Genomic DNA, 56,231 nt, shown 5'->3' with positions numbered 1-56,231 from the left:
AGAGCAGGTCGCCGTCGAGCGGCAGCCCGGCCCGCAGCATCGCCACGGCCTGCACCGGCTTGAGGGCCGAGCGGGGGTAGAAGGCCGCCTCGATGTCACCGATCTGCAGCTCCACGCTCCCGTCGGCGGCGAGCACGACCACCGACCCGTAGTGGATGCCTTCGATGACTCCGCCGCGTACGAGATGGGCCACGGGTGCGTGGAGCGGTTCTCTGATGGAGGGCGCCGCAGCGAGGGAGCACCCGTAGTCGGCGAGGGTGCCGGGGGTCATGCGTCCACCTCGGGCTTCCGTATCGATTCGACCCGGCGGCGCACGCCGTACCAGCCGGCGACCAGGGCCGCCACGATCAGCGGCAGGCAGAGGACCGTGGTGCGGCCCGCTCCTCCGTCCGCGTACATGAGGACCAGTACGGAGGCGAGGAAGAAGAGGGTCACGAGTTCCGTCCAGGGCGAGCCCGGGAGGCGGTAGCTCGGGCGGTCCAGTTCGCCGTCTTCTGTTTTCCGCCAGAACTGCAGGTGGCAGATCATGATCATGCCCCAGGTGGCGAGGATGCCGATCGCCGCGAAGTTCAGCACGATCTCGAACGCGTCGGTGGGGACGACGAAGTTGAGTCCGACGCCGAGTACACAGATACCGCTGGTCAGCAGGATTCCGCCGTACGGGACCTGGCTGCGGCTCATCACGGAGGTGAACTTCGGCGCCGAGCCGGACATCGACATGGAGCGCAGGATGCGACCGGTCGAGTAGAGGCCGGAGTTGAGGCTGGACATGGCGGCGGTCATCACGACCAGGTTCATCACGCCGCCCGCGGCCGGGATGCCGATGTTGGAGAGCACGGTGACGAACGGGCTCTCACCGGAGGTGTACTTGTTCCAGGGCAGCAGCATCGACAGCAGCAGCACCGAGCCGACGTAGAAGAGACCGACGCGCCACATGATCGAGTTGATGGCCTTCGGCATGATCTTCTCGGGGTTCTCGGTCTCGCCCGCCGCGACGCCGACCAGTTCGACGGAGGCGTAGGCGAAGACGACGCCCTGGACGATCAGCAGCATCGGCAGGAGACCGTTGGGGAAGAGGCCGCCGTTGTCGGTGATCAGCGAGGGGCCGGGGGTGGTCCCGTCCACGGGGTTCTGGGTGACCAGCAGGAAGATGCCGATCAGCATGAAGGCGACGAGCGCGCCGACCTTGATGATCGCGAACCAGAACTCCAGCTCGCCGAAGATCTTCACGGAGATGAGGTTCACGGTCAGCACGACCGCGAGCGCGATCAGGGCGATCACCCACTGCGGGATGTCGGAGAACATCCCCCAGTAGTGGGTGTAGGTGGCGACCGCGGTGATGTCGGCGATGCCGGTGGTCGCCCAGTTGAGGAAGTACATCCAGCCCGCGGTGTACGCGCCCTTCTCGCCCAGGAACTCGCGGGCGTAGGACACGAAGGCGCCGGACGAGGGCCGGTACAGGACGAGTTCGCCCAGGGCACGGACCACCAGGAAGGCGAAGACACCGCAGACGGCGTACGCGATGAAGAGCGAGGGGCCGGCCTCGGCGAGGCGGCCTCCGGCGCCGAGGAAGAGACCGGTGCCGATGGCCCCGCCGATGGCGATCATGTTGACGTGCCGGGATTTCAGGGACTTGCTGTATCCCGCGTCACCGGCGTCGACATGAACGGCGGCTTTCCGTGTCTGCCCTGTCTCTTTTTCGAGGGACTGCTCGCTCACGCCTTTGGTCCGCCTTCCGTGGGGGTGTCCGCGCTGTCCGTGTGCTCGGAGCGCACGATCGCGGTGAGGGTCGTCTCGACGCGGTCGAGGTGGTGTGCCATGGCCTCGGTCGCGTCGTGTGCGCTGCCGTCGACCAGGGCCTCGACGATGGCGCGGTGTTCGCGGTTGGACTGCTCGCGGCGGCCCCCGAGCTCGTTGAGGAACGCCGACTGGCGGGCCAGCGCGTCCCGGATCTCCTCGATCACGCGGCGGAAGACCGGGTTCTGGGCGGCCTGCGCCACGGCGAGATGGAAGAGCGTGTCCATGGCCACCCACGCGGTGGTGTCGGTCTCGCGCTCCATCCGCTCCAGCAGGTGGGCCAGGTGGTCGAGGTCCTCGGGGGTACGGCGTGCCGCCGCGTAACCGGCGACGGGGATCTCGACGTGCCGCCTGACCTCCAGCAGGTCGCTGGCCGCGTAGTCGCCGAAGGTGGGGTCCTCGACGGGGCCGTTGGACAGGACGAACGTGCCCTTGCCGGTCCGGGACACGGTCAGCCCCATCGTCTGCAGTGCCCGGAGCGCCTCCCGCAGCACGGGCCGGCTGACCTCCAGCCGCCGGCACAGCTCCGCCTCGGAGGGCAGCTTGTCCCCCACGGCGTACTCACCGCGCTCAATGGCACCACGAAGGTGCCCGAGCACCGCTTCCATGGCGCTGATGCGCCTCGGCACCGAGCCAGCTGTCTGGCTGTCTGACAGGTTCACGGGGGTGATCCTGGGGGGAACGGGAGGTGACTGTCAAGGGCGTGCCCGGGGCGTGAGACCGGCCCGTGGGCCTCGCTCGCCCGGACGATCAGAGGACCCCGGCGCCCAGCAGACCGAACAGCAGCAGACCGACCACGATCCGGTAGATCACGAACGCGTTGAAGGAATGCTTCGCCACGAACCTCAGCAGCCACGCGATCGAGGCGTACGCCACCAGGAAGGACACTGCTGTCCCCACCGCCAGTGGGAGGGCGCCGGTGCCCGTGCCCAGGGCGTCCTTGAGTTCGTAGAGGCCTGCGCCGGTGAGGGCGGGGATGCCGAGGAAGAAGGAGAGGCGGGTGGCGCCTACGCGGTCGAGGTCGAGGATCAGGGCGGTGGACATGGTGGCGCCGGAGCGGGAGAAGCCGGGGAAGAGCAGGGCCAGGATCTGTGAACTGCCCACCAGCATCGCGTCCTTGAACGAGGTGTCGTCCTCGCCGCGCTTGTGCCGGCCCATCTGGTCCGCCGCCCACATCACCCCGCTGCCGACGATCAGGGAGCCGGCGACCACCCACAGCGAGGCGAGGGGGCCTTCGATGAGCGGTTCGGCGGCCAGGCCGACGGCCACGATCGGGATCGTCGCGCAGATCACCCACCAGGCGAACTTGTAGTCGTGGTGGTGGCGCTCGTCGCGGTCCCGCAGGCCCCGGAACCAGGCCGAGACGATCCGCACGATGTCCTTGAAGAAGTAGACGAGCACCGCGGCGATGGCACCGACCTGGATGACCGCGGAGAAGCCGACCACGGCGTTGTCGTCGACGGGGATGCCCATGAGCCCCTCGGTGATCTTGAGATGGCCGGTGGAGGAGACGGGGAGGAACTCGGTCACCCCCTCGACGGCTCCGAGGACGACGGCCTGACCGACGGAGATGGTGCTCATGGGATCCAGTTCTGGTGGGCGGACGTGCGGGCGACGGCCGCGGCTCGGACATCGGCAGCCGTACGCCGACCGCGGCGGAGCCAGTCCTACTACGCCCAGGTGTGATCTCAGGGGCTACGCCCAGAGAGCCTCGGCGACCGAAACGCCCGCAAAAGCGGCACCGAGTCCCACGGTGACGCTCGCGATCACGTTGGCGGCGGCGTAGAGACGGGCCCCGTCCTCGGTCAGCCGCAGGGTCTCGTACGAGAACGTCGAGTACGTGGTGAGCGCTCCGCACAGCCCGGTGCCGAGCAGCAGTTGGAGGTGCGACGAGGCCGCCCCGGCCACGGCCGCGCCGGTGAGGGTGCCCAGGATCAGACAGCCGACGACGTTCACCGTGAAGGTGCCCCAGGGGAAGACCGTGTCGTGCCGGGACTGCACCGCACGGTCGGTGAGATAGCGCAGCGGCGCACCGACCATGCCGCCGAGAATCACCAAGACCCAGTTCACAACGACTTCTTACCCTTCCCGCCCGTGTCGCCGGGTCCGCCGGCGGGCTCCTCCCGGCCGACGTACCGGATCGCCGCCTCCCTGCCCGTGGTACTCATCGGCGCCGCCGCCACGCCAGGACCCGGCGGACGGCCGTCGCCGCGAGCCAGACCGCCGAGAGCGCCGCCACCAGGGTCGCGGCGAGATAGGCGAGGCCGGTTTGGGGACGGCCCGTGTCGACGAGTCTCTGGATGTCGACTGCGTACGTCGAGAAGGTGGTGAATCCGCCGAGCACTCCGGTGCCGAAGAAGGGACGCACCAGCCGGTGGGCCGCCCACGCCTCGGTGATCACGACCATGAAGGCGCCGATCACGAAGCATCCGCCGACGTTGACCCAGAAGGTGGTCCACGGGAAGCCGCCCGTGTGCGTGGGCCACAGAAGCGAGGCCCCGTAACGCGCCGAGGCCCCGAGCGCGCCGCCCACCGAGACCGCCGCCACGGCCGGCCCCTGTCCCCGCCAGACCGAGATCCGCCGGGCGGGCGCAGGGCGGTCCGCGGGTTCGTCCACCGTCTCGGAATGGGGGGCGGGCATGGGCGTGCGTCTCCTGGTCGTGGCAGGAGATCAGGCTAAACCCTTGAGGTCAGGACGCGCCTGACGCCTCTCGCTCGACGGCCTCGAACCGGGCGGCCATCGCCGCCTGGAGCGCCTGGGCGGCCGACAGGGGGCGGACCATGACCGTGAGGCTGTCGATGCGGCCGTCCTCGTCGAAGTGCAGGATGTCGCAGCCCTGGAGTGCGCGGTCGCCCACCCGCGCCTCGAAGACGAGGACGAGGTCGCGGCCGTCCGGGTTCGCGATCTCACGGATGTAGTGGAAGTCCTCGAAGACCTCGATGACCGCGCCCAGGATCGCCGCGGTGATCGGCTTTCCGGCGTACGGCTTGAACACCACGGGGCTGGTGAACACGACGTCCTCGGCGAGCAGGTCGACGACGGCCGCGTGGTCGCCGTCCTCCACCGCCTTGCGGAAGGGATTCATCTGCCACCTCTTAGGTAACTAATTGATTAGGCACTTCGGACAGTAGTGGCCGCTGGTGGCATTGCGCAACGCCGGGGTAGGTACGTATGCATCACCGACCCGGAGGTGCCCTCGTGTACTACCCGCTGACCGTCCGTGACTTCCTCGACCGTGCGGCCCACGTCTATCCGGACCGCGTCGCCGTCGTCGACGAACCGGAGCAGCCGGGGCCGAGCCTCGGCGAGCCCACGTACCGGGAGTTGGCGGCGCTCGCCCGCGCGCAGGCCGCCAAGCTCGACCAACTGGACGTACCCGTGGGCGGCAGGGTCGCGGTGATCTCGCAGAACTCGGCGCGGCTGCTCACCTCGTTCTTCGGCGTCTCCGGCTGGGGGCGCGTCCTGGTGCCGGTGAACTTCCGGCTGACGCAGCCGGAGATCGACTACATCGTCCGCCACTCGGGTGCCTCGGCGGTCTACGCGGACGCGTCCTGTGCGGACGTGCTCGACACGCTCGACGTCAAGCACAAGTTCGTCCTCGGCGACGACGAGGATCTCTTCCTGCGCGACACGGAACCGCGGGAGTGGGCCGCACCGGACGAGAGCGCGACGGCCAGCGTCAACTACACGTCCGGAACGACCGCCCGCCCCAAGGGAGTTCAGCTCACGCACCGCAATCTGTGGCTGAACTCGGCCGTGTTCGGGCTGCACACCACGATCAGCGACCGTGACGTCTATCTGCACACGCTCCCGATGTTCCACGCGAACGGCTGGGGCATGCCGTACGGCGTCACGGGCGTCGGCGGCCGGCACATCGTGCTCCGTCAGGTCGACGGCGCCGAGATCCTGCGGCGCGTCGAGCGGCACGGCGTCACCCTGATGTGCGCGGCGCCCGCCGTGCTCAACGCCGTGCTCGACGCGGCCGCCGACTGGGAGGGCGAGATCCCCGGCCGCGACCGGGTGCGTATCGTCTGCGCGGGGGCGCCGCCGCCGACCCGCACGATCGAGCGGGTGATGGGCGAACTGGGCTGGGAGTTCATCCAGATCTACGGGCTGACCGAGACCTCGCCGCTCGTCACGGTCAACCGCGGCCGGGAGGAGTGGGACGACCTGGAGCCCACCGATCGCGCCCGGCGGCTCGGGCGGGCGGGAGTGCCCGCGCTCGGCGTACGCGTCGATGTGGACGTCGACGGTGAGGTGTTGACCGCCTCGAACCACAACCTGGACGGGTACTGGGACCAGCCCGAGGAGACCGCGAAGGCGCAGGAGGGCGGCTGGTTCCACACCGGGGACGGCGGATACCTCGACGACGAGGGCTACTTGGTGATCTCCGACCGCAAGAAGGACGTCATCATCTCGGGCGGCGAGAACGTCTCGTCTATCGAGGTGGAGGACGTGATCACCTCGCATCCGGCGGTGCGCGAGGTCGCGGTCATCGGGATTCCGGACGCCAAGTGGGGCGAGCTGGTCACCGCGCTCGTCGTGACGGACGGATCGGGCGTCACCGCAGAGGAGTTGATCGCGCACTGCCGTACGCGGCTGGCCGGATTCAAGACGCCCAAGCGGATCGACTTCGTGGAGTCGCTGCCCCGCACGGCGACGGGGAAGCTGCAGAAGTTCAAGCTGCGCGAGCCGTTCTGGCGGGAGTAGGGCAGGGGGTGTGGGGGTGACGGAAGCGGGTCCCGCTTCCGTCACCCCCACACCATGCCTTCAGGTCGTCACCGGTGGCTGAACCACGCCATCGCCGGCAGTGCCCTGTCGTCGTAGCCGAACAGGGCCTGGTTCTCCCAGCCGTTGCCGGAGGAGGGGTCCGTCGGGTCCCAGCCGTTGCCGGTGACCGCGGTCCAGGTGGACTCCCAGTAGAAGATGCCGAGGCCGCGGCCGTTCGGGACGGCCTCCACGATGCTCGCCACGTCCTTCATCCACTGGGTCTGGCCGGCGGTCGAGGCCGGGTAGCCGGACACCAGCTCGCTGCTGAGGTCGATGATGTTCTCGTGCGAGTCCTTGCTGTCGAGACGGAAGGGGTAGGCCGTCTCGGCGAGGTAGACCGGCTTGCCGTAGCGGGCCGCCGCGTCGTCCAGGGTCGTCTGGAAGTCGGCGAGCGTGCCGTGCCAGTAGCCGTAGTAGGACAGCCCGATGACGTCGAACTTCACACCGTTGGACACCGCGCTGTCGAACCACCAGCGGGTCCCCGCCAGATCGCCGCCCTTGGCGAGGTGCAGCGCCACGGTCGTGCCGGAGTTGACCGCCTTGACCGCGTCGTAGCCGGAGTTGAGCAGCCCGGCGAGCTGCGACCAGTTCGAGGTGGAGCCCTCGTTCCAGAGCATGCCGCCGTTGATCTCGTTGCCCACCTGCACCATGTCGGCCGTGGTGCCCTGCGCCTTCAGCGCGTTCAGGACGTCGTACGTGTGGTTGTAGACGTCGGTCTTCAGCTGGCTGTAGGAGTGTCCGGCCCAGGCGGCGGGCTTGGACTGGGCACCCGGGTCGGCCCAGGTGTCCGAGTAGTGGAAGTCGACGAGGAGCTTCATGCCCTGCGCCTTGACGCGCTTGGCCGTCGCCAGGACGCGTGCCTTGTTGTTGTAGCCGTCGGCGGGGTTCACCCACACCTTGAGCCGGGCGTAGTTCTGCCCGGCGGACTTGAGGATGGCGAGCGCGTCACCGGTCGTGCCGGAGCTGTACTTGTAGACGCCGCCCTTGGCCTCGCTCTTGGCGAGCGACGACACGTCGGAGCCCTTGATGGGCAGGCCCGCCGTGCCGGAGGTGAACGTCAGGTCGTCGACGTTGATCCAGTTGCCCGCCTTCGCATCGGAGTTGATGCTGATCGTGCACTGGTTGTTCGTCACGGCGACGGGGGTGACGATCCGTATCCAGCCGCTGGACGAGACCGGGATGTCGGTGCGCTGTTCCGAACCGCCGCAGTTCTTCAGCGCGAGGTAGGCGGAGTTCTGGCCGCCGCCCGAGCGCACCCAGGCGGTGAGCTTGTAGTTGCCGTTGGTGAGGCCCGAGAGGTACTGGTACGTCTCCACCTTGTAGGCGGAAGCCGAGTAGTGCGACAGGCGGTGGCTGCCGCCGTGGCCACCGGACTCCGTGAAGGAGGCCGCGGTCTGTCCGCCCGCTGAGTAGGTCGACCAGCCGGTCGGGGTCGCGGTGCCGGTGCCGTTCGACTCGAAGCCCGCGTTGGTGAGGGTGCTTGCGGCGTGGGCGCTCTGCGCGGGCAGGGCGGTGAGTGCCAGGCCTGCGGCCAGCGGGAGCAGCAGGGCCCTGAGTGTGCGTCTGGGATGGAACATCGTCGTCCGTCGTCCCTTCGACGTGATGATGTGGATGTGCCCCGGAGGGGGCTGAGGGGGGTGGGGTTCTTCGCCCCCGCCGCCCCTTCCCGTTCCCGTCCCTGGGGGCTGCGCCCCCAGACCCCCCTTGTCGGCCTGGACGGCCTCGTCCTCAAACGCCGGACGGGCTGAAGTGTCGGCCCGGGACGCGAAGTATTCAGCCTCTCCGGCGTTTGAGGAGCGGGGGTTCGGGGGCCGGCCCCCGAGCAGTGACGGGAATGGGTAGGGGCGGCGGGGGCGAAATCATTGGGGCGGGTCAGCCGTCTAGACGCACGACCCGGACGCCCCCCGCGGGTACCGCGAGGCGCCCCGCCGCCCGTTCGCCGGTGAGCAGCTCAGTACCGTGCGCATCGAGCGCGACCTTCGCGTCGACACCGGAGTGGTTGATCGCGAAGAGGAACGTCCCCGACTCCCCCACCCGCCGCACCACTTCGACATCCCGAGGCAGACCGGCACGAGGCGCGATCCGCGCGTCGTCGGCGGCCCAGCCGACAAGCGCGTCGAGCCCCTGGGCCGCCAACCGCGTGGACACGTACCAGGCAGACCCCTCACCGAGCCGGTGCCGGGTGACGGCGGGATGCCCCTCGGTGAGCCCGTCGGCGTACGTCCACACGGTCTCGGCACCGCGCGGCACGACGAACTCGGTCCAGACGTCCCCGGCGAGTTCGGATCCGTCGGGTCCGGTGATGCGGACCTGGTCGCCGGCGAGCAGTGGAGAGAACTCCTCGACCGTAAGGCCGAGTACGTCCCGCAGCGGGCCGGGGTAGGGGCCCTCGTGCACGGCGTCGCGCTCGTCGACGATGCCGGAGAAGTACGAGACGACGAGGGTGCCGCCGTTCTCGACGTACTCCTTCAGGTTCTGCCCGGCGGCCTCGGTCATCAGGTAGAGGGCCGGCACGACGACAAGGGGATAGGCCGACAAGTCGGCTTCGGGGTGGGCGAAGTCGACGGTGAGGTGGCGGTCGTAGAGGGCCTCGTAGAAGGCGTCGGCGCGCTCGCGCGGGTCGTGGTCCTCGCTGGGGCGCCACTGGAGGTTCTGCGCCCACCAGGAGTGCCAGTCCCACAGGACGGCGGCGTCGGCCTGGGTGCGGGTGCCGCGGACGGCGCTCAACGAGTCGACGGACGCGCCGAGTTCGACGACCTCGCGCCACACCCGGGAGTCGGTGCCCGCGTGCGGCAGCATCGCCGAGTGGAACTTCTCCGCGCCGCGCCGTGACTGCCGCCACTGGAAGAACATCGCGCCGTCGGAGCCGCGGGCCACATGGGCGAGGGAGTTGCGGGCCATCTGGCCGGGGGCCTTGGCCGGGTTGCGGGTCTGCCAGTTGACCCCCGACGTGGAGTGTTCGAGCAGCAGCCAGGGGGCGCCGCCCGCGACGGAGCGGGTGAGGTCGGCGGCCATCGCGAGGTTCACATGCGTACGGCGGCCGTCGGTGATCAGGTAGTGGTCGTTGGTGACGAGGTCGACCTCGCGGCCCCAGGCCCAGTAGTCGACGGAGTCGCACTGGCTGAGGGCGGTCATGAAGTTGGTGGTGACCGGGATGCCGGGCGCGAGGCGGTGCAGGATGTCCCGCTCGGCGACGAAGTTCTCGCGCATGGTGTCGTCGGCGAACCGCTTGTAGTCGAGCGCCTGGGCCGGGTTGCCGACCGTCGGGGTCACCCGGGGCGGGTTGATCTGGTCGAGGTCCGCGTACCGCTGGCCCCAGAAGGCCGTGCCCCAGGCCTCGTTGACCGCGTCGACCGTGCCGTACGTCTTGCCGAGCCAGCGGCGGAAGTGCGCGGCGCAGCTGTCGCAGTAGCAGGCCGAGACGGGGACGCCGTATTCGTTGTGGACGTGCCACATCGCGAGCGCGGGGTGTTCGGCGTAACGGGTGGCGAGCCGGGTGGTGATGTTCGCGGCGGCCGAGCGGTAGTGGGTGTTGCTGTGGCAGATGGCGCCGCGCGAGCCGAACTCGTAGCGGGTGCCGTCGGCGGCCACGGGCAGGGCTTCGGGGTGCTCGCGGTAGAACCAGGCGGGCGGCGCCACCGTCGGTGTACCGAGGTCGGCGCGTATCCCGTTCTCGTGCAGCAGGTCCAGCAGGCGGTCGAGCCAGCCGAAGTCGTATTTCCCGGGCTCGGGCTCCAGCAGCGCCCAGGAGAAGATTCCGACGCTGACCATCGTGACGCCGGCCTCGCGCATCAGGCGGACGTCCTCGGGCCAGACGGTTTCCGGCCACTGCTCGGGGTTGTAGTCCCCACCGAAGGCGAGCCTCGTGAGGCCCTTGGGGGTGGTCTCCGGCATGGAATGTCTCCCGGTCGATCGATCATTTGGGAACGTGCACACACAGCTCCAGTGGCGCGAGGCCAACATAACCGCACAGCAACAACCATTGACAAGTGTCCTGGATGTTTCTCTACTGTGAACGCTCACAGAAGCAGCACGGGTGAGCCGGGGGGCGCGCCGGTGTCGAGGTCGCGAGTGCGCGGAGGCCCGAAGGGCTGAGCACGGTCGTGCTCTCGACACCGGCTGAAGCGCCCCGGAGGCGAGCCGCACAAGAAAAAGGGGCAGGCCTCCGCAGCAGGCGGAGACCACGGTCAGGGAGATAGATCCATGCCACACACGAAGCTGCGTCGCCTCGTGACCATCTCGGTCGCCGTCACGCTCGGCGCCACCGCACTTGCCGCCTGCGGCTCCTCGGACGACAACGACAGCGAGGCCGACTCGGGGCCGGTCTCGCTGACGTACTGGTCCTGGACGCCTGGCATGGACAAGGTCGCCGACCTGTGGAACAACGGCCAGGGCAAGAAGGACCAGATCAAGGTCACGGTCAAGAAGCAGGCGTCGGGCGACACGCTGGTCACCAAGATCCTCACCGCGCACAAGGCCAAGAAGGCCCCGGACCTGGTCCAGGCCGAGTACCAGGCTCTGCCGACCCTGGTCAGCAATGACGCGCTCGCCGACATAGCCGGCGACGTGGACGGCGTGAAGGACAAGTTCGCCGACGGCGTCTGGCAGCAGACCACGCTGGGCTCGGACGCGGTGTACGCGATCCCGCAGGACTCCGGGCCGATGATGTTCTACTACCGCCAGGACCTGTTCAAGAAGTACGGCCTCGAAGTCCCGCAGACCTGGGACCAGTTCGCCGAGACCGCCCGCGCGCTGAAGAAGAAGTCGCCGGGCACGGACCTGACCACCTTCTCCGCCAACGACTCCGGTCTCTTCGCCGGTCTCGCCCAGCAGGCGGGCGCCAAGTGGTGGACGACAGAGGGCCAGAAGTGGAAGGTCGGCATCGACGACGCGGCGACGCAGAAGGTCGCCGACTTCTGGGGCGGCCTCGTCAAGGAGGGCGCGATCGACAACCAGCCGATGTACACCCCGGCCTGGAACAAGGCGCTCAACACCGGCAAGCAGATCGCCTGGGTCAGCGCTGTCTGGGCGCCCGGCACCCTGACCACCGCCGCGCCCGACACCAAGGGCAAGTGGGCGATGGCTCCGCTGCCGCAGTGGTCGCAGAGCGACGACGTCACGGGGAGCTGGGGCGGTTCGTCCACGGCAGTCACCACGGACTCCAAGCACAAGTCGGCCGCCGCGAAGTTCGCCGCCTGGCTGAACACGGACCCCCAGGCGCTGACCGCGCTCGCGAAGGAGGGCGGCATCTACCCGGCCGCCACGACCGCGCAGACCAGTGACGCGTTCGCCGAGCCGCCGGCCTTCTTCTCGAACCAGAAGGACTTCTACACCCAGGCCGCCGACATCGCCAAGAACACCGCGCCCTCCGCCTGGGGCCCGAACGTCAACGTCGCGTACACCACGTTCAAGGACGCGTTCGGCTCCGCCGCCAAGAACAAGTCGGACTTCGGCGCCGCGCTGAAGACGATGCAGGGCGACACGGTCGCCGACCTCAAGAAGCAGGGCTTCGAGGTCGCGGAGTGACGAGCGCACGCCGGAGGTCGTACGGGGTCAAGGGGGCCCCGTACGCCTTCCTCCTCCCCGCGACGATCCTGTTCGCCCTCTTCTTCGCGCTGCCCATCGGCTACGCGATGTGGCTCAGCCTGCACAAGGTCCAGGTCAAGGGCCTCGGCCTGGGCGCGGGCGCCCGCAAGGAGGTCTGGGCGGGCCTGGAGAACTACACCGACTCCCTCACCGACTCCCAGCTGCTCGACGGAGCGCTGCGTGTGCTCGGCTACGGCGCCATCGTGGTGCCGGTGATGCTCGGGCTCGCGCTGCTCTTCGCGCTGATGCTCGACACCGACCGGGTCCGCCTCGCGCCGGTCACCCGGCTCGCGATCTTCCTCCCGTACGCCATTCCGGGTGTCGTCGCGGCGATGCTGTGGGGCTTTCTGTACCTGCCGGACGTCAGCCCCTTCTACTTCGTCCTCGACAGGCTGGGCATGCCGCAGCCGGACCTGCTGGACGGCGGGCCGCTGTACCTCGCGCTGTCCAACATCGCGGTGTGGGGCGGCACCGGCTTCAACATGATCGTCATCTACACCGCGCTGCAGTCCATCCCTGCAGAGGTGTACGAGGCGGCGAAGCTGGACGGTGCCACCCCGCTGCAGATCGCGATCAGGATCAAGATCCCGATGGTGGCGCCCTCGCTGGTGCTGACCTTCTTCTTCTCGATCATCGCGACGCTCCAGGTGTTCAGCGAGCCGACCACCCTCAAACCGCTGACCAACTCCGTGTCCACGACCTGGAGTCCGCTGATGAAGGTGTACCAGGACGCCTTCGGCAAGGGTGACATCTACTCGGCGGCGGCGACCGCGGTGATCATCGCCATCGTCACGCTGGTCCTGTCCTTCGGCTTCCTGCGGGCCGCGAACTCCCGTAACAAGCAGGAGGCAGCACAGTGAGTTCTCTTGCCGTCCGCAAGGCGTCCCCCGCCGCGGGCACGACGCCCGGCACCGCCCAGGGGCCGCCGCTGCGCCGCCGGATCGCCTTCGTCCCCACGGTGACGCTGCTGATCGGCGCGGTCTACTGTCTGCTGCCGGTGGCGTGGGTGGTGATCGCGGCGACCAAGTCGGGCAGCGAGCTGTTCTCGACGTTCACGTTCCTGCCGGGCACGGGCTTCGCCGACAACGTCTCGGACCTGAACGCCTACCGCGACGGCCTGTACTGGAAGTGGATGGGCAACTCCGCCCTCTACGCGGGCCTGGGCGCCCTCCTGTCGACCGTCGTCTCGGCGTTCAGCGGCTACGCCCTCGCGATCTACCGGTTCCGCGGCCGCGAGACCATCTTCAACATCCTGATGGCGGGCGTGCTGATGCCGCCGGTGATCCTCGCGATCCCGCAGTATCTGCTCATGGCCAAGGCGGACCTCACGGACTCGTACGCGTCCGTCCTGCTGCCGCTCGTCCTGTCGCCGTACGGCGTGTATCTCGCGCGGATCTACGCAGCCGCCGCCGTGCCCGCCGACGTCGTCGAGGCGGGGCGGGTGGACGGGGCGAGCGAGCTGAGGATCTTCACACGGATCGCGCTGCCGATGATGGTGCCCGGACTGGTGACGGTGTTCCTCTTCCAGTTCGTGGCGGTGTGGAACAACTTCCTGCTGCCGTACATCATGCTCAGCGACGACGAGAAGTTCCCGATCACCCTCGGTCTGTTCACCCTGCTCGAACAGGGCTCCAACACCCCGGCCCTCTACACACTGGTGATCACCGGCGCGCTGCTCGCGGTCGTTCCGCTCATCGCGCTGTTCCTGGTCATCCAGCGGTTCTGGAGCCTCGATCTGCTGTCGGGAGCCGTAAAGTCGTGACCATGAGCCAATCGGGGGGCCGGCGCAAACCGCCGACGATTCACGATGTCGCGCGCGAGGCGGGAGTCTCCCGAGGGACCGTCTCGCGCGTGCTCAACGGCGGGCACTACGTGAGTCCCACGGCCCAGGAGGCGGTCAACGCCGCCATCCGCAGGACGGGTTACGTCGTGAACCGGCACGCCCGCTCACTGATCACCGGACGCTCGGACTCGATCGGCTTCCTGCTCACGGAGCCGCAGGAGAGGTTCTTCGAGGACCCCAACTTCAATGTCCTGCTGCGGGGTTGTACGCAGGCACTGGCGGCGCACGACATCCCGCTGCTGCTGATGCTCGCGGGCACCGAGGACGAGCGGCGCCGCATCACGCGGTACATCACGGCGGGCCATGTCGACGGGGTGCTGCTGGTCTCCAACCACTCCGGGGACCCGGTCGCCGAGCAGCTGCGCGAGGCGGGGGTGCCGCTGGTGATGTGCGGCAAGCCGATCGGCGTCGGCTCCAAGGTGAGTTACGTTGCCGCGGACGACCGGGACGGCGCCCGTGACATGGTGCGCCACCTGGTGTCCCTCGGCCGTCACCGTATCGGCGTGGTGACCGGTCCCCTGGACACACCCGGCGGTGTGGAGCGGCTCGCGGGCTACCGGGAGGTGCTCGCCGAGGCGGGCATCGAGTTCGACGAACGGCTCGTCGTGTCCGGTGACTACAGCCGGGCCAGCGGCGAGGCGGGCGCGGAACGGCTCCTGGCCCAGTGCCCGGACGTGGACGCCGTGTTCGTCGCGTCCGACCTGATGGCTCAGGGCGTACTCACCTCCCTGGAGCGGGCCGGTCGCCGTGTCCCGGAGGACGTCTCGGTGGGCGGCTTCGACGACTCCTCGGCCGCCCTGGCCGCCCGCCCCCAGCTGACGACCATCCGGCAGCCGTACGACCGGATCAGCGCCGAGATGGTGCGGGTGCTGCTCGCCCAGATCGGCGGGGAGGATCCGGCGGCGGTGATCCTGCCGACGGAACTGGTGAAACGTCAGTCGACCTGAGCCCCCTGAGACCGGGGTGACTCACGCGGCTTTCAGGGGTGGGCCCAGCAACAGGTGCACGCCCTCCGCCGACAGCGTCACGGCCTCGGGTGAACCGGGGTCGATGGTGAGTGCCAGGCCGCGCCCGGGCCAGTGAGCCGGAATCATGCCCAGGGGTACGAGGTGGTAGCACTGGACGTCCGGCAGGGTCTGCGCCATGCGCTCCTCGGACGTGAAGACGAGGACGGCCCGGCCGATGACCGGCAGGGTCAGTTTCCGGGTCTCCGTGTCGGAGGCCGGCACCAGCACCTCGGTGCCGGCCAGCCGGGTCCGCGCGTCGCCGTCCAGGCCGTTGTGGGCCAGGACGCTCAGAGCGCGCAGGATCACATCGGACGTGTCCGACGCCTCTGACGCGTCTTCGGAGCTTGTCGTTTCGTGAAGTGAGCCGTTCATGAGGGTTCCGCTCGTGAGTCGCGGGCGGGACCATCCCTTGCCCGTCCGCGTCGAGTGTTCTTCGCATACCCCCCGCCCGCACGCTCATGCGAAGGTCGTATGGGTGTCCTGTACACTGAGTGACTGCGAAGGGGAGTAGTCCTGCGAACCGGTCGTCGACACACTGGAGCCCTCGGGTTCCCGGTGGCCGGGCCCGTGTGATCACACGGGTGGACGAGACCTTCGGCCAGGCATCGATGTGCCCGCAGTCCTTGCGGCGCACCCGTCATGCCGGGCCGATCGGTTCTCCCGTCGCCCCGGTCGAGGGCGCTTCGCGAAGATCCGGGGGCCCGGTCCCTACAGAAAGCCACCCGGAATGCATCTCGACCCACTGGCGATCCTCACCGCCTTCGGGCTGATCTTCCTCGCCGAGCTGCCGGACAAGACGATGTTCGCGTCGCTCGCCATGGGCACCCGTATGCGGCCGCTGTACGTGTGGTTCGGTACGTCCACCGCGTTCGTCGTGCACGTCGCGATCGCCGTCGGCGCCGGAAGCCTCATCGGTCTGCTGCCCGACTGGACGGTCAAGTCGGTCTCGGCCGCGCTCTTCGCGTTCGGCGCCTTCATGCTGCTGCGCGGCACGGGGGACGACGACGAGGAGGACGCCGGCGGCCGGACCGTCACCGGCTTCTGGCCCGTCTACACGACCGCCTTCATGGCCGTCTTCATCAGCGAGTGGGGCGATCTCACGCAGATCACGACCGCCAACCTCGCGGCCACCAACGGCGTCGCGTCCGTGGCCGTCGGTTCCGCGGCCGCCCTCATGTCGGTCTCCGCGCTCGCGCTGCTGGCCGGGCGGTTCATCGCCAAGCGCGTACCGCTGAAGACCGTGCAGCGGATCGGCGGGCTGTGCATGCTCGGGCTCGCCGTCTGGTCGGTCGTGGAGATCTTCACCGGCTGACGATCCGCGCTCCGGGGCGACCGGTCAGGATCGGAGAAGCGTGCTCCCGCCCCTCGGCCATAACGTGATTCCACCGGCGAGAAACCGGTCCGAACCGGTGACGACCGCCGGTGGAAATCACGACAACCGAGGAGCCCGTCATGGCCGAAGGCCTCAAGACCATCACCTATCCCGTCAAGGACCTCGCCCGGGCCAAGGCCCTGTTCGGCACACTCCTGGGAGTGGAGCCGTACGTGGACGAGGCGTACTACGTGGGCTTCCGGGCCCCCGGCGGGCCGGAGGTCGGGCTCGACCCCAACGGTCACGCGAAGGGCCTGACGGCGCCCGTCCCCTACTGGCACGTCGGCGACATCAAGGCGAGCCTCGCCGGTCTCGTCGACGCGGGCGCCGAGGTGGTCCAGGACATCCAGGACGTCGGGGGCGGCACGCTGATCGCCTCCGTGAAGGACGCGGACGGCAACGACGTCGGTCTCATCCAGGAGGCGTCCTGAGCAAGGTGAGCAACTCCATGCAAATGCACTAGTTGCATGGTAAACAATGAACGCTTTCTCTGTTACCGTGCGGATATGGCAGCAGAGAAGGTCGCTCCCCGGCTCGAGGACCAGTGGCGGGACATCCTGTCGGTGCACGCGCGCACCATGTGCGAGATCGACCGCGAGCTCCATCCGCACGGCCTCGGCGCCAGTGACTTCGAGGTGCTCGACATCCTCGCGTCGGGCACGGCGACCGCGGGCCCGGACTCCGACTCGCAGTCGAGCACAGGCACCGGCTCGGGCCCGGTCGACCAGTGCCGGGTGCAGAACATCGCCGACCGGGTCCATCTGAGCCAGAGCGCCCTCTCCCGCCTCATCGGCCGCCTGGAGAAGGAGGGCCTGGTGGAGCGGAGCGTCTGCCAGGAGGACCGCCGCGGGGTCTGGGTGGCCCTCACCGGCAAGGGCCGCGACCTGCACGGCGAGGTACGCCCGCTGCAGCGCGCCGTACTGGCCCGCATGCTGGCCAAGGACTGAGGCACCCCGCCAAGAGCCGCGTCTCCCGGCGAGGACCGAGTCAGCCCGCCGGGCGCAGCAGGTTCCGTACGGCCTCGAACGCCGCCGCGACCGTCGCCGGGTCTGCGCCCGGCCGGGCCAGTGCGCTCATCGGGATCGGTGTGACCGACGGCAGTCCGTCGTACGGGCTCAGTCCGTCCGGCGCGGGCCCGACCGCGGCCAGGAGCGCTACGCCCACGCCCGTGCGCGCCACGTCGAGCACCCCCGCGAGATAGCCGGCGTCGCCGACGACCGTGGCGGCGACGCCGTGCGCGGCGAGGGTCGCGATGGCCCGGCGGCGGATCGCGCACGGGTCCTCGATGGCGACCAGCGGGACCGGGGCTGGCGCCGTCGGCGGCGTCCAGCCGGGAGTGGCGTGCCAGGTCAGCGGGAGACCGCCGACCGGAGTCCCCTCGGTGGCCGCCGCCTCCGTCACATACACCGCGACGTCCACGCTGCCGCGCTCCACGGCCTCGACGAGCCGTGCCGAGCGGTCGATGCGGAAGCGCACCCGGCAGCCGGGCCGCACCTCCTGGACGGCCGCGGTCAGCCGGGGCAGGAACTGGTCGGCGGCGTGCTCGGTGGACCCGATGGTGACGGTGTCGCCCTCGGTGTCGAGCAGTACCCGCACGGCCTCGTCGTGGACGGCGAGGATGCGGCGGGCCTGCTCCACGAGGAGCCGTCCCTCCGGGGTGAACCGCGTACCCCGGCCCTCGCGTTCGACGACCGGGCTCCCCAGCGTCTTCTCCAGCCTGCGCACATGCTGGCTGACCGCGGACTGACTCAGGGCGAGGGAGTGGGCCGCACGGTGGAAACCGCCGCAGTCGGCTATCGCGGTCAGGCTGCGCAGGGCCACGATGTCCAGGACAGGTTGGGGCATACGGCGACCGTAGCCCGCCTCCCGCACCGATCGCGATAGCTGATCGATTTCGATGCGGAATCGTCGTTGGACGGAATCCGCCCCGGCCGGTCATGATGAACCCATGGTTCCCACGACCGCTTCCGCTGCCCTTCTGACGCAGCGCCGAGTCATCGACTTCGGCGTGGCGTGCAGCGCGCGCTGTCGTTGATTCCCCGCCGGTCACCGGCGTTCCCGCTCGGCCTCCACTGATCGTGTCTCCCCTGCCCTGACACGTGTCGGCAGGCTGCCGCGCCTCCCCTTTTCGCTCCTGCGGTCCTCCTTTCCCCTGCCCTGAACAAGGGAGTTGCTTCCTCATGCCCTCCTCGCTGTCCACCTCCTGGGACGAACCCGAAGGCCTCGCCGCCCGCGGCACGTTGATCGTGCTGGCCGGCCGGGGCGAGCACGGTGGTGTGTACGAGCGGTTCGGCCGCCGTCTCGCCTTCGACGCCTATCGCGTGCGTGCCCTCGGTGACCCGGCCGCCGATCCGTCCGTACTCGACGAGGCGGCCAAGCTCCTCGCCGACGAGTCCCTGCCCGGCCCGAAGGTGCTGGTCGGCTCGGACACGGGCGCCCTGTACGCCTCTCGGCTCGCCGCCGAACAGACCCCGGGGATCGACGCGCTGATTCTGGCCGGTCTGCCCACCGCCCCCTGGACGTCCGGGAGTTGGGAGGCCGAGGCCGAGGCACGCACCGCCTGCCCGACGCACCGGGCCCGCCTCACGAACGACCCGGGCTTCCGGCGCGGGGCACTGGACACGGCCCCGGACCTGCCGGAGCCGCGCCTGGATCTCGTACGGGTTCCGGTGCTGGCCCTGCACGGGGCCGAGGACGCGGTGAGTCCGCTCGCCGATGCACTCAGCGCGTACGAGGGACACGCCGGCGTACGGACCGTGACCTTCAACGGCGGCCGACACGACGTGCTCAACGACGCGCTGCACCGCACCGCCGCCGCCACGGTCGTGCTCTTCCTGGAGCGGCTGCGCCTCTCCCCCGAGCTGCCCGCGATCGCGGAGGGCCTCGCATGAGCGCCCGGGTGACGACGACGGTCGCGGAACTGCGCGAGCTGCTCGACTCCGGGCAGCCGCCCGTACTGCTCGACGTGCGCTGGGCGCTGGGCGACCCGCACGGCCGGGACCACTACACGGCCGCTCACATTCCGGGGGCGGTGTACGTCGACCTGGACCGCGAACTGGCCGGTCCGCCGAGCCCGGAGGGCGGCCGTCATCCACTGCCGGACCTCGCGGATCTGCAGGCGGCTGCGCGGAGTTGGGGCCTCAAGGAGGGGCGGCCGGTTGTCGTGTACGACGACCTGGGCAACACGGCAGCGGCCCGCGCCTGGTGGCTGCTGCGCTGGGCCGGAGTTCCGGAAGTGACCCTGCTGGACGGGGCGTTGGGCGCGTGGCGGGCGGCGGGGCTGCCGCTGGAGTCGGGGCCCGGGCGCGACAAAGCCGGATACGGATGCGCCGAGGCCGGACCTCGATGCGCCGGAGCCGGACGACATCGTCCTCCGGCCGGGCGGACTGCCTGTGACAAACGCGGACGGCGCGGCTCAACTGGCCGTCACGGGGCTGCTGTTGGACGCCCGCGCCGGGGAGCGCTATCGCGGCGAGCAGGAGCCGGTCGACCCTCGCGCGGGTCACATCCCGGGCGCTGTCTCCGCTCCGACCGGCGAGAACCTCGCGGCCGACGGGACGTTCCTGCCGCCCGAGGTGCTGCGCAAACGGTTCGAGGACCACGGCGCCGGTGACGCGGCCGGGATCGGCGTGTACTGCGGGTCCAGTGTCACCGCGGCCCACCAGATCGCGGCCCTCGCGATCGCCGGGTTCGACGCGACGCTCTTCCCCGGCTCCTGGTCGGCCTGGTCCGCCGATCCCGCCCGCCCGGCCGCGACCGGTTCCCTGCCGTCCTGATGCGCACCGAGCAGTCCCGAACCGCCTTCGGCCGTCCCGAGAGGAAGACCGCCATGCCGACGAAACAGATCGGGGTGACAGCCCCCGTACTGGAGAAGCCCGAACCACCCGCCGAGCCCTCACCCGCCCGCGTCACCATCCGCGGTACGGCGCATCTCCCCCGCCGCCGCCTGTCCGTCCCCCGTTCCGTACGCCGGGCCGCCGGACCGGTCGGACTGGTGCTCCTGTGGTTCCTGGGCTCCGCCACCGGCGTGCTCCCCGAGTCCGTGCTCGCCTCGCCCGTGGATGTCGTACGCCAGGCCGTCGAGCTGACGAAGACCGGCGAACTGCCCGACGCCATCGCCGCGTCCGGGCGCCGGGCGGCGACCGGCTTCCTCATCGGAGGCACGGTCGCGCTGTCGCTGTCCCTGCTCGCCGGGCTGTTCAGGCTCGGGGAGGACGTCATCGACTCCTCCATGGGCATGTTCCGGGCGATCCCGTGGGTCGGTCTGATCCCGTTGTTCATCGTCTGGTTCGGCATCGAGGAGACCCCGAAGATCGCACTGGTGGCCCTCGGTGTGACCTACCCGCTGTACTTCAACATCTACGGCGGCATCCGCTCCACCGACGCCCAACTCGTCGAAGCCGCACGGATGATGGGGCTCGGCAGGCTCGGTCTGATCCGGTACGTCATCCTGCCGAGCGCGCTGCCCGGTGCCCTCGTGGGACTCCGGTACGCCCTCTCCACCGCCTGGCTCGCCCTCGTCTTCGCCGAGCAGATCAACGCCGACGCCGGGCTCGGCTATCTGATGAGCAACGCCCAGCAGTACTTCCGTACGGACGTCATCGTGCTGTGCCTCGCCGTGTACGCGCTGCTCGGCCTGGCCTGCGACTTCGCCGTACGCGTCCTCTCGCGCCGCCTGTTGAGCTGGCGTGCCTCCTTCGACGGCGAGGCGTGACCATGACCGCGAACACCGTGACCAAGACTGAGACGGCAGTGCAGAACAGTGTCGAGATCCGGGGGCTGTCCCGCGCCTTCGACGGCAACACCGTGCTGCACGAGCTCGATCTCGACATCCGTGAGGGCGAGTTCGTGGCCCTGCTCGGCCACAGCGGCTGCGGCAAGTCGACCCTGCTGCGCATCCTGGCCGGGCTCGACGACGAGATCGGCGGCGAGGTGACCGTGCCCGCCCGGCGCAGCGCCGCGTTCCAGTCGCCGCGGCTGCTGCCCTGGCTGAAGGTGTGGCGCAATGTCGTACTCGGGCTGCCCGGCCGGCCCGACCGGGCGCTGGCCGACAAGGCACTGGACGAGGTCGGGATCGCCGAGCGGGCCACCGTCTGGCCCAAGACGCTCTCCGGCGGTCAGGCGCAGCGGGTCTCGCTGGCCCGCGCCCTCGTCCGCGAGCCCGAACTCCTGCTCCTGGACGAGCCGTTCGGCGCGTTGGACGCACTGACCCGGGGCAAGGTGCAGCAGCTCGTCGCCGAGCTGTGGGAGCGGCACGGCTGCGCGATCCTCCTGGTCACGCATGACGTGGAGGAGGCGCTGCTGCTCGCCGACCGGGTGCTGGTGATGGACGAGGGGCGCATCGCCCACGAGATCACCGTCGAGCTGCCACGCCCCCGCGATCTGACCGCCCCCGAGTTCGTCACGCTCCGCGCCCGCCTGCTCGGCTGGCTCGGCGTCACCCACACCGGTACCTCCGACGTCCCCAACTCCCGTACCCCCGAAGGGAACCCCTCGTGAAGCGCACCATCTTCCGTACGCTCGCCGCCGCTCTCGGTCTGAGCGCCCTGCTGACGGTGACGGGCTGCGGAGGGGATTCCGCCGCGGACTCGGCCGGCGGCTCCTCGGAGGTCACGCTGACCATCGGCGACCAGGCCAAGACCCTCCAGACGATCCTCGCCGGTTCCGGGGCCCTGAAGGGGGCCGACTACAAGGTGAAGTGGGCCGAGTTCGAGGGTGCGGCCCCGCTCTTCCAGGCCGTACAGGCGGGCGCCGCCGACACCACGTACTCCGCGGACCTGCCCGCGCTCCAGGCGCTCAGCGGCGGGGTGAGGTTCAAGAACGTCGCCGCGCTGAAGAACGACGGGCATCACACCGGGATCGTCGTCCGCAAGGGCTCGGACGTGAAGAGCGTCAAGGACCTCAAGGGCAAGAAGGTCGTGGTGTCCTCCGCGAAGGGCAGCATCGCCGAGTACCTGCTCGCCAACGTGCTTCAGCAGAACGGCCTCAAGTACTCCGACGTGAAGGTGCAGTACCTGCTGCCGACCGACGCGCAGGCCGCCTTCTCCTCGGGGAAGGTCGAGGTCTGGGCCACCTTCGGGGTCTACCAGGCGGTCGGCCTCCAGCAGGGCGGCAGGCTGCTCGTCGACGGCGCGGACGGGCGGATCAGCGGCTACGGCTTCATCGGGGCCTCCGAGAGGACGCTCGCGGACAAGGCGAAGAAGGCCGCGCTCGGCGACTTCCTGAAGCGGCTCGGTACGGCCCTGAAGTGGACCAGCACCCACCAGGACGCGTACGCCGACGCCATCGTCGAGCGCAACGGCGCCGACCCCGCGATCGCGAAGACCCTGGCCTCGGCCGCGTACAGCAAGGTGCTGCCCGTCACTCCCGAGGTGAACGGGACCGTCCAGGACGTGGCCGACCTGATGCACGGCATCGGTGTCCTCGACCCGAACGTCGACGTGGCGAAGTCCTCCGACGCCTCCGTCCTCAAGTAGACGCCTCCGTCCTCAGGTAACGGCCCTCAAGCAGCAGCTCTCAAGCAGCGACCGAAGCGCTCTCAAGTCGCCTGCCAAGCAAAGGAGTTCACCATGCCTGTCGAGTTCATCAGCGCCGTGCACACCGACTCCGGGGCGTCCGGTCCGGCCGCCGCGAGCCGTACCGGCCTCGATGTCGACCATCTGCGCAGGTACGCCCGGGCGTTGGACGACGGCGGCTTCGACCACACCCTGGTCGCCTACCACTCGGCCTCGCCGGACGCCTTCCAGATCGCCCAGTTCGTGGCCACGCACACCGAGCGGGTCCGTCCGATCCTGGCGCACCGGCCGGGCGTGATCTTCCCGACGCACGCGGCACGCGCCCTCGCCACGCTCGACCGGATCAGCGACGGCCGGCTGACCGTGCACATCATCTCCGGCGGCAGTGACGAGGAGCAGCACCGCGAGGGCGACTACCTCGACAAGAAGGAACGGTACGAGCGGTCGGACGAGTACATCCAGATCCTGCGGAAGGTGTGGCAGGCCGACGGACCCGTGTCGCACGAGGGCACGTACTTCAGGTTCGAGGGCTACTACTCGGACGTGAAGCCGGTGAACGGCCTGGTCCCGATCTCGGTCGGCGGGTCCTCCCAGGACGCGTACCGCGTGGGCGGGCAGCAGGGCGACATCTTCGGGCTGTGGGGCGAGCCGCTGAAGGAGACGGCCGAGCAGATCGCCGCCGTGAACGCGGTCGCGGACGCCGCCGGGCGCCCCCGTCCCCGTATCTGGGTGTCGTTCCGCCCGATCATCGCGCCCACCGACGAGCTGGCCTGGGAGAAGGCGCACCGCACCCTGGGCGTGCTGAAGGACCAGGCGCAGAACACCGAGCTGCTGCGCCACTACAAGACGAGCGGCCGCCCCGCCAACGTCGGTTCGCAGCGGTTGCTCGACATCGCCGAGCGGGGCGAGGTGCACGACCGCTGCCTGTGGACGGCCCCGGCGGTCGCCACCAACGCGGCCGGTGCCTCGACCGCACTGGTCGGCTCCCCCGAGACGGTCGCGAAGGCGCTGCTCGACTACGTCGACATCGGCTGCGACCTGCTGTCGATCCGCGGCTACGACCCGCTCAACGACGCGATCGACTACGCCCGTTACGTCCTGCCGCTGGTCCGGCAGGAACTCGCCCACCGCGCTGCCGCGGAACAGGCCGCCTGACCACCCCTCCCCCGTCCCCTTCCGGATTGATCCCCCTCATGGAGACTCCGTGTTCCGTCGCACCCTGCTCACGTCCACCGCCGCGCTCGCGCTTCTGCTGCCGTTCGCCACGGCCTGCGGAGGTGACGCGGAGGCCGAGTCCTCCTCCGACCTCTCCTCGGTGACGCTCGCCGTCGGCGCCACCGGTTGGAAGAACGAGGAGGCCGTGCTCAAGTTCGCCCACCTCGACGACACCCCGTACAAGGTGAAGTGGAGTCTGTTCCAGGGCGGTGACCAGCAGCTCCAGGCCGTCCGGGCCGGAGCGCTCGATCTGGCCTCCTCCAGCGAGATACCACCGGTCTTCGCCGCCGCCGACGGCAGCCCGAACTTCAAGGTCGTCGCCGTGCAGCGCGGCACGACGCTCAACCAGGAGGTCATCGTCCCCAAAGGCTCCAAGGTGACGGACATCGCGGGTCTGAGGGGCGAGAAGGTCGGCTACGTCCAGAACACCACCGCCCACTACTTCCTGTACGAGCTGCTGCGGCGGGCGGGCCTGAAGTGGTCGGACATCGACGCCAAGCCGCTCCTGCCCAACGACGGGCTCGCCGCCCTGAACGGCGGCGGCATCGACGCCTTCGCCTCCTACGGCACATCGGTCGTCACCGCCCACCAGCAGGGCGCCGTCACGGTCGGCTCGGGCAAGGACGTCCTCTCCGGCAACTTCCTCTGGTCGGCCCGCGACAACGTCCTGAAGAGCCCCGGCCGACGGGCCGCCGCGGCCGATCTGATCGCCCGGATCACCAAGTCGTACGCGTACATCCGTGACGGCCGCGAGCACGAGTTCGCCGAGGTCGTCGCCAAGGCCACCCACCAGCCCCTGGCGCAGGCGGAGAAGGACTTCCGCGACGCGCAGGCACAGCGCCCGACCCAGGCCAGGACGGTCGGCGACGACACCATCGCCTCGCAGCAGAAGGTCGCCGACGCCTTCACCGAACTGGGCGCCCTGAAGGGGAAGCTGGACGTGGAGTCCTTCTGGAGCCGCGCACTCGACACCGATCTGGAGAAGGCCCTGTGACCGTGAACTCCCGCGTGAGCCCGGACGTGAACCCGGACCTGACCGCGCGCCTCGCCGAACTCGCCGTGGGATACGACCGGTCGGGCGCCTTTCCCGCCGATTCGATCCGGGCGGTGCACGAGGCGGGGCTGCTCACCGCGACCGTCGGGGAGCGGTACGGCGGCCGGGGAGCCCGGGTCCAGGAGACCGCGCGCATCCTGCACACGCTCGGCCGGGGCGATCCGTCCGTCGCCCTGATCACGGCGATGACCCTCAACGCCCACGCCCGGGAAGCCGTACGACCGACGTGGCCCGAGGAGCTGTACGCGCGTGTGCTCAAGGAGTCCGAGGAGCGGCCGGTTCTCGTCAACCACGCGCGCGTGGAGCCCGATCTGGGTTCCCCCGCGCGGGGCGGACTGCCCGAGACGGTCGCCCGGCGCACGGCGGACGGCTGGTCGGTCGGCGGGCGCAAGCGGTTCGTGACAGGGGCGGAGGGGCTGGACTGGTTCCTCGTGTGGGCGACCACCGATGAGCCGGAGCCGCGCGTGGGCACGTTCCTGGTGCCCGGCGGCTCGCCCGGCATCGAGATCACCGACCGGTGGGACCAGCTGGGGCTACGGGCGAGCGGCAGCCACGACGTGACGTTCCGGGACGTGGAGGTCCCGTACGAGCATGTCATCGGGCTCGGCCCGCACGGTCCCGCGAGCGAGCAGGACAACCGGGCCGGAGCATCGCTCCATCTCCCGCTCGCCGCCCTGTATGTGGGGGTCGCGCGTGCGGCGCAGGCCTTCTTCCACACCTTCGCGCACGCGCGCGTGCCCGCCAATCTCGGTCACCCGGTGGCCCGTACCGAACGCTTCCGGCGGACGGCCGGGGAGATCGAGGTGCTCCTCGCCGGCGCCGAGCAGTTGCTCTTCGACGGGGCCGCGCGGGTCGACGCCGAGGACCCCGCCTACTCGCCGGAGCAGGCCCTCGGCGCGCGTGTACTGGCCGACCGGCACGCGGTACGGGCCGTGGAGCTGGCCGTGCGGCTGCTCGGCAATCCGGGACTGGCCCGCGGCAATCCTCTGGAGCGGCACTTCCGTGACATCCAGTGCGCGCCCGTGCACGCGCCCCAGGAGGACATCTCCCTGCTCGCCATCGGAACGAAGGCACTCGACCTGTGACCGCTCCCGCGACGACCGCACTTGAGTCCACGAAGGCCGCCGAGCTGCTCGGGCTGCTGGCCCGTGACCTGGCCCCCGACCGGCTGGCCACCGATCCGCGCACGCTGGCCGCGCACGCCACCGACCGTTCCGGTGCCCGGTCCGACGGCAGTCCCCTGGCCGTCGTCCACGCACGGCGAACCGAGGACGTGACGGTCACCCTCCGGCACGCGCATGCCCTGGGTGTGCCGGTGGTTCCGCGTGGCGCGGGCACCGGTCTGTCGGGCGGCGCGACCGCGGGCGAGGGCGTGCTGGTCCTCGATCTGTCCGGGATGAACCGCGTCCTCGAACTGTCGGCGGACGACCAGCTGGCGGTCGTCGAACCGGGCGTGATCACGGCCGAGCTGGACCGCGCGGCCAGCGCCCACGGCCTGCGGTACGCGCCCGACCCCGCGAGTGCCGCCCTGTCCACGATCGGCGGGAACATCGCGACCAACGCGGGCGGCCTGCGCTGCGCCAAGTACGGCGTGACGCGGGACAGCGTGCTCGGTCTGGAGGCGGTGCTCGCGGACGGCACGGTGATCAGGACCGGCCGCCGTACGGTGAAGGGCGTCACCGGCTACGACTTGACCGCCCTGCTCACCGGCTCCGAGGGAACCCTCGCGGTGATCACCTCTGCGACACTGCGGCTGCGGCCCGTCCCCGTGGCGACGGCCACTCTCGCCGCGTACTTCCCGTCCTTCGAGGCCGCGGCCGAGGCGTCGTACGCGATCGGCAGGGCCGGGGTCGAACCGGCGCTGGCAGAGCTGGTCGACGGGCCTGTGCTGCACGCCATCGACCCCGAACTGCGTGAGCGGGGCGCGGCGTTGCTGGTCGTCCAGTGCGACGGCGCGGGTGCGGCGGTGGAGGCGGAGGTGGTCGCGCGACTGCTCACGCCGCTGGCGACGACGGTCGAGGTGACCGACGATCCCGCGGAGGCCGAGTCGCTGCTGGCCGCGCGCCGGCTGGCTCTGCCCGCCCTTGAACGGCTGGGCCGGCCGCTGATCGAGGACATCGCGGTACCGCGCTCGCGGCTCGCGGAGGCGGCTCGTTCGATCCGTGCCATTTCCGCACGCCATGACGTGCCGATCTTCACCATCGCGCACGCGGCCGACGGGAACCTGCATCCGATCATCGTCGTGGACCCGTCCCTGGACCGGCTCCCGGACGCCGCGTGGGAGGCGGCGGGCGAGATCTTCGCGCTGGCGCTGCGGCTCGGCGGGACGCTCACGGGAGAACACGGCGTCGGTGTTCTGAAGCGGCAGTGGGTCGCGGACGAGCTGGGGCCCGCGGCGCACGCTCTGCAGCGGCGACTCAAGGAGGCGTTCGATCCCCGGGGGATCCTCAACCCCGGCAAGAGCCTTTGATCACCGGCGGTCGGCTGCGGGTTGTGTGTGGCTGATCGCGCGGTTCCCCGCTCCCCTGGCTGGGGTCTGTTGCTCCGTGCGCTCGGCCATGGCTGTCGCCTACAATTAGCTGTCTATGGAAGATAATTCTTCGGAAGATGAGTGATGGCTGACGCTGACCTGAAGCTGCTGTACCGGGAGCTGGTCTCACTGGAGATCGAGTTGTGGGACGGCATCGAGGGGCGGCTGCGAGCCGAGTACGACTTGGCGCTGACCTCGTTCGAAGTGCTGCACCTGCTGTTGCGTCGGCCCGGGCGGCGGATCCAGGACATCGCGGAGGAGTTCTCGATCACCGTGGGCGGCACGAGCAAGGTCGTCGACCGTCTGGAGACGGCGGGCCTGTGTGCGCGGCGGGCCAATCCGAACGACCGCCGTTCCTCGATCGTCGAGCTCACCCCTGAGGGGCAGAAGCTGGTGGACGGGGCTCTGAAGGTCTTCGAGGAGGAGCTGGAACTGCGGATCGGGTCGGTGATTCCCGAGGAGTCGGTACGCGAGGTGACCGCGGTCCTCGCCACGCTGCGGGCGGCCGGGCGCGCCCTGGACGCGCAGCGGAAGGCCGCCGCGCAGACACCGGTGCCGGCTGTGCGGGCGCCGAGGCAGCCGGGCCGACCGGCATCGTGAGCCCCGACGGCTCGGCAGTGCCCGTGGGCTGATGGGCCGGGGCCGGACGAACACAGCCCCCGGCCCCGGCCCATCAGCCCACGATTCAGCCGGCGATACCGGCGAAGGCGATGACTTTGTCGATGCGGCCCCGGACACCCACGGGCTCTAGCCCCAGAACGTGTCTTCGGCGGCCGGGTCGGCGGAGAAGAGCCACATCTCGGTGATCTTGCCGTTCTCGATGCGCAGGAGGTCGACGCCGTCCATGCTCATCGACGCGTCGTCGCGGCGGCCGGTGAAGTGGATGGTGGCGGTGACCAGGTCCCCGTTGCCCATGAGGGTGTGGATCCTGTCGATGGCGAAGGTGCCCTGGCTGGCCTCCATCATGCTGCCGAGCATCTGGAAGACGGCGCCCTGGCCCTTGTGTTCGCCGGAGAACCGGTTGGCGCCGGGCTGGTGCCAGACGATGTCGGCGTCGAGGAGTTCGCCGAGAGCGGCCATGTCTCCGGTCTGGACGGCCCGGAAGTAGGTACGGGCGATGTCGATGTTCGAGCTGGTCATGTCGCTTACTCCTTGGGGTTCTTGGGGTTCCTGGGGTTCCTGGGGTTCTTGGGGTTCTTGCGCGAGGCGGTGGCTATCGGGCGAAGTCGAGGCGATCGGCGAGGCCGGCTGCGGTGAACGCGGCCTCGATCTCGTTTCGGCCCTCCGTGAAGTGGGCCCAGCTGTCGCAGTGGGCGGGGACGACCCGGCGGGCGCCGAGTATCTGCGCGGCCTCGGCGCCTTGGGCGCTGTCGAGGGTGAGCAGGGCGTTGTCGAAAGCGAAGGCCATGCGGGCGCCGCCGAGGAAGAGGATCGCGGTGTCGACGGGAGCGAACCTCCCGGCGATCTCCTTGACGTGCTCCAGCGCGGCGTTGTCGCCGCTGACGTAGACCGGAGGCAGGCCTTCGGAGGTGAGCATGAAGCCGACGACGTCGCCGGTGACCGGTTCGCAGCCGACGGGGCCGTGCCGCGCGGGTACGCCAGTGACCGTCACGGTGCCGCCGTCGGGCCGCCAGAGCTCGGCGGTCTCCCAGAAGGCCAGCCCCTGCGCGTTGCCTCCGAGGCGGCCGGCGCCGCTTTCGGTGGTGAAGACGACGGGGACATCGGCCAGGAAGGCGCGGCCCGCGTTGTCGAGGTTGTCGTCGTGTGTGTCGTGGGAGAGCAGGACGGCGTCGATGCCGCCCAGGTCGGCGGCGGTGATGGGCGACGGGTCGGTTTTGACGAGCTTGTGGTCGCCGGGCAGGGGCATGGGGTACTCGCCCGGCGGGTCGAAGGTGGGGTCGGTGACGAACCTGAGCCCGCCGTACTCGATCAGGGTGGTCGGGCCGCCGTAGACGTGGACGGGGATCTTTTCGCTGGTGGGGCTGGTACCGGACATCGAGGGCCTCCCGGTCGGGGAACAGTGGGGACGCGGTCCCTGCGGGTGGCTCCGGCAGGGGAAGGGACGGAAGGAGAAGGGCCGTCGGCCGTGCTGTGGGACAGGCCGCTCGGCGGGTGTCGTGCGGAGGCCTGCGCGGCCGGTCAGGGGGCGGGTGCGGAGAAGACGCCGAAGTGGCTGCCGGCCGTGTCCCGCAGCCGGGCCAAGGTGAAGCCCGCGGAGTCGGAGACCGGCTCCATGACCACCTCGGCGCCCAGTTCGCCGGCGCGCTCGACGGTCGCGGTGACGTCCTGGACGAGGACGTAGAAGATCGCGTAGTTGGGGAACCTGCCCTCGGACTCCCACACGCCGCCCGCCGGCTGCTGGGCACCGGGCGGCATCACCGAGTGATAGGTGACGCCCGGGGTGTTGGTGTTGAGGACGTACTTCCAGTCGAAGAGCTCACCGTAGAACTCCTTGACCTTCTCCGACTGGTCGGTGCCGAACTCGAACCAGGCGACCGAGTTGAAGGCGGGCACGGTCATGACGCTCACTCCTAACGTCCCCTTGTCGGGACAAAGACGACTCTCCAGGGCGCGCTTGATCCGGAGGGTGATGACCGCGCTCCACTGCAGCGGCTCACAGGGCCTGCCTGCAGAAGCAGGCACCCGGGGCCCCGGATCAGCCTCGGTCCGCCCAGCAAACCATTTACATTCCATGGAATCAACTTCCAGGGATTATTGTTCCATGTGATGCAGGTTTGGCGTCCAGTCGCCTCGCCCCACGCACAGCACAGGAACGAGGCCGCCCCGGGCGCGGGCGGCCGACAGCGGAGAGGAAGCCCGTCATGGAACCGGTCGAGATCGAGGCGAAGACCCTGATCCAGAAGTCGAAGACCCCGTCGAACGACTACGTGATCAACCCCTACACGGGGTGTGTTCTGGGCTGCGCGTACTGCTTCGCCTCCTTCGCGGGGCGGCAGTTCGGCCGGTCGGCCAAGGAGTGGGGCGACTACCTGTACGTGAAGACGAACGCGGTCGAGCTCGCCCGCAAGGAGCTGGCGAAGATGCCGGAGGACAAGCGGCGGGGCACGATGCTGCTCAGCTCGGTCACCGATCCCTACCAGGGCCACGAGACGAAGTACCGGCTCACCCGCGGCATCCTGCGCGAACTGGAGACGGTTCAGTACCCGGGCCTGGTCCGCATCCTGACCAAGTCGCCGGTCGTCACCCGTGACATCGACCTGCTCACCGGCCTGCCTCGGGCAGAGGTCGGCATGACCGTGACCACCGCGGACGACAAGGTCGGCCGCTGGCTGGAGGTACGCGCCCCGCTCGCCTCCCGCCGCCTGCGCACGCTCACGGAACTACGCGAGGCCGGCATCCCCACCTTCGCCTTCGTCGGCCCGCTCCTGCCCCACTTCGCCGCCCGGCCCGAACTCCTGGACCACCTTCTCGGTCAGCTCGTCGAAGCTGGCATCACCGAGGTGTTCATGGAGCACATCAACCTCAAGCGGTACATCCGCGAGCGCATGGACCAGGTCCTCGCCGATGAACCCGACGAGGTGCGCGCGGCGTACGTACAGGCCCGCACGAAGGAACACCGCGAACAGCTCGACGCCATCGTGGCCGGCCTACTGGCCAAGCACGGGCTGCGGCTGCGCTTCGACGAGGTCGTCCACCACGACGACAACGACGCCCTGCGGCAGAGGCTGGCCAACCCGGCGTGAGCGCGCGCACCGGTGCCAGTATCAGTCGGAGGGATCTCCGCCTAGGCGGTGCCGATGACGATGTCGTGGGCCTCGAACTGGCGCACCCGGCTGGTCAGGGTGCGGCGGCTGATGCCGGGCAGGACATCACGCAGCTCGGTGAAACGGCGCGGGCCGCGCAGGAACTCGCGCCCCTGAAGGAGTGAGGGCGCAGCCCTGCGTTCAAGGGCGCGGGGAACTGCGCGACCAGCCCCACTCACTCGCACCCGGACACGAAACAGGGGCGCGGGAGCCAGAGGCATCCCGCGCCCCGAGGCACGCCCGGCCAGGGCTCAGGCGTGAGGCCGTACCAGCAGGGCGCGTACACCCTGCGAGCTGAGCGTCAGCCCGTGCGGAGCACTGGCGTCGATGCTCAGCGAGACATCGCTGGTGGGCCACTGCGCGGCAAGCGCGCCCAACGGCACCAGGCGGTAGCGCGACACCGACGGCAGCAGCTCGGCCATCCGCACCTCGGAGGTGAACACCGGAACCAGCGGGTCGCCGCCCGGCTGCTCGATGACGGGCAGGGCAACGACGGAGGGATCACCTGCCGCCTCGTCATCGGCGTCGTCCGGCACCGGGACCAGCACGTCACTGCCGGCCAGGGTGTCCAGGGCGTCGCCGTCCTCGGCGTTCTCGGCCAGCACGGTAAGCGCTCGCTCGGCCTCCGCCGTGACGTTGTCGTTCGAGGAAATCTCCATGGCACATCCCGACGTAGTAACGAAAACAGGCCGCCCGGGCCGGGTGCCGACCCGGGCGCGGCTGGTCGCGTACCCGTCGTGGGATGTGCCATGCACGTCTCACGTGGACGTCACCGAACGCTCACGGAATCAGCGGGATGTCGTGGGAGGGCAGCCCGAGCCGGTCGCAGCCGACGCGTCGCTCGAGCGGCTCGGCCATGCTGGGCCCGATGTGCGTCCAGTATGTGGAGGCGTCCCGGAAGTAGCGCTGCATCCGCTCGCCGTCACGGGCATGGCGGGAACCCGCCGTGCGGAAGAGGATGCTCTGCGTGACGTCCCAGGCCATGCGGCCCGCCGTGAGGAAGACCAGCGCGAGACGGTTGTCGTCGGCGATGGTGAAGGGCGCCTCCCCGGAGACGTTGCGACGGCAGGTCTCCATGTAGTCCTCGGCATTGCGCTGGAGTGCCGCCTCGGCGGTGTGGATCGCACCGAGCGCCTCGCCCAGGTGGCGCTGATAGTCGTGGAGTTCGGCCCGGGTGCGGTCGGGTTCCAGGATCAGCGGCCGCTCGGCGACGATCCGGGCGTACTCGTCGGCGGCCGCGTAGGCCGTGCCGACCATGATGGCGGCCAGTTCCCCGTGGAAGAAGCTGGGGGCGCGGCCCGCGTACAGCGCGTTGCCGTGCAGCTTCGATCCGGGTGTACCGCCCTCCACCGGCAGGTCGAGCAGGCTCGCCTCCCGGGTGAAGTACTCGGGGATGCGGGCCTGCTCCATGCGGATGCTGTTGGAGCCGCTGCCGCGCAGTCCGAGGACGCCGTGCCAGTCGTCGAGCAGCGTCCACACGGAGCGCGGCGCGACGAACAGCACCAGCGGTCCGGGCGGGTCGCCCGGCTTCTCCGGGGCGCGCAGGGTCTGGCCGACGTAGTGCGTGGAGTACGGCGAGCCGGATGCGTACGGCCAGGTGCCGTCGAGGACCACATGCCCGTCACCGTCCGGCCGGGCCACGCCGACCGGCATGACGGTGGACGCGGCGCGGAACTCCCCGTCGTCACCGAAGATCTCGTCCTGTGCCCGTTCCTCGAACTGCGCCGCGACCTGGAGGACATGGGCGGCGGTGAGGGAGAGCGCCCAGCCCGTGGAGGGGCAGCCTCGGGCGATCTCGGTGACCACGCGGTAGAAGGTCGGCAGGCCGAACTCGTATCCGCCGTAGCGGCGCGGCTGCAGGATCCGGTAGAAACCGGCCTGCAGAAAGTCGTCGTGCGTGTCTTTCGGATAGCGCGTCAACCGCTCGGTCTCCGGCTGGCGTTCGAGCAGTGCGGGCCGCAGGGCGACGGCTCGGTCGATCAGTTCGCGTTCGGTCAAACCGGGTTCGGGAGCGGCGATCACGGTGCCTCCTGACGTGTGGGGCCGTCCGTACGTGACGCGATACAGGTGATTGAACACGCCACGGACGCCTGCTGTACCCATCGGATAGCGCCAAGTAGTTTCCATTCGGGAGTGATCCGGTGGTGTGTGGAGGGATCTCGCAGCAGTCGGGTCTCAGGGTGAAAACGGACCAGTAGTGGTGACCGTCGCCCACGCGTCGAACCGGGCGCGCGCCTAGCGTGGAGCCATGCCGATGCAACCCTGGTTTCCCGATGCCAAGCTGGGCATCTTCATCCACTACGGCATCTACGCCGTGGGCGGCGCCGCCGAGTCCTGGTCGTTCTACACGGGCGAGATGACGCACGAGCAGTACATGAAACAGCTCGACGGCTTCACCGCGTCGCACTACGACCCGGACGCCTGGGCGGAGTTGTTCGCCCGCGTGGGCGCGCGGTACGCGGTGCTCACCGCCCGGCACCACGACGGTGTCGCTCTCTGGGACACCGACCACCGCAACCTCGACGTGGTGCGGGACACTCCGGCGGGGCGCGACCTGGTCACCGGCTTCGTCGACGCGCTGCGCGCCCGGGACCTCAAGGTCGGCCTCTACTACTCGCACTCCGACTGGAACCACCCGGACTACGCGAGTCAGCGGCATCCCGGGCCGGTCATCGTGCCGCCCAACGAGTACTCGCACGCCGAGCCCGGCAAGGAGGATCCGGCGGCCTGGGCGCGCTATCTCGCGTACCGCGACGGCCAGGTCGGCGAACTCGTCGAGCGCTTCCGGCCCGATGTCCTCTGGTTCGACGGGGAGTGGGAGCGCACCGAGGAGCAGTGGCGGATGGGCGATCTCGCCGAGCTGATCCTCTCCGGCAACCCGGACACCATCCTCAACGGCCGCATGCTCAGCTACGGCGACTACGCCACGCCGGAGCAGGGCACCCCGCTGCGGGCCCCGGACGGCCCGTGGGAGCTGTGTCTCACGATCAACGACTCGTGGAGCTACCGACCGCAGGACCGCGACTTCAAGTCGGTGCGCCAGCTGGTGCGGTACTTCACCGAGACGATCGGCATGGGCGGCAATCTGCTGCTGGGCGCCGGACCCCGCGAGGACGGGACGATCCCCGAGGAGCAGATCGAACGCCTGGAGGGCCTCGGTGCGTGGATCGCACGGCACTCCGAAGCCGTGTACGGCACGGTCGCCGGGCTCCCTCCCGGGCACCACTACGGCCCCAGCACCCTGTCCGCCGACCGGCGCACCCTCTACCTGGTGTGCTTCGACGCCCCGCGCGACTCGGTCTCGATCCGCGGTCTGCGCAACCCGGTCCGGCGGGCCACGGTCCTCGGTACGGGCACCGAACTGGGCCACCACGTCACCGGCGGCCTCGACACCGTTCCCGGGGTGACCTGGATCGACGCGCCCGCGGCCACCGACCTGGACGACCACGCGACGGTGATCGCCGTCGAACTCGAAGGGGAGCTTGACCTCTACACGGGGGCGGGGCGCCTCTGACGACGGCCCTCCGGACGGGACGCGTCAGGCGAGGGACAGGAAGAGCTTCTCCAGGCGCGCCCGCATCTGGTCGCGGTCCAGATCCTGCTCGCCGCCCTCGTCGGTCATGCAGTGCTGGAGCCCGGTCGCGATGATGGCGAATCCGGCGCGGTCCAACGCCCTTGAAGCCGCCGCCAGTTGGGTGACCACCTCTTCGCAGGAACGCCCCTGTTCGATCATGTTGATCACGCCCGCGATCTGCCCCTGAGCCCGCTTGAGCCGGTTGATCACGGACTTCAGCTCGTCGGCCGCCATCTGCAGTTCCATGTGGAGCGCTCCCTACGTATATACCCCACCCGGTATGGTACGCCTCGCCCGACGGGGCCTGGGGTGGTGCTGATGGGGCCTGCGGTGCTCAGCTGCCCGCGCGACCGGTGCCCAGGTGCTCACGCGACCCGGTCGAGCACCTCGGCCACGGTGACGACCCGGATCAGCGGCCGGTACAGGTCCATGATCTGCAGGGCCTTGACGTGCGATGCGTCGTCCGCGCCCGCGCAGGCGTCGGCCGCCACCCACACCTCGGCTCCGGCGTCGGCGGCGGCCAGCGCGGTGGAGAGCACACAGCAGTCCGTACTGACTCCTGCGAGCACCAGACGGCCCTCGGGACCGACCCGCTCGGCGAGTTCCGGAGTCCATTTTCCGAAGGTCGGGGCGTCCACCAAGTGCCGGGCGTGGGGCGCCAGTTCGTCCACCAGCTCCCAGAGACGGTCGTGTGGCGGCCGCAGCGCGAAGGGCCACCGCTCGTAGTACGCCCGCCAGGCGCCCGCGGGCTTCTCGGGTGCCAGGAACCGGGTGAAGGTGACGTGTTCCGCGAAGGCCGGCAGCAGGCGTCGTACCCCGTCCGCTGCCTCGGTGAAGCGGGGCGCGGCCCAGGGGCTGTCCGGCTCGGCGAAGACGCGCTGCATGTCGATGACGGCCAGCAGGCCTTCGGGTCCCGGTCGGCTCATGCGCCCGGCACCTCCACGTCCAGCGGTCGGCTCGGGGGCCGCGCCTCCTGCGTACGGACCCGGCCGCGGCCGAGTGCGAGGGTGCCGAGGAAGCCGAGGGCGAGCGCGGCGAGTACGCCGAGGTTGGCGTAGGCCCAGGAGCCGTCCTTGCCGCCGAGCCCCAGGGGACCGAGCAGATAGCCCTGCCACTCCAGCCAGCCGGCGGCAGTGTTGGTGACGAGGCCCCAGCCGATCGCGGTGGCCGCGAGGGTCAGTAGCAGCGGGAGCGGTTCGACGTCGCCGTAGCGGCCTCGGGTGCGGAACAGGTCCGCCTCGTCGTAGTCGCGGCGCCGCAGCGCGAGGTCGGCGAGCATCACGCCGCACCAGGCGGCGACGGGCACACCGAGTGTGGTGAGGAAGCCGATGAACTGGCCCAGGAAGTCGTCCGTGAGGAAGACGATGTAGATCGAGCCCGCGATCATCAGGACGCCGTCCAGCAGGGCCGCCAGATAGCGCGGCACCCTCAGCCCCGCCGCGAGCAGGGCGAGTCCGGAGGAGTAGATGTCGAGGACCGCGCCGCCCACGAGACCGAGTACGGCCACGGCGGCGAAGGGGATAAGGAACCAGGTGGGCAGGATCGTGGTCAGCGCGCCGATCGGGTCGGCCGCGATGGCCGTGTTGAGCGTGGTGGACGATCCGGCGAGCAGCAGGCCGAAGACCAGCAGGAGCAGAGGTGCCACCGAGGCTCCGAAGGCGGTCCAGCCGACCACGCCCCGGCCGGAGGAGTCGCGCGGCAGGTAGCGCGAGTAGTCCGCGGAGGCGTTGACCCAGCCGAGTCCGAAGCCGGTCATCATGAAGACCAGCGCGCCGATGAACTCCTGGGCGGAGCCGGCGGGTACGGCGCTGACGGCCGACCAGTGGATGTGGTCGGCGACGAGTGCGATGTAGACAACGGTCAGGACGCCGGTGACGACCGTGATCACCGTCTGCAGCCGCATGATCAGGTCGAAGCCCATCACTCCGCCGACCACGACCAGCGCCCCGACGACGATCAGGGCGACCACCTTGGTCGCGGTACCGCCGCCCCAGCCGAGCCGGTCCAGGACGGTCGCGGTGGCCATCGTCGCCAGGGCCGTGAGCACGGTCTCCCAGCCGACGGTGAGCATCCAGGACACGACCGACGGCAGCCGGTTGCCCCGTACGCCGTAGGCCGCCCGGCTGAGCACCATCGTCGGCGCGGAGCCGCGCTTGCCCGCCACCGCGACGAACCCGCAGAGCAGGAACGAGAAGACGATCCCGATCACCCCGGCGGCCAGCGCCTGCCAGAACGAGATCCCGAACCCGAGCGCGAAGGACCCGTAACTCAGCCCCAGAATGGACACATTGGCGCCGAACCAGGGCCAGAACAGGGTCCGGGGCGTGCCCTTGCGCTCGGCATCACCGATCACGTCGAGCCCGTGCGTCTCCACCTGAAGCTGCCGGCTGCCTGATCCTCTGCCGGAGGAGTCCGTCATCTTCGACCTGCCCATCTGCGGTCCAGGCCCCGCGCCCCTTTTTTAGAGGCGCGGGGAACTGCGCGACCCGCCACGACGCACCCGCAGACGACAACGGGCCACCAGCGGAGCGCTACGGCTCAGGCCAACGTGGCGAGCGCCGCGTTCAGCGTCGCAGACGGCCGCATCACGGCCGCGGCCTTGGCCGGGTCGGGCTGGTAGTAGCCGCCGATGTCGGCCGGCGAACCCTGCACCGCGATCAGTTCGTCGACGATCGTCTGCTCCTGCGCGGTCAGCGTCTCGGCGAGCGGGGCGAACGCCTTGGCGAGCGCCGCGTCGTCGGTCTGCCTGGCCAGCTCCTGCGCCCAGTAGAGGGCGAGGTAGAAGTGGCTGCCGCGGTTGTCGATGCCACCGAGGCGACGGCTCGGCGACTTGTCGTTCTCCAGGAACGTGGCGGTCGCGCGGTCGAGCGTGTCCGCGAGGACCTGGGCACGCGCGTTGTCCGTGGTCTGCGCGAGGTGCTCGAAGCTGGAGGCCAGCGCGAGGAACTCGCCCAGGCTGTCCCAGCGCAGGTAGTTCTCCTTGACCAGCTGCTGCACGTGCTTCGGCGCGGAGCCGCCGGCGCCCGTCTCGAAGAGGCCGCCGCCGTTCATCAGCGGGACGACCGAGAGCATCTTGGCGCTGGTGCCCAGCTCCAGGATCGGGAACAGGTCGGTCAGGTAGTCACGCAGGACGTTGCCGGTGACCGAGATGGTGTTCTCGCCGCGGCGGATGCGCTCCACGGAGAGCTTGGTCGCCTCGACCGGGGCCAGGATCCGGATGTCCAGGCCCTCGGTGTCGTGCTCCGGCAGGTACTGCTTCACCTTCTCGATGAGCACCGCGTCGTGGGCGCGGCTCTCGTCCAGCCAGAACACGGCCGGGTCGCCGGTCGCGCGGGCGCGGGTGACGGCGAGCTTGACCCAGTCCCTGATCGGGTCGTCCTTGGTCTGGCAGGCGCGGAAGATGTCGCCGGCGGAGACGGTCTGCTGCAGGACGACGTTCCCGGCCTGGTCGACGAGGCGGACCGTGCCGGTGGTCGGGACCTCGAAGGTCTTGTCGTGGCTGCCGTACTCCTCGGCCTTCTGCGCCATCAGACCGACGTTCGGGACCGAGCCCATCGTCGACGGGTCGAAGGCGCCGTTGGCGCGGCAGTCGTCGATGACGACCTGATAGACACCGGAGTAGCTGCTGTCCGGGAGGACCGCGAGAGTGTCGGCCTCCCCGCCGTCCGGGCCCCACATGTGGCCGGAGGTGCGGATCATCGCCGGCATGGAGGCGTCGACGATGACGTCGGACGGGACGTGCAGGTTGGTGATGCCCTTGTCGGAGTCGACCATGGCGAGCGCGGGGCCGTCGGCGAGCTCGGCGTCGAAGGACGCCTTGATCTCGTCACCCTCGGGCAGGGACTCCAGGCCCTTGTAGATACCGCCCAGACCGTCGTTCGGGGTCAGACCGGCGGCGGCGAGCGTCTCGCCGTACTTCGCGAACGTCTTCGGGAAGAAGGCGCGCACCACGTGGCCGAAGACGATCGGGTCGGAGACCTTCATCATCGTGGCCTTGAGGTGCACGGAGAACAGCACGTCGTCGGCCTTGGCGCGGGCGATCTGCGCCGTGAGGAACTCGCGCAGCGCGGCGACGTGCATGACGGACGCGTCGACGACCTCGCCCGCCAGGACGGGTACGGACTCGCGCAGGACCGTGGTGGAGCCGTCGTCGCCGACCAGCTCGATGCGCAGGGAGCCGGCCTCGGAGATCACCGCGGACTTCTCGGTGGACCGGAAGTCGTCGACACCCATGGTCGCGACGTTGGTCTTCGACTCGGAGGTCCAGGCGCCCATGCGGTGCGGGTGGGCCTTGGCGTAGTTCTTGACCGACGCGGGGGCGCGGCGGTCGGAGTTGCCCTCGCGCAGCACCGGGTTCACGGCGCTGCCCTTGACCTTGTCGTAGCGGGCGCGGATGTCGCGCTCCTCGTCGGTCTTCGGGTCGTCCGGGTAGGCGGGCAGCGCGTAGCCCTGCGCCTGAAGCTCGGCGACCGCGGCCTTCAGCTGCGGGATCGACGCCGAGACGTTCGGCAGCTTGATGATGTTGGCCTCGGGCGTCTTGGCCTGGTCACCGAGCTCGGAGAGGGCGTCGGCGATGCGCTGGCCCTCCTCAAGGAACTCGGGGAAGAGGGCGATGATGCGTCCGGCCAGCGAGATGTCACGGGTTTCCACAGTGACACCGGCCTGCGACGCGTACGCCTGGACCACCGGCAAGAACGAATAGGTCGCCAGGGCCGGGGCCTCGTCAGTGTGCGTATAGATGATGGTCGAGTCAGTCACCGGGTGCTCCGCTCCACGTCTGCAACATTGCTCGACATCAAGATATCTCCTGATCGGACCTGACCGGACAGGAGGCCGCACAAGTACGTCACAGTCCGGCCGGAGACCGTGCGCGGCGGGCTCAGCGCGCGGCGGGCGCGACGTGGAGGCGCAGTCCGGCGACGCGGTGCCGTTCCCAGGTCCGGGCGAATTCGGGCGGCTGCCCCTTCGACGTCGTGAGGGCGGCGACCGGCAGCCGCTCCGCGGCCCCGACGATGTCCACCGGAGTGGTGTTGGCGTTGTGCCCCTGGGTCTGGACGGAGCGGCAGCCCGCGTAGAAGGCGATCGGGATGGCCAGGTGCCCGGTCAGCAGACAGGGCGGCCGTACGCCGAGCCGGTGCAGCTCGGCCGCCGTGCGGGCCCAGTCGCGGTGCGAGGCCGTGGTGCGGTCCACGGCATGGTCCAGCACCGTGTACTGGACCGCCAGGTGCCCGGCGAGACCGAGCGCCACCAGGGTCGCGGCCACCGGTCGCCGTTTGCGGATCGACGCGGTGACGAGGTGCACGAGCGCGTCGGCGACCGGAATGACCAGCAGCGCGTAGAAGGGGAGCAGGAAGCGCGGTGCGGCGTATCCGATCATGAACAGATACGGGATGCCCGCCGTCGTGGCACAGACCAGGGGCAGGAGGGTGCCCGCGGTACGCCGGGCCCTGACCGCGACCGCCAGCCCGACGGCGGCGAGCAGCGGCAGGACGAACCACCAAAGGATCATCGGTGTGGCCGGAATCGATCCGGCGCACGGGCGGCACAGGCTGCGTCCGCCCAGGGTGCGCAGCTGGTCCAGGACGGCGATGTTCCAGCCGAGGCCGCCCTGGATCCCGGAGGCGTCGGCGAGCCGCTCACTCAGGCCGCCGAAACCCACGTACGCCTCGACGACCCACTCCGCCGCCCCGGTCGCCAGTCCCACGAGCAGCGCCGCCGGCAGCCGCGGCCGTCTCCAGCGAGGAAGGCACACCAACACGGCGAACAGGGGAAGCGTGACCCAGACGGCGTCGGTCGGCCGCATCCACGCCATCAGCGCCGCGCTCGCGCCCACGCCCCACAGGGCCGCCCGGTCGCCGGGATCGGCCTGGGCACGCAGGAAGTAGCCGACACCTGCCAGGGCACCGATCGCGACCCAGTAGTTGGGCATGGCCTGAGGACCGTAGAACAAGGTCACCCACAGCGTCGCGAACAGGGCACCGCCGGCGCCGAGCACCCGGGCGGGGAAGAGTCCGCGCCAGGCACGCAGCGCCAGGAAGAGGCCGAGCCCTGACAGCAGGGCCAGATAGACCCGCAGCAGCTCCGTGGACGACGACCACGAGGCGATCGGCGCGACCAGCAACGGGACACCGCGGGCGCGCGGGGCACTGAAGAACGCCGCAGGGGTGTGGCCGCTGACCTGACTGACGTACACCGATTCGTCCCAGCCGAGGCCCATCCCCGGGCGTACGAGCACCAGTTGGGCCAGCGTGAAGGCGGCCGCCACCGCTGCCGGCCAGGCCAGGCCTCCGGCGCGTGGACCGATGCGGGCGGTCCGCGTCGGTCCGTGCCGCTCGGCCGGGACGAGCGTGTCGTTCAAGGTCTTGGCCATCGTCCACCCTTCGTCCCCGCGCGGGCGCAGGGCCTCTTCCGTCTCTGCCGAGGAGGGCAGGACGAAAGGCATGATCCGGTGAAAACATGGCCAAATTAACGTGTGATCTTCGAGGGCGCAGTGCGGCAGGAGGGGGACGTTCCGCTGTCCGGAGCAACGCCCCCGCCGAAACCCGGGCCCACGGACCTGACGCACGAGAGCCGTGCGGCGCGCTCATCGGCTGCGCCGCACGGCTCACTGCATGGGTTGGGAGAGGTGCCCTCCCGTCGGCTCAGGTGACCGTCGCCGGCTCGCGGGGCGGGGTCCAGCGCAGGTGGACGTTCTGGCCGGCGGGGTCGTCGGCGCGCAGCAGCGAGAGGCGGGGGCGTACGGCGTCGGTGCGCGATGTGGGCGGCTTGCGGCTGCCGGCCCCGTACTGGACCGGCCACTGGGTCGCGGCGCCCCGGTACTCCTGCTCGGCCGCCGCGTGCAGCGTCCAGTGCGGGTCGTAGAGGTGGGTGCGGCCGAGGGCGCACAGGTCGGCGCGGCCTGCCAGGAGGATCGAGTTCACGTCGTCGTAGGAGGCGATCGCGCCGACCGCGATGACCGCGGTGCCGGTCGCGGCGGTGACCTCGTGGCGGATCCGGTCCGCGAACGGCGTCTGGTACGAGCGGCCGTACGCGGGGGCCTCGTCCCTGGTGACCTGTCCCGAGGAGACGTCGATGGCGTCCGCGCCATGGGCGACGAAGGCACGGGCGATACCGACGGCGTCGTGCTCGGTGTTGCCGTCCGGCACCCAGTCGGTCGCGGAGATGCGCACGATCATCGGCCGCTCGGCCGGCCAGACGGCCCGGACCGCGTCGAACACCTCCAGGGGGAACCGGAGCCGGTTCTGCAGCGAACCGCCGTACTCGTCGGTGCGGTGGTTGGCGACCGGGGAGAGGAAGGAGGACAGCAAGTAGCCGTGCGCGCAGTGCAGTTCGAGCAGGTCGAAGCCCGCCCCGGCGCCACGGCGCGCAGCCGCGACGAAGTCGGCGGTGATCCGGTCCATGTCGGCGCGGGTGACCTCGCGCGGCACGGCCGACCCGGGGCCGTACGACAGTGGTGACGGTCCGACGGTCTCCCAGTTGCCGTCCGGCAGCGGATCGTCCATGCCCTCCCACATCAGCCGGGTGGAGCCCTTGCGGCCCGAGTGGCCGAGCTGGAGGCCGATGCGGGCGGTGCTGCGGTCGTGGACGAAGGACACGATCCGCGCCCAGGAGTCACGCTGTTCCTCGGTCCACAGCCCCGTGCAGCCGGGGGTGATGCGGGCGTCGGGAGAGACGCAGACCATCTCCGTCATCACCAGTCCGGCCCCGCCCATGGCCTTGGAGCCGAGGTGGACGAGATGGAAGTCGCCGGGCACGCCGTCGACGGCCGAGTACATGTCCATCGGGGACACGATCACCCGGTTCTTCAGCTCCAGCTCCCCGAGCCGGAACGGCTGGAACATCGCCGGCGTGATCTCGTCCAGGCCCTGTGACTTGGCGAAGGCGGCGTCGACGCGGTCGGCGAACTCCTGGTCGCGGGTGCGGAGGTTGTCGTAGGTGATGCGGCGCGAGCGGGTCAGCAGGTTGAAGCAGAACTGGGTCGGCTCCTGGTGGACGTACATGCCGATGTTCTCGAACCACTCCAGCGAGGCCTGCGCGGCCCGCTGCGTGGACTCGACGACGGGTCGCCGCTCCGCCTCGTACGCCGTCAACGCCCTCTCGATGTCCGGGTGTTCGTGCAGACAGGCGGCGAGGGCGAGGGAGTCCTCCATGGCCAGCTTGGTGCCCGACCCGATCGAGAAGTGCGCGGTGTGGGCGGCGTCACCGACGAGGACGAGGTTGCCGTGATGCCAGCGCTCGTTGCGTACGGTGGTGAAGGCCAGCCACTTCGAGTTGTTGGCGAACACCCGGTGGCCGGCGAGTTCCTCGGCGAAGAGTCCGCGGACGCGCTCCACGGCCCGCTCGTCGGAGGCGCCCGGCGGGAACTCGGTCTCCTCGGTGTCGTCGAAGCCGGCCCGCCGCCAGACGTCCTCGTGCATCTCGACGATGAAGGTGGAGCCCGACTCGGAGTAGGGGTAACCGTGGACCTGCATGGTCCCCCACTCCGTCTGCCTGACGAAGAACTGGAAGGCCTCGAAGACCCGGTCCGTGCCGAGCCACATGTATCTGTTGTGCCGCCGGTCCAGCGAGGGGCGGAAGACGTCCGCGCGGGCAGCCCGGACCTGGGAGTTGAGACCGTCGGCCCCCACCACCAGGTCGTACGAGGCACTCAGGTCGTCCACCGGAGGGGCGAGCGTCGAGTAGCGCACGGAGACACCGAGCCTGCGGCAACGTTCCTGCAGAAGCCGGAGCAGGTCCTTGCGGCTCATCGCGGCGAAGCCCTGACCGCCGACGGTGTGGCTGCGGCCCCGGTAGTGGATGTCGATGTCGGTCCAGCGGGCGAACCGCCGCGCCATGGCGTCGGCGAACTCCGGGTCGGCGTTCTCGATGCCGCCGAGCGTCTCGTCGGAGAAGACGACACCGAAGCCGAACGTGTCGTCGGGGGCGTTGCGCTCCCAGACGGTGATCTCGTGGGCCGGGTCGAGCTGCTTCATGAGAGCTGCGAAGTAGAGGCCGCCGGGGCCACCGCCAACGATCGCGATCTTCACGGGAGTTCCTCTCACTGCTCGACGGCGGCCGTGGCGGCCTGCTCGTCCTCGACGATCCTGCGGAGTGCGAACCGCTGCAGCTTGCCGCTGGCGTTGCGGGGCAGCGCGTCGCAGAACCGCACGTCACGCGGGTACTTGTAGGGAGCGATGACCTGTTTGACGTGGTCCTGGATCTCCCTGGCCTTGGCCGCATCGCCCTGCACACCCTCGCGGAGCACGACGAACGCGCAGACGACGAAGCCGCGTTGAGCATCGGACTTCCCGACCACGGCGGACTCCAGCACATCGGGGTGGGTGTCCACGGCGGCCTCGACCTCGGGCCCGCCGATGTTGTAGCCCGAGGAGACGATCATGCTGTCGCCGCGGGCGTGGTAGTGGAAGTAGCCGTCCTCGTCCCGGTGGAAGACGTCGCCGGTGACGTTCCAGCCGTCCACGGTGTAGTCCTTCTGACGTTCGTCGTCGAGGTAACGGCAGCCGACCGGGCCGATGACGCCGAGCCGCCCCGGCTCGCCGGGGCCGAGCTCCGAGCCGTCGAGGCCGAGGATGGTGGCGCGGTAGCCCGGCACCGGCTTCCCGGTGGCGCCGGGCCTGATGTCGTCACCGGCGGCGGAGAGGAAGATGTGCAGCAGTTCGGTGGCGCCTATTCCGTCGACGATCCGCAGTCCGAGCCGGTCCCTCAGCTGCTCCCAGACGGCCTGGGGTATGTGTTCACCGGCGGACACCCCGACGCGCAGCCCGGCGAGCCGCTGTTCCTGCCCCTCCCGCAGGATCGCCTGGTACGCCGTGGGGGCTGTCGCGAGCACGGTGACGCCCAACTCATCGACGTACTCGGCGAGTTGGAGCGGCGTGGCGACCTCTGTCAGCAGTGCGCAGGCACCGGCCCGCAGTGGGAAGACGACGAGCATGCCGAGGCCGAAGGTGAAGGCGAAGGGGGCGCTGCAGGCGACCAGGTCGTCGGGGAGCAGGCGCAGCACGTGGCGGCCGAAGGTGTTGTCGATGGACAGGATGTCGCGGTGGAAGTGCATGGTGATCTTCGGGACGCCTGTGCTGCCGGACGTCGGCGCGAGGAGTGCCACGTCGTCGGCGGCGGTGTCCACGGTGGTGAACTCGCCGGACTTGGCGCCGGCCAGGGCCACGAGATCGTCCGGTCCGTCGCCGCCGAACTCCACGACCGTCAGCGCCGACGGTCCGGCGTCCCGGACGGCGTGCACGTCTTCGGCGAACCGCTGGTCCACCAGCGCGACGGAGGGGCGCGTGCGCTCGACGATCGGGGCGATCTCGCGGGCGCGCAGCGCGGCCATGACGGTGACGACCACTCCCCCGGCCTTGAGTACGCCGAGCCAACTCGCCACTGCCCAGGGGTTGTTGGGTGACCGCAGCAGTACCCGCTGTCCGGGGACCAGTCCCAGGTCCTCGGTGAGCACCTGGGCGACCTGGTTGGCCCGGGTCCGCAACTCGCCGTAGGACCAGGTCTCTCCGGCCGGTGTGCGCAGCGCCGGACGGTCGGCTCCGAACGTCGAAACGGGGATGTCGATGAGTTCGGCGGCGGCGTTGAGCCGGTCCGGGTACCGCAGCTCAGGTGTGCTGAACTCGATCGTCGGCAGCAGGTGCGCGGGAGGCAGGTGATCGCGCGTGAAGGTGTCCAGGTGCGCGGATATCGGGGAAGACGACGGAGGAGTCAACACGGGAGTCCTTCCGGGAGCCCACCGGTGGAGGCGGCGGGTCAGGTGGGGCGGATCATGCCCTCCTGGACGACGGTGGCCAGGTGCCGGTGGTCGCGGGTGAAGAAGCGACCCGAGCCGAGACCGCGGCCCGCGTCGGCGGCGCCGGCTTCCTGGAGGTAGAGAAGCCAGTCGCCGACGGGTTCGGGGCGGTGGAACCACATGGCGTGGTCGAGGCTGGCGGTGACGAGCCCGGGTTTGGCCCAGGGCAGGTCGAGTACGCGCAGAACGGGTTCCAGGATCGTGTAGTCGCAGACATACGCCAGCGCGGCCAGGTCCCGCTGGGCGTCGGTGAGCCCCTCGACGGACCTGAGCGGGTCGAACGGCTTGAGCCACACGGCCTGTTGGGGGACCTGCTTGCCCTCGACGGTGAGGTAGACCGGGCCGGGCACGTGGCGCATGTCGAAGCCGCGGCCGCCGGACCAGTAGGCCTTCGACTCCTCGGTCATGGAACCGCCGCTCAGCCCGGCCAGATACGCCGCCGAGCTGGGCAGTTCCTCCGGGTCGGGCAAGTCCTCGGCGAACTCCGGGAGTTCGGCCTCGAAGGTCTGGCCGGGCTCCCCCGCGGCGAAGTTGGCGAGGCAGACGTAGAGGGTCTTGCCGTTCTGGTAGCCGCGTACCTGCCGGGTGCTGTAGCCGCGGCCGTCGCGCAGCACCTCCACCTCGTAGCGCACGCTCGCCCCGATGTCGGCCGGGCGCAGGAAGTAACTGTGCATGGAGTGCATGGACTTGCCGTCGGTCACCGACCGCATGGCCGCGGCGGCGGCCTGGGCGACAAGGTCTCCGCCGTACGCCTTGGGCCATGGACAGGGCTGGGTGACGGCGGTGAAGGCGAGATCGAAGTGCTCGGGCTCGGCCGGTGTCAGGGCGACGGCGGCGGTGAAGATCTCCGAGGTGGATGGTGTCCCGTTCGTCATCGGTCCAGCCAATCCCGCAGGTCTGCGTCCGCGATGTCGGGCAGGTTGACGACGATGTTCTCCGGCGTCCGGGTGGTCATCCACGTCAGCGGCTTGTTGCGCGACAGGTTGCACTCGATGTGCGGCATGAACGGCGGAACGAAGACCCAGTCGCCCTCCCCCATGTCGACGTAGTCCTCGAACTTCTCGCCGAAGTAGATGCGGGCCCGCCCCGACAGGACGTATCCGCCCGTCTCCGCCTCGCCGTGGTGGTGGGTGACCGAGCGGTAGCCGGGTTCGTTGCTGACCTTGCCGAACCAGAGCCGCCGGGCCGGGGTGTGCTGGGCGCTGACGCCCGAGACCCGAACGGCCCCGCCGGAGTCGGCGGTGTTCGCGCTCTCGGAGCCGGCGCGGGTCACCACGGGCGCGACGAGCCCACTGGGCAGCCGGTACATCGCGTTGTCGCCCTCAAGGCGGTATTTGCTGAGGTCGGGCTCCATGGAGGGGGCTCCGTTTCAGTCGTGACGGCTCAAACGACTTCGGTTCGGACGACTTCAGTCACGTTCGCGCTATCTCGTTTTTTTCACGACCGTCATTTACTGTCAATACATGCCACTGTACGGATCGTCGGATCGGACCGCGACCGACCTGGAACCGGAGGCCGCATGAAGCACATCCCCGTGAACCCGGCTGCCCTGCCGACGCCCAGTGGCTACTCCCACGGAACCCTGGCGGGGAACACACTGCACCTCGGCGGGCAGACGGCCCTGGACGCCGACATGAAGATCGTTCCTGGGGGCATCGTCGAGCAGTTCCGCCAGGCGTTCGGCAACGTCCTGACGACGCTCCGGGAGGTGGGCGGCCTGCCGGAGGACCTGGTCAGCGTGACGATCTACCTCACCGACATCCCCGACTACCAGGCACACGGCAAGGAGATCGGCAGGGTCTGGCGCGAACTCGCCGGGCCCGTGTACCCGGCGATGGCGGGTATCGGCTGCACCGCCCTGTGGCAGCCCGAGGCGATGATCGAGATCCTCGGCGTGGCCGTGATCCCGGAGGAACGGCTCGTTCGACCGAGTCGGTGAACAGCGCGGGCCGCACGGTCACACCTGCGGCACGAAGGCGGCCTCGGTGGCCGCCCCTTTGTCGGGGCGGCCACCGAGGCCGCATGTCCGTCGCGAGACGCTCGCTCAGCTGGTGGGCGCCGCCTTCCGCAGGGCCGTGATGCACGTGCCGACGGCCTCCTGGAGTTCCTCCAGTCGCTGGAGCATGTCGTCCTCGTAGATGGTGTCGAGGTCGTCCACGTCGTCGAAGGTCAGCTCCTCGAAGACCTTCGTCGCCTTCTGCAGGCTGCTGTAGAACTTCGTCCGGCGCTCCTGGAGGCGGAGTTCGGGGTTGGCCTGGACGGTCTGGGCGACGAGGTCCTTCACCGTGTCGTAGGCGTCGGTGGCCCACTCGCCGGTGTCCTCGCCCTCGTCGAGTTCGTCGATGAGGGACAGGTGGCGCTCGGCCTCGGCTCGGAGTTCGGCAGGAGCGTCGATCGTCTGCCCGGCGGGGGTCTTGACCTGGCCGTTCTCGACGATCTGGCGGACATAGCCGATGCGGCTGGCCGCCTGCGTCTCGGTGGCGACCGCCTTCTTCAGATCGTCGGTACGGGCGATGTCGCGCGCCAACTCGGTCTGCAGGGCCGGGTCTTCCTTGACACGGTCCAGGAGCGCGGCCCGGGCCGCCTGGGCGGTGGAGGGGTCGGCGAGGATCGCGGCGCGCAGCGCGGTGGGGTTCTCGGCGACCTCCAGGGCCTTGGTCGGCCGGATGCCCTCGGCCTCGGCCGCCGCGGCGATCGCGGTGCCGCGGTCGGAGGAGGCGCTGGAACGGGAGACGTAGTACGAGTGCCACACGTCGGAGTCCGGCAGCTCCACGTCCTGGCCCGGGGCCAGCGCCTCGAAGTAGGGGACGAGACCGTCGTCGGCCGCCTTGTCCCACGCCTTGTAGTAGCGCATGACCCGCTCCGGCGAGCATCCGGCCAGTTCGGCGAAGTCCTTCGCGGAGATCTTCGGCGTCTCCCCCGCGGCCTCCCCGCCGGGCCGCACGCTGCGGGCGACCTTCAGTGCGAAGGACCAGCCGCCGGCCCGGACGTACGCCCCGAAGTCACGGGCGTCCTGCGCGATGTCGTTCGACGCGCTCGGCGCCACCACTTCGCTCGACGCGCTCGGCGCCACCACTTCGCTCGACGTGCCCTGAGCCACGATGTCGAGCCCGGAGCCGGCCGCATCCCCGTGGTCCGACGCTCCGGGCTCCTCCCAGAAGGCCTCGTCCGCGGACGAGGCCTCTCCGGTTGTCTCGTCGGCGGACTGGACGGCCGGTGCGGGCTGAGCGATCTCCACGGTCACTGAGAGACTCTCCTGGGGAAGGTGGTACGGGCTGCAACGGACAGAGCATGCAGCCTATATGAGCCTGCTCATGACGCTTTGGACCCTCACGGACTCACCGGACTCAAGAGCGCCCGAACTCGCCGGAGTCGTCCTTCCGGACCACGCACAGCGCCCAGATGATGAACCCGGAGAAGGCGATCATCACGATCGACCAGACCGGGGAGTACGGCAGGGACAGGAAGTTGGCGATGATGATGAACCCGGCGATGGTGACGCCGGCGACGCGCGCCCACAACGACGCTTGGAAGAGTCCGAGGCTGACGATCACGGCGACGGCGCCCAGGATGAGGTGGATCCAGCCCCAGCCGGTGAGGTCGTACGCGAAGACGTAGTCGCGTGTCGTCACGAAGACGTCGTCCTCGGCGATCCCCATGATGCCCCGGAAGATGTCGAGCACGCCTGCGATCATGAGCATGACGGCTGCGAAAACCGTCAGGCCCTCGGCCCACGGCCGGTTGGCCGTCTGCGGGTGGTGCGTGGTGTGTGTGGCGGTCATCGTGCTGCCTCGTTTCAGTCTCGTGCGGGTCCCCCGACCAGTGCGAGTGCCGTCAGCTGCCGGAGGCGGTGCTGCCCGCCCGTTCCGACGGGCCGTGGCCGCTCAGGACCAGATCCTTCGCCCTGCGGAACTCCTCGTCCGTGATGTCGCCGCGGCCGCGGATCTCGGACAGCTTGGCCAGTTCGTCGACGCTGCTGGGCCTGTCGTCGCCGCTCTTGGCGGTCTCCCGGACGTAGCTCGCGAAGGCCTCCTGCTGTGCGCGCGCCTGCGCGGCCTCCCGACGGCCCATGTTCTTGCCACGGGCGATCACGTAGACGAAGACACCCAGGAAGGGCAGGACGATGGTGAACACCAGCCAGCCGGCCTTGGCCCAACCGCTCATCCTGTCGTCGCGGAAGATGTCGACGACGATCCGGAAGAGCAGGACGAACCACATGATCCACAGGAAGAACACCAGCATGGACCAGAAGACGCTCAGCAGGGGATAGTCGTACGCGAGGTACGTAGGCCCACTCATGTCTCTCCTCCGTCCCCGGCGTTCGACCGCCGGCCGTTGTCTGTCGCCTCCAGCCTGCACACGACAAGGCCCGGGCGTCCTCACCCGAGGCGGGTGAGGGAAAGGGCCGACGGGACGCGGTGCCCGGCACGTCTCACGGGACCGCGTGTCCCGGTTCGTCGGTGGCCGGAGCGGGTGCGGAGGCTGCGGCGAGCACCGCCACGAGGGCCGTCACCACCAGGACCACGGCAAGGACGAGTGCCACGGCACCGACCGTGGGGTGGTTCCAGAGCACGAGTGCCAGGACCCCTGCCCCGATCGTGATGCCGGTCGCCCACGACCGGTGCTCGGCCAGCCGGCGTCCCACGCTGCCGGTGCGCAGCCCGGCGCGGTTCAGCGCCTGCCCGGCGGCCGTGGCGCCGCGCCGGGCCAGGCGCCGCACGCCGCGTGCCGCCCGCCCGGGTCCGTACAGATAGGCGCTCAGAGCCGTGACCAGGGCCACGACGAGGAGCGTGCGCGTGCTGTCGCGCAGGAAGCGGACGAAGGTGTCGAAGATCGCCGCGGCGGCGTCGGGGGGCAGCGCCGCCGGTGGGACCCCGTCCAGGTAGGCCCGCCGCAGGACGGCCACAACGACGAGCAGGAGCACCATCATCACGCCGATGCCGAGGGCCGTGACCAGCAGCATCACCCGGTGTCCGGGAGCGGTCCACACGGCGAGCGCGGCGAGGGCGACGGTCAGCACGGGCAGCCATGCGCCGACGATGTCGAGCAGTCGCATGCCGTCCTGCGCCTTGCCCAGTTGTTCGGTCTCGAACAGCGTGACGGTGCGGTCGGAGTCCGGGATGGCGGCGGCCTTCTCGAAGCCCTGGTCGACGAGGCGCTGCCGCACCTGGTCGACCACGGACCCGATGTCCAGTTCGACGGTGTCGCCCGTGGCGCGGAGCGCGCCTTCCCGCTCTCCGGTGAGCATGTTCAGCACCGCGGCGTGGGCCCGTCGGTTGGACCCCTCCCAGGCCTCCTGGAAGGCGTCGCTGGTGATCACGCGGTCGACGTTGCGGTGCACGACGGTCCGGACCGCGGAGCGCAGCGGTCCGGTGAGGGTCTCGGACGCGTCCACCACCCTGGGTGACGCTCCGGTGTCCGCGAGGGCCTTGGTGAGCGCGGCCGTCACCGCCTCGACGTCCACGTTCGCCACGACACGATTGGTCAGCCGGTCGGTCGCGACCTTCTGGATCGACGGATCCGACGCCAGCGGCGCGACGGTCTGTACGTACCGGTCGGTGTCGGTGACGGTGTCGTGGACCCAGGCCGCGACGACGGCCAGCGGCGCGAGCAGGAGGGCGAGCACCAGGAACACCGGGGCGACGACACGGCGCAGGCGCCGGTGGCGCGCGCCCGCTGCCCGGCGCAGCCGCTCGTACTCCGCGCGTTCCTCGGCGGTCAGGGTGTGACCGGACTCCGCGTGCGTGCCCGAGCGGGGCGGTTCGCCGGAACTGGACGGTCCGGTGGTCTTGTCCGAGGCCATGGCTCCTCCTCGGTGAGGCGTGCCGTTCTCGGCGGCGGGCCGCACCATCCGTCGGGGCACGGTGCCCCGGGACGTACGCGAACGGTCCGCAGCCGCGTCGAGCGGGTCTCGGACGGACCGGGCGGGGGCTCAGGTGGTCCGGGCGGGGTCGTGCGGCCCCGTGATGCCGGCCCTGCGGAGTGCGGCGCGCCAGGCGAGGGCGAGGGCCACCTCGGCCAGGCCGAGCAGGACGAGCCACAGTCCGAGCAGCCGGGTCAGTGCGCGAGCGGACTCGGAGGGTAGGGCCAGGACCACGATCCCCGCCACGATGCCGATCACCGCGATGCCGAGGACGAAGCCCCGGTGGGGCAGGTCCCGGGCGGCGAGGGCCGTGTAGAGGGTGAGGATGCCGGACACCACCCAGACGATCCCGACGATCAGTGAGAGCGCGGCGATGGTCTGCAGCGGGTTCCTGAGGCACAGCACTCCGCCGAGGACGTACAGCACGGCGAGGAGCAGCCCGGGCAGCCGTTCGCCGTGGTCCTCCCGGGCGAAGGTCTCGACGAACCGGAACGCCCCGGTGACGAGCAGATACAGGCCGATGAGGACCGCCACCACGTGCAGGGTCCCGTCCGGCCAGACCAGGATCAGGATGCCCGGCACCAGCGTGGCGATCGCGGAGCCCAGGACCCACGTCCAGGAGCGCCCGAGTTTCGCCAGCACCGCCGCGGGGTCGGCGGCGGGGACGGAGGCTGCCCCGTAGGGCATGTGGGCCGGTCCGTCGGACACACGGTCCGAGCCGTCGGGCATGTCTGCCGGTCCGGAGTGCGGTGCCGGATCACGCGACACGGTCATGGCTCCTCCTCGCACGATCGAGAGGGTCGCTCCCGGACCGCCGACGAGGCGGCGCACGGGGATCGCAGGGCCAGCCTCCCTCCCGCCGCCGGTCACCGGGTCACCCCCGGCGGGTGATCCGTGGGGGCCGCCGGAGCGGTGAGGTGAGGTCCGGAGGACACGCGCCGGCGTGCGGCGCGTGGGACGAAGAGACACGAGATGAATGATCGAGCGGCCGGCCGGAGCGATCCCGAGGCCGCCCCGACGGAGTCCGCCCGGTCCGAGCGGGCTGCGTACCGGAGACGACCGGGTCCGGGGCGGCGGGAGACGGCCGTGTCCGTCGCGCGGGCCGTGGGCCTCGCGGCGGGTCTCGTCACCGCGTACTACCTGCTGCCCCTGGACGGGCGCGGCACGGCTCGCACAGCGGCGCTGCTCACCTGCGGCCTGCTGGTGGTCGTCCTGGTCTTCCTGTGGGAGGTGCGGGCCATCGTGCGCTCGCCCTCTCCCCGTCTGAAGGCCGTCGAGGCACTGGCCGCCACGCTGGCGATGTATCTGGTGCTGTTCGCCGGCGTGTACTACCTGATGGAGCGTTCCTCCCCGGGCTCCTTCAGCGAGCCGCTGACCAGGACCGACGCGCTGTACTTCACCCTGACCACGTTCACCACCGTCGGGTTCGGCGACATCGTGGCCCGGTCCCAGACGGGACGTGTGGTGACGATGCTTCAGATGGTCGGCGGACTGATGCTCGTGGGCATCGCCGCCCGGGTGCTCGCGGGTGCGGTCCGGGCGGGTCTGCGGAGGCAGGGCCGGGAGCCACCGCCGGAGTAGGACTCCTCGGCACGAGAACAGCGCACAGGAGGTGTGAGTCATGGCCGTACCGAGCGCATTCACAGCGTCCCTGACACCGTCCGAGCGGGCCGCGTACGGAAGGGACGCGCGTACGCGCGCCTCGCGTTCGTGCCACGGCTGGTTCGAGGCGGGGAGGGAACGGCCCGACCCCATCGAGGTGATAGAGCGTCAATCGGCCACTCGGCTGCCCGAGTTGGTGCCCATCCGCTACGGCCGCATGCTCGAATCCCCGTTCCGCTTCTACCGGGGTGCGGCGTCGATCATGGCGGCTGACCTCGGACCCGCCGCCAACACCGGCCTGACGGCCCAGCTCTGCGGGGACGCCCATCTGCTCAACTTCCGGCTGCTGGCCTCGCCCGAGCGTCATCTCGTCTTCGACATCAACGACTTCGACGAGACCCTCGCCGGACCGTTCGAATGGGACGTGAAGCGACTGGCGGCCAGCTTCGCGATCGCCGGCCGGGCCAACGGTTTCTCGGTCAAGGAACAGAACGGCGCGGTACGGGCCTGTGTGCGGGCCTACCGGCAGCGGATGCGGACCTTCGCCGGCATGGGCACCCTGGACATCTGGTACGCCCAGGACGACGCCGACCGGCTACGGGAACTGCAGGCCTCGTCGATGGACAAGGAGACCAGGCGTCGTACCGCCGAGGCGACGACGCGAGCCCGTACGCGCACCCAGCTCCAGGCCTTCGCGAAACTCACCCGGATCACGGCCGAGGGCCGGCGGATCGCACCGGACCCGCCGCTGATCACCCCGTTCCGGGACCTGCTGCCGGACTCCTCCGAGGGCGACGAGGAGAAGGAGCTCCAGATCGTCCTGGACGGGTACAAGCGGACCCTGTCGTCCGAGCGCCGGCACCTGCTGCGCCACTACCACCTGGCCGACATGGCCCGGAAGGTGGTGGGCGTCGGGAGCGTCGGTACGCGCTGCTGGATCGTGCTCCTCCTCGGCAGGGACGACTCCGACCCGCTGCTGCTGCAGGCCAAGGAGGCGCAGGAGTCGGTCCTCGCCGCCCACACCGGCGGCGACCGCTACGACAACCAGGGCCGCCGGGTGGTGGCCGGACAGCGGCTGATCCAGACGACCAGTGACATCTTCCTGGGCTGGACCCATGTCGTGGGCCTCGACGGACGCGAGCGCGACTTCTACGTGCGCCAGCTCAAGGACTGGAAGGGCATCGCGCGGCCGGACACCATGGACCCCGGCATGCTCCGGCTGTTCGCGCGGTTGTGCGGGGCCTGTCTGGCGCGGGCCCACGCCCGCTCGGGCGATCCGGTGGCCATCGCCGCCTACCTGGGCGGGAGCGACCGTTTCGACCGTGCGCTCGCCGAGTTCGCCCAGGCCTACGCCGACCAGAACGAGCGGGACTTCGAGGCGCTCGGCGCCGCTGTCGCGTCCGGCAGGATCCGGGCGGAAAGCCTGTGACCGCCGCTCATGGACCGCTGCTCGTGAACCGCTGCTCGTGGGATCGCCGTACGCGGCTGGTTCGTGCCGATCGTCGTACGCGGCAGAACGCCGTGTCACTCCGGCAGCTGGCGCATCTCCAGGACCCGCAGCCCCAGCGACCGGCAGCGGGCCAGCAGCCCGTACAGGTGTGCCTCGTCGATGACGGCGCCGTACAGGACAGTGTGTCCGGACATCATCACGTGATCCAGCTCCGGAAAGGCACTCGTCAGCGTCTCCGACATGTGTCCGTCGACGCGGATCTCGTAGCGCATGAGCTGCTCTCCCGCGGGTGGCCTGGGACAGGCGGGCTGCGGCCTTACGCTGCGATCCTCCGCCTCGGCGGACCGTCCGGCCTCACCCCGTAGAGGTGATACGCCACGCGGCACGCGCTTCACCTGCGTCGATGCCCGCCGGGGCTCGGCTTCCCGCGTCAACGCCGGCAATGCGTCAATGCCGTCAATGCGTCAGGTAGAGCTTGAACGCGATGATCAGCAGTCCGAGCAGCAGGTTCACCGAGGCGGTGGCGATCACCAGGCGCCAGGACGCGCCGGCCCGTCGTGCCGCGGCCGCCGACCAGCCCACCTGGCCCGCCACGGCGACCGCGAGGGCCAGCCAGAGGGAGCCCGACAGGTCGAGGCCCAGGAGGGGGCTGACGGCGAGGGCGGCGGCAGGAGGGACGGCGGCCTTGACGATCGGCCACTCGTCACGGCACGCACCCAGCACGGTCCGGCGGTCGAGACCGAGCTCCGCCAGACGGGCCCCGAACAACTGGGCGTGCACATGCGCGATCCAGAACGCCACGCCGGTGAGCAAGAGCAGCAACACCAGTTCCAGACGGGGGAACTCGCCCAGGGAGCCGGCACCGACGATCACCGAGGCGGCGAGCATGGATCCGTAGACGCCACCTGTGTAGTCGGCGCGCGCCCGGCGCTCGGCGCTGCGCGCTCGGGCCGTGACGTGTGCGGCCTCGGGCATCGCGACCTCCCTGGAAGTCAGCGGGTCGTGCCGGTCGCGTCGGCGGCGGGCGGGCCGGTCTCGGGCTGCCTCGGACGGCCGGACGGCCGGGTCGGCAGATGAGTCGTGACCAGGAAGCTCGCGAGCGTGACGCCACCGGTGGCGAGGATCGCGGCCTTCAGGCCGTCGAGCTGCGCCGACGCGTACGAGTCGGCGACGGCGTCGACCTCGGAGGGCGGGAACCCGGCGCGTTCGGCCGCCGAACGCACCTGGTCGGTGGGCACGAACGTGATCCCTGCTTCGAGGGCGACACCGGTCTGCTTGCGGGCCTCCTGCGAGAGCTGCGGATTCTCGTCCACCTGCTTGGTGAAGGCGTGGGCCAGTGCGCCGATGAGCAGCGATCCGATGAGCGCGGTGCCCAGCGCGGAGCCGAGGTTCTGGGCGGTGAACTGCAGTCCGCCGGCCTCGCTGCGTTCCTCCTCGCCCACGCTGGACTGGACGACGTTGCCCAGCTGCGAGGCGAGCAGACCCATGCCCACTCCGAG

The 56,231-nt window shown here is 70.1% G+C and carries 56 protein-coding genes and 1 pseudogene (2 of these 57 running past the window's edge); 23 read left to right on the top strand and 34 right to left on the bottom strand.

From position 1 onward, the window contains the following. The 7 genes from OG718_RS46650 to OG718_RS46620 all read right to left on the bottom strand — a co-directional run. Positions 1-271 carry the start of an asparaginase gene (locus tag OG718_RS46650; RefSeq protein WP_143633532.1) on the bottom strand. 767 nt of this gene lie to the left of the window's left edge, so only the first 271 of its 1,038 coding nucleotides appear in the window; the start codon lies at positions 269-271; its stop codon lies off the left edge, out of view. Next, positions 268-1,719 carry an amino acid permease gene (locus tag OG718_RS46645; protein WP_328847016.1) on the bottom strand — a complete coding sequence of 484 codons (1,452 nt, stop codon included), beginning with the start codon at positions 1,717-1,719 and terminating at the stop codon, positions 268-270. Before OG718_RS46645 ends, OG718_RS46650 begins: the two co-directional genes overlap by 4 nt. Beyond that, positions 1,716-2,459: a FadR/GntR family transcriptional regulator gene (locus OG718_RS46640; protein WP_143633529.1), complete on the bottom strand. Its 744-nt coding sequence runs from the start codon at positions 2,457-2,459 to the stop codon at positions 1,716-1,718. Before OG718_RS46640 ends, OG718_RS46645 begins: the two co-directional genes overlap by 4 nt. 88 nt (positions 2,460-2,547) lie before the next feature. Continuing rightward, positions 2,548-3,378 carry an undecaprenyl-diphosphate phosphatase gene (locus OG718_RS46635; RefSeq protein ID WP_328847015.1) on the bottom strand — a complete coding sequence of 277 codons (831 nt, stop codon included), beginning with the start codon at positions 3,376-3,378 and terminating at the stop codon, positions 2,548-2,550. A 114-nt stretch (positions 3,379-3,492) separates the two neighbouring features. Next, complete coding sequence (gene crcB / locus OG718_RS46630; RefSeq protein WP_143633525.1) at positions 3,493-3,867, bottom strand: fluoride efflux transporter CrcB; 375 nt, start codon at positions 3,865-3,867, stop codon at positions 3,493-3,495. A 94-nt stretch (positions 3,868-3,961) separates the two neighbouring features. After that, positions 3,962-4,438 (bottom strand): fluoride efflux transporter CrcB, encoded by a 477-nt coding sequence (crcB, locus tag OG718_RS46625; protein WP_328847014.1) that lies wholly within the window; start codon positions 4,436-4,438, stop codon positions 3,962-3,964. Between the two features lie 49 nt (positions 4,439-4,487). Beyond that, positions 4,488-4,883: a nuclear transport factor 2 family protein gene (locus OG718_RS46620; protein WP_143633521.1), complete on the bottom strand. Its 396-nt coding sequence runs from the start codon at positions 4,881-4,883 to the stop codon at positions 4,488-4,490. 86 nt (positions 4,884-4,969) lie between these two features. Here OG718_RS46620 and OG718_RS46615 point away from each other — a divergent pair, with 86 nt between their 5' ends. Further along, positions 4,970-6,508 carry an AMP-binding protein gene (locus OG718_RS46615; RefSeq protein ID WP_328847013.1) on the top strand — a complete coding sequence of 513 codons (1,539 nt, stop codon included), beginning with the start codon at positions 4,970-4,972 and terminating at the stop codon, positions 6,506-6,508. 68 nt (positions 6,509-6,576) lie between these two features. Here OG718_RS46615 and OG718_RS46610 read toward each other — a convergent pair whose 3' ends face one another. Then, positions 6,577-8,145, bottom strand: coding sequence for a glycoside hydrolase family 53 protein (locus OG718_RS46610; protein WP_143633519.1), 1,569 nt, complete (start codon positions 8,143-8,145; stop codon positions 6,577-6,579). Between the two features lie 295 nt (positions 8,146-8,440). Further along, positions 8,441-10,462 carry a beta-galactosidase gene (locus OG718_RS46605; RefSeq protein WP_328847012.1) on the bottom strand — a complete coding sequence of 674 codons (2,022 nt, stop codon included), beginning with the start codon at positions 10,460-10,462 and terminating at the stop codon, positions 8,441-8,443. 309 nt (positions 10,463-10,771) lie between these two features. Here OG718_RS46605 and OG718_RS46600 point away from each other — a divergent pair, with 309 nt between their 5' ends. The 4 genes from OG718_RS46600 to OG718_RS46585 are packed head-to-tail and all read left to right on the top strand — an operon-like array spanning position 10,772 to position 14,944. Continuing rightward, positions 10,772-12,094, top strand: a complete 1,323-nt coding sequence (locus OG718_RS46600) for an ABC transporter substrate-binding protein (RefSeq protein ID WP_143633515.1) — start codon at positions 10,772-10,774, stop codon at positions 12,092-12,094. After that, on the top strand, positions 12,091-13,014 hold the full coding sequence (locus OG718_RS46595; protein WP_143633513.1) for a carbohydrate ABC transporter permease: 924 nt from the start codon (positions 12,091-12,093) through the stop codon (positions 13,012-13,014). The genes OG718_RS46600 and OG718_RS46595 overlap by 4 nt, the downstream gene beginning before the upstream one ends. After that, a complete protein-coding gene (locus tag OG718_RS46590; RefSeq protein WP_143633511.1) occupies positions 13,011-13,916 on the top strand; it encodes a carbohydrate ABC transporter permease in 906 nt (301 codons plus the stop codon). The genes OG718_RS46595 and OG718_RS46590 overlap by 4 nt, the downstream gene beginning before the upstream one ends. Next, entirely contained in the window at positions 13,913-14,944 is a 1,032-nt protein-coding gene (locus tag OG718_RS46585) for a LacI family DNA-binding transcriptional regulator (RefSeq protein ID WP_328847011.1), read from the top strand. Before OG718_RS46590 ends, OG718_RS46585 begins: the two co-directional genes overlap by 4 nt. A 21-nt stretch (positions 14,945-14,965) precedes the next feature. Here OG718_RS46585 and OG718_RS46580 read toward each other — a convergent pair whose 3' ends face one another. Further along, positions 14,966-15,376 (bottom strand): SseB family protein, encoded by a 411-nt coding sequence (locus tag OG718_RS46580; protein ID WP_306941436.1) that lies wholly within the window; start codon positions 15,374-15,376, stop codon positions 14,966-14,968. Between the two features lie 355 nt (positions 15,377-15,731). On the opposite strand from OG718_RS46580, the gene OG718_RS46575 reads away from it, so the two are divergent. The 3 genes from OG718_RS46575 to OG718_RS46565 all read left to right on the top strand — a co-directional run bounded on the left by OG718_RS46575 (position 15,732) and on the right by OG718_RS46565 (position 17,323). Beyond that, a complete protein-coding gene (locus tag OG718_RS46575) occupies positions 15,732-16,316 on the top strand; it encodes a TMEM165/GDT1 family protein (protein ID WP_143633505.1) in 585 nt (194 codons plus the stop codon). Positions 16,317-16,456: 140 nt separating this feature from the next. Continuing rightward, a complete protein-coding gene (locus tag OG718_RS46570) occupies positions 16,457-16,807 on the top strand; it encodes a VOC family protein (protein WP_143633504.1) in 351 nt (116 codons plus the stop codon). Positions 16,808-16,882: 75 nt separating this feature from the next. Then, positions 16,883-17,323, top strand: a complete 441-nt coding sequence (locus OG718_RS46565; RefSeq protein ID WP_143633502.1) for a MarR family winged helix-turn-helix transcriptional regulator — start codon at positions 16,883-16,885, stop codon at positions 17,321-17,323. Positions 17,324-17,363: 40 nt separating this feature from the next. On the opposite strand, the gene OG718_RS46560 is transcribed toward OG718_RS46565, so the two are convergent. Continuing rightward, the gene (locus OG718_RS46560) at positions 17,364-18,221 is read right to left on the bottom strand and encodes a LysR family transcriptional regulator (protein WP_143633500.1); all 858 of its coding nucleotides are present in this window, start codon (positions 18,219-18,221) and stop codon (positions 17,364-17,366) included. Between the two features lie 335 nt (positions 18,222-18,556). Between OG718_RS46560 and OG718_RS46555 the strand changes: the two genes are divergently transcribed. From OG718_RS46555 to OG718_RS46510, 10 genes and pseudogenes are all read left to right on the top strand, one after another. Beyond that, complete coding sequence (locus OG718_RS46555; RefSeq protein ID WP_328847010.1) at positions 18,557-19,267, top strand: lysophospholipase; 711 nt, start codon at positions 18,557-18,559, stop codon at positions 19,265-19,267. Continuing rightward, positions 19,264-20,152, top strand: a pseudogene (locus OG718_RS46550) (sulfurtransferase). Before OG718_RS46555 ends, OG718_RS46550 begins: the two are co-directional and overlap by 4 nt. Positions 20,153-20,205: 53 nt before the next feature. After that, positions 20,206-21,090, top strand: coding sequence for an ABC transporter permease (locus tag OG718_RS46545; RefSeq protein ID WP_328847009.1), 885 nt, complete (start codon positions 20,206-20,208; stop codon positions 21,088-21,090). A gap of 2 nt (positions 21,091-21,092) precedes the next feature. Next, positions 21,093-21,875 (top strand): ABC transporter ATP-binding protein, encoded by a 783-nt coding sequence (locus OG718_RS46540; protein WP_328847008.1) that lies wholly within the window; start codon positions 21,093-21,095, stop codon positions 21,873-21,875. Continuing rightward, positions 21,872-22,852 (top strand): ABC transporter substrate-binding protein, encoded by a 981-nt coding sequence (locus OG718_RS46535; RefSeq protein ID WP_260694900.1) that lies wholly within the window; start codon positions 21,872-21,874, stop codon positions 22,850-22,852. The genes OG718_RS46540 and OG718_RS46535 overlap by 4 nt, the downstream gene beginning before the upstream one ends. Before the next feature lie 93 nt (positions 22,853-22,945). Further along, positions 22,946-24,046 (top strand): LLM class flavin-dependent oxidoreductase, encoded by a 1,101-nt coding sequence (locus OG718_RS46530; protein WP_143633492.1) that lies wholly within the window; start codon positions 22,946-22,948, stop codon positions 24,044-24,046. 49 nt (positions 24,047-24,095) lie between these two features. Beyond that, positions 24,096-25,100 (top strand): ABC transporter substrate-binding protein, encoded by a 1,005-nt coding sequence (locus tag OG718_RS46525; RefSeq protein WP_328847007.1) that lies wholly within the window; start codon positions 24,096-24,098, stop codon positions 25,098-25,100. Beyond that, positions 25,097-26,245 (top strand): acyl-CoA dehydrogenase family protein, encoded by a 1,149-nt coding sequence (locus OG718_RS46520; RefSeq protein WP_328847006.1) that lies wholly within the window; start codon positions 25,097-25,099, stop codon positions 26,243-26,245. The genes OG718_RS46525 and OG718_RS46520 overlap by 4 nt, the downstream gene beginning before the upstream one ends. Continuing rightward, positions 26,242-27,630: an FAD-binding oxidoreductase gene (locus tag OG718_RS46515; protein ID WP_328847005.1), complete on the top strand. Its 1,389-nt coding sequence runs from the start codon at positions 26,242-26,244 to the stop codon at positions 27,628-27,630. Before OG718_RS46520 ends, OG718_RS46515 begins: the two co-directional genes overlap by 4 nt. A 144-nt stretch (positions 27,631-27,774) precedes the next feature. Further along, a complete protein-coding gene (locus OG718_RS46510) occupies positions 27,775-28,290 on the top strand; it encodes a MarR family winged helix-turn-helix transcriptional regulator (protein WP_328847004.1) in 516 nt (171 codons plus the stop codon). A gap of 147 nt (positions 28,291-28,437) precedes the next feature. On the opposite strand, the gene OG718_RS46505 is transcribed toward OG718_RS46510, so the two are convergent. The 3 genes from OG718_RS46505 to OG718_RS46495 all read right to left on the bottom strand — a co-directional run bounded on the left by OG718_RS46505 (position 28,438) and on the right by OG718_RS46495 (position 30,210). Beyond that, the gene (locus OG718_RS46505) at positions 28,438-28,830 is read right to left on the bottom strand and encodes a nuclear transport factor 2 family protein (protein WP_328847003.1); all 393 of its coding nucleotides are present in this window, start codon (positions 28,828-28,830) and stop codon (positions 28,438-28,440) included. Positions 28,831-28,903: 73 nt separating this feature from the next. After that, on the bottom strand, positions 28,904-29,686 hold the full coding sequence (locus OG718_RS46500) for an MBL fold metallo-hydrolase (protein ID WP_328847002.1): 783 nt from the start codon (positions 29,684-29,686) through the stop codon (positions 28,904-28,906). Positions 29,687-29,829: 143 nt separating this feature from the next. Beyond that, entirely contained in the window at positions 29,830-30,210 is a 381-nt protein-coding gene (locus OG718_RS46495; RefSeq protein ID WP_328847001.1) for a VOC family protein, read from the bottom strand. A gap of 302 nt (positions 30,211-30,512) precedes the next feature. On the opposite strand from OG718_RS46495, the gene OG718_RS46490 reads away from it, so the two are divergent. Then, positions 30,513-31,394, top strand: coding sequence for an SPL family radical SAM protein (locus tag OG718_RS46490; RefSeq protein ID WP_328847000.1), 882 nt, complete (start codon positions 30,513-30,515; stop codon positions 31,392-31,394). 41 nt (positions 31,395-31,435) lie between these two features. On the opposite strand, the gene OG718_RS46485 is transcribed toward OG718_RS46490, so the two are convergent. From OG718_RS46485 to OG718_RS46475, 3 genes are all read right to left on the bottom strand, one after another. Then, positions 31,436-31,633, bottom strand: a complete 198-nt coding sequence (locus tag OG718_RS46485) for a winged helix-turn-helix transcriptional regulator (RefSeq protein WP_328846999.1) — start codon at positions 31,631-31,633, stop codon at positions 31,436-31,438. 72 nt (positions 31,634-31,705) lie between these two features. Continuing rightward, complete coding sequence (locus tag OG718_RS46480; protein WP_143633477.1) at positions 31,706-32,113, bottom strand: SseB family protein; 408 nt, start codon at positions 32,111-32,113, stop codon at positions 31,706-31,708. Between the two features lie 121 nt (positions 32,114-32,234). After that, entirely contained in the window at positions 32,235-33,476 is a 1,242-nt protein-coding gene (locus OG718_RS46475) for an acyl-CoA dehydrogenase family protein (protein ID WP_328846998.1), read from the bottom strand. A 226-nt stretch (positions 33,477-33,702) separates the two neighbouring features. Here OG718_RS46475 and OG718_RS46470 point away from each other — a divergent pair, with 226 nt between their 5' ends. After that, the gene (locus OG718_RS46470; protein WP_328846997.1) at positions 33,703-34,968 is read left to right on the top strand and encodes an alpha-L-fucosidase; all 1,266 of its coding nucleotides are present in this window, start codon (positions 33,703-33,705) and stop codon (positions 34,966-34,968) included. Positions 34,969-34,992: 24 nt separating this feature from the next. On the opposite strand, the gene OG718_RS46465 is transcribed toward OG718_RS46470, so the two are convergent. The 9 genes from OG718_RS46465 to OG718_RS46425 all read right to left on the bottom strand — a co-directional run bounded on the left by OG718_RS46465 (position 34,993) and on the right by OG718_RS46425 (position 47,171). Next, positions 34,993-35,274, bottom strand: coding sequence for a metal-sensitive transcriptional regulator (locus OG718_RS46465; protein WP_055616905.1), 282 nt, complete (start codon positions 35,272-35,274; stop codon positions 34,993-34,995). Between the two features lie 119 nt (positions 35,275-35,393). Beyond that, positions 35,394-35,954, bottom strand: coding sequence for a cysteine hydrolase family protein (locus tag OG718_RS46460; protein ID WP_143633473.1), 561 nt, complete (start codon positions 35,952-35,954; stop codon positions 35,394-35,396). Next, on the bottom strand, positions 35,951-37,447 hold the full coding sequence (locus OG718_RS46455) for a purine-cytosine permease family protein (RefSeq protein WP_328847954.1): 1,497 nt from the start codon (positions 37,445-37,447) through the stop codon (positions 35,951-35,953). The genes OG718_RS46460 and OG718_RS46455 overlap by 4 nt, the downstream gene beginning before the upstream one ends. A gap of 119 nt (positions 37,448-37,566) precedes the next feature. Continuing rightward, a complete protein-coding gene (locus tag OG718_RS46450; RefSeq protein WP_143633471.1) occupies positions 37,567-39,786 on the bottom strand; it encodes an NADP-dependent isocitrate dehydrogenase in 2,220 nt (739 codons plus the stop codon). Between the two features lie 121 nt (positions 39,787-39,907). Next, complete coding sequence (locus OG718_RS46445; RefSeq protein WP_443055278.1) at positions 39,908-41,398, bottom strand: hypothetical protein; 1,491 nt, start codon at positions 41,396-41,398, stop codon at positions 39,908-39,910. Positions 41,399-41,669: 271 nt separating this feature from the next. After that, positions 41,670-44,054, bottom strand: coding sequence for a bifunctional salicylyl-CoA 5-hydroxylase/oxidoreductase (locus tag OG718_RS46440; RefSeq protein ID WP_328846996.1), 2,385 nt, complete (start codon positions 44,052-44,054; stop codon positions 41,670-41,672). 11 nt (positions 44,055-44,065) lie between these two features. Beyond that, the gene (locus tag OG718_RS46435) at positions 44,066-45,739 is read right to left on the bottom strand and encodes an AMP-binding protein (protein WP_328846995.1); all 1,674 of its coding nucleotides are present in this window, start codon (positions 45,737-45,739) and stop codon (positions 44,066-44,068) included. 38 nt (positions 45,740-45,777) lie between these two features. Then, positions 45,778-46,692: an acyl-CoA thioesterase gene (locus tag OG718_RS46430; RefSeq protein WP_143633467.1), complete on the bottom strand. Its 915-nt coding sequence runs from the start codon at positions 46,690-46,692 to the stop codon at positions 45,778-45,780. Further along, on the bottom strand, positions 46,689-47,171 hold the full coding sequence (locus tag OG718_RS46425; protein WP_143633466.1) for a cupin domain-containing protein: 483 nt from the start codon (positions 47,169-47,171) through the stop codon (positions 46,689-46,691). Before OG718_RS46425 ends, OG718_RS46430 begins: the two co-directional genes overlap by 4 nt. Before the next feature lie 165 nt (positions 47,172-47,336). Here OG718_RS46425 and OG718_RS46420 point away from each other — a divergent pair, with 165 nt between their 5' ends. Next, positions 47,337-47,756, top strand: a complete 420-nt coding sequence (locus OG718_RS46420) for a RidA family protein (protein WP_143633464.1) — start codon at positions 47,337-47,339, stop codon at positions 47,754-47,756. A gap of 105 nt (positions 47,757-47,861) precedes the next feature. Here OG718_RS46420 and OG718_RS46415 read toward each other — a convergent pair whose 3' ends face one another. The 5 genes from OG718_RS46415 to OG718_RS46395 form a co-directional block, all read right to left on the bottom strand. Next, on the bottom strand, positions 47,862-48,890 hold the full coding sequence (locus OG718_RS46415) for a hypothetical protein (RefSeq protein ID WP_443055380.1): 1,029 nt from the start codon (positions 48,888-48,890) through the stop codon (positions 47,862-47,864). A gap of 274 nt (positions 48,891-49,164) precedes the next feature. Continuing rightward, complete coding sequence (locus tag OG718_RS46410) at positions 49,165-49,599, bottom strand: DUF7144 family membrane protein (RefSeq protein WP_143633461.1); 435 nt, start codon at positions 49,597-49,599, stop codon at positions 49,165-49,167. A 52-nt stretch (positions 49,600-49,651) separates the two neighbouring features. Continuing rightward, complete coding sequence (locus OG718_RS46405) at positions 49,652-50,116, bottom strand: SHOCT domain-containing protein (RefSeq protein WP_328846993.1); 465 nt, start codon at positions 50,114-50,116, stop codon at positions 49,652-49,654. Between the two features lie 133 nt (positions 50,117-50,249). Further along, the gene (locus OG718_RS46400; protein WP_328846992.1) at positions 50,250-51,620 is read right to left on the bottom strand and encodes a hypothetical protein; all 1,371 of its coding nucleotides are present in this window, start codon (positions 51,618-51,620) and stop codon (positions 50,250-50,252) included. 129 nt (positions 51,621-51,749) lie between these two features. Then, complete coding sequence (locus OG718_RS46395; protein WP_328846991.1) at positions 51,750-52,454, bottom strand: HdeD family acid-resistance protein; 705 nt, start codon at positions 52,452-52,454, stop codon at positions 51,750-51,752. A 198-nt stretch (positions 52,455-52,652) separates the two neighbouring features. On the opposite strand from OG718_RS46395, the gene OG718_RS46390 reads away from it, so the two are divergent. Further along, complete coding sequence (locus OG718_RS46390) at positions 52,653-53,261, top strand: potassium channel family protein (RefSeq protein WP_143633455.1); 609 nt, start codon at positions 52,653-52,655, stop codon at positions 53,259-53,261. 40 nt (positions 53,262-53,301) lie between these two features. After that, entirely contained in the window at positions 53,302-54,711 is a 1,410-nt protein-coding gene (locus tag OG718_RS46385; RefSeq protein WP_328846990.1) for a DUF2252 domain-containing protein, read from the top strand. 95 nt (positions 54,712-54,806) lie between these two features. On the opposite strand, the gene OG718_RS46380 is transcribed toward OG718_RS46385, so the two are convergent. The 3 genes from OG718_RS46380 to OG718_RS46370 all read right to left on the bottom strand — a co-directional run. Next, positions 54,807-55,004: a hypothetical protein gene (locus OG718_RS46380; protein ID WP_143633452.1), complete on the bottom strand. Its 198-nt coding sequence runs from the start codon at positions 55,002-55,004 to the stop codon at positions 54,807-54,809. 184 nt (positions 55,005-55,188) lie between these two features. Next, positions 55,189-55,707, bottom strand: a complete 519-nt coding sequence (locus OG718_RS46375; RefSeq protein WP_143633450.1) for a hypothetical protein — start codon at positions 55,705-55,707, stop codon at positions 55,189-55,191. Positions 55,708-55,724: 17 nt separating this feature from the next. Continuing rightward, positions 55,725-56,231, bottom strand: the 3' portion of a protein-coding gene (locus tag OG718_RS46370; protein ID WP_328846989.1) for an MFS transporter. The gene runs 1,125 nt beyond the window's last position; only the last 507 of its 1,632 coding nucleotides appear in the window; its start codon lies off the right edge, out of view — the gene reads right to left on this strand; it ends in the stop codon at positions 55,725-55,727.

The organism is Streptomyces sp. NBC_00258 (genome assembly GCF_036182465.1).
Lineage (GTDB): Bacteria > Actinomycetota > Actinomycetes > Streptomycetales > Streptomycetaceae > Streptomyces.
The sequence above is the reverse complement of the archived record's forward strand: the minus strand, read 5'-3'. Positions and strand labels throughout refer to the sequence as shown.

Bases quoted from the DNA above. Each gene is read 5' to 3' on its own strand.
- OG718_RS46390 (WP_143633455.1), top strand. From the start codon at position 52,653: ATGAATGATCGAGCGGCCGGCCGGAGCGATCCCGAGGCCGCCCCGACG.
- OG718_RS46570 (WP_143633504.1), top strand. From the start codon at position 16,457: ATGGCCGAAGGCCTCAAGACCATCACCTATCCCGTCAAGGACCTCGCC.
- OG718_RS46470 (WP_328846997.1), top strand. From the start codon at position 33,703: ATGCCGATGCAACCCTGGTTTCCCGATGCCAAGCTGGGCATCTTCATC.
- OG718_RS46480 (WP_143633477.1), bottom strand. From the start codon at position 32,113: ATGGAGATTTCCTCGAACGACAACGTCACGGCGGAGGCCGAGCGAGCG.
- OG718_RS46495 (WP_328847001.1), bottom strand. From the start codon at position 30,210: ATGACCGTGCCCGCCTTCAACTCGGTCGCCTGGTTCGAGTTCGGCACC.
- OG718_RS46555 (WP_328847010.1), top strand. From the start codon at position 18,557: ATGCCCTCCTCGCTGTCCACCTCCTGGGACGAACCCGAAGGCCTCGCC.
- OG718_RS46400 (WP_328846992.1), bottom strand. From the start codon at position 51,620: ATGGCCTCGGACAAGACCACCGGACCGTCCAGTTCCGGCGAACCGCCC.
- OG718_RS46490 (WP_328847000.1), top strand. From the start codon at position 30,513: ATGGAACCGGTCGAGATCGAGGCGAAGACCCTGATCCAGAAGTCGAAG.
- OG718_RS46425 (WP_143633466.1), bottom strand. From the start codon at position 47,171: ATGGAGCCCGACCTCAGCAAATACCGCCTTGAGGGCGACAACGCGATG.
- OG718_RS46545 (WP_328847009.1), top strand. From the start codon at position 20,206: ATGCCGACGAAACAGATCGGGGTGACAGCCCCCGTACTGGAGAAGCCC.
- OG718_RS46600 (WP_143633515.1), top strand. From the start codon at position 10,772: ATGCCACACACGAAGCTGCGTCGCCTCGTGACCATCTCGGTCGCCGTC.
- OG718_RS46410 (WP_143633461.1), bottom strand. From the start codon at position 49,599: ATGACCGCCACACACACCACGCACCACCCGCAGACGGCCAACCGGCCG.
- OG718_RS46560 (WP_143633500.1), bottom strand. From the start codon at position 18,221: ATGCCCCAACCTGTCCTGGACATCGTGGCCCTGCGCAGCCTGACCGCG.
- OG718_RS46615 (WP_328847013.1), top strand. From the start codon at position 4,970: ATGCATCACCGACCCGGAGGTGCCCTCGTGTACTACCCGCTGACCGTC.
- OG718_RS46620 (WP_143633521.1), bottom strand. From the start codon at position 4,883: ATGAATCCCTTCCGCAAGGCGGTGGAGGACGGCGACCACGCGGCCGTC.
- OG718_RS46430 (WP_143633467.1), bottom strand. From the start codon at position 46,692: ATGACGAACGGGACACCATCCACCTCGGAGATCTTCACCGCCGCCGTC.
- OG718_RS46445 (WP_443055278.1), bottom strand. From the start codon at position 41,398: ATGGCCAAGACCTTGAACGACACGCTCGTCCCGGCCGAGCGGCACGGA.
- OG718_RS46580 (WP_306941436.1), bottom strand. From the start codon at position 15,376: ATGAACGGCTCACTTCACGAAACGACAAGCTCCGAAGACGCGTCAGAG.
- OG718_RS46540 (WP_328847008.1), top strand. From the start codon at position 21,093: ATGACCGCGAACACCGTGACCAAGACTGAGACGGCAGTGCAGAACAGT.
- OG718_RS46405 (WP_328846993.1), bottom strand. From the start codon at position 50,116: ATGAGTGGGCCTACGTACCTCGCGTACGACTATCCCCTGCTGAGCGTC.
- OG718_RS46465 (WP_055616905.1), bottom strand. From the start codon at position 35,274: ATGGAACTGCAGATGGCGGCCGACGAGCTGAAGTCCGTGATCAACCGG.
- OG718_RS46395 (WP_328846991.1), bottom strand. From the start codon at position 52,454: ATGACCGTGTCGCGTGATCCGGCACCGCACTCCGGACCGGCAGACATG.
- OG718_RS46565 (WP_143633502.1), top strand. From the start codon at position 16,883: ATGGCAGCAGAGAAGGTCGCTCCCCGGCTCGAGGACCAGTGGCGGGAC.
- OG718_RS46505 (WP_328847003.1), bottom strand. From the start codon at position 28,830: ATGACCAGCTCGAACATCGACATCGCCCGTACCTACTTCCGGGCCGTC.
- OG718_RS46500 (WP_328847002.1), bottom strand. From the start codon at position 29,686: ATGTCCGGTACCAGCCCCACCAGCGAAAAGATCCCCGTCCACGTCTAC.
- OG718_RS46385 (WP_328846990.1), top strand. From the start codon at position 53,302: ATGGCCGTACCGAGCGCATTCACAGCGTCCCTGACACCGTCCGAGCGG.
- OG718_RS46635 (WP_328847015.1), bottom strand. From the start codon at position 3,378: ATGAGCACCATCTCCGTCGGTCAGGCCGTCGTCCTCGGAGCCGTCGAG.
- OG718_RS46380 (WP_143633452.1), bottom strand. From the start codon at position 55,004: ATGCGCTACGAGATCCGCGTCGACGGACACATGTCGGAGACGCTGACG.
- OG718_RS46420 (WP_143633464.1), top strand. From the start codon at position 47,337: ATGAAGCACATCCCCGTGAACCCGGCTGCCCTGCCGACGCCCAGTGGC.
- crcB (WP_328847014.1), bottom strand. From the start codon at position 4,438: ATGCCCGCCCCCCATTCCGAGACGGTGGACGAACCCGCGGACCGCCCT.
- OG718_RS46460 (WP_143633473.1), bottom strand. From the start codon at position 35,954: ATGAGCCGACCGGGACCCGAAGGCCTGCTGGCCGTCATCGACATGCAG.
- OG718_RS46375 (WP_143633450.1), bottom strand. From the start codon at position 55,707: ATGCCCGAGGCCGCACACGTCACGGCCCGAGCGCGCAGCGCCGAGCGC.
- OG718_RS46605 (WP_328847012.1), bottom strand. From the start codon at position 10,462: ATGCCGGAGACCACCCCCAAGGGCCTCACGAGGCTCGCCTTCGGTGGG.
- OG718_RS46455 (WP_328847954.1), bottom strand. From the start codon at position 37,447: ATGACGGACTCCTCCGGCAGAGGATCAGGCAGCCGGCAGCTTCAGGTG.
- OG718_RS46610 (WP_143633519.1), bottom strand. From the start codon at position 8,145: ATGTTCCATCCCAGACGCACACTCAGGGCCCTGCTGCTCCCGCTGGCC.
- OG718_RS46510 (WP_328847004.1), top strand. From the start codon at position 27,775: ATGGCTGACGCTGACCTGAAGCTGCTGTACCGGGAGCTGGTCTCACTG.
- OG718_RS46575 (WP_143633505.1), top strand. From the start codon at position 15,732: ATGCATCTCGACCCACTGGCGATCCTCACCGCCTTCGGGCTGATCTTC.
- OG718_RS46530 (WP_143633492.1), top strand. From the start codon at position 22,946: ATGCCTGTCGAGTTCATCAGCGCCGTGCACACCGACTCCGGGGCGTCC.